The sequence below is a fragment of the Microbacterium suaedae genome (assembly GCF_003254645.1).
Lineage (GTDB): Bacteria > Actinomycetota > Actinomycetes > Actinomycetales > Microbacteriaceae > Microbacterium > Microbacterium suaedae.
In genome coordinates this window covers 743,632-801,137 of record NZ_PNFD01000001.1, presented here as the reverse complement: position 1 = coordinate 801,137, position 57,506 = coordinate 743,632, and the positions used below count along the sequence as shown (strand labels likewise).

The following is a 57,506-nucleotide window of genomic DNA, read 5'->3' as shown; positions in this document are numbered from 1 at the left end:
CGCGACGAGCTCGTCGCCGCCCTCGGCGAGGTGTGGGACGCGGGCGACGACTGGTTCGTGCTCGGCGGCGGATCCAATCTGCTGGTCGGCGACGAACCGTTCGACGGCACAGTGGTGCGGATCCTCACCTCGGGATACGAGCGCGTCGGCGGCGCGGCCGAGGGGTTCCAGAGGGTGCGCGTCGAGGCGGGGCAGGACTGGGACGCCTTCGTCGCCTGGACAGTGGCGGAAGGCCTCGCGGGCGTTGAGGCGATGAGCGGGATCCCCGGCACGGCCGGCGCCGCTCCGATCCAGAACGTCGGTGCATACGGTCAGGAGATCGTGCAGACGCTCGTCTCGGTCGACCTGCTTGACGAGGGATCCGCCGAGGTCGTCGAGGTTCCAGCCTCCGAGCTGGGCCTCGGCCCGCGCACGTCCGTTCTCAAGCGGCACTACGGATCCGAGCCCGAGCGCTCGGCGGTCGTCATGGGGCTCACGCTCGATCTGGCGGTCGTGGGAACGGAACCGCGGCCCGTCACCGATCGCCGCCTCCGCAGCGCGCTCGGGCTGGACGGCGCACGCGCGGGCGGCGAGGACGGATCCGGGAACGCGTCGCTTTCGTGGATCCGCGACACGGTGCGCGAGATCCGCGCCTCGAAGGGCATGGTGCTCGACCCGGACGACGCCGATACGCGCAGTGCCGGCTCGTTCTTCAACAACCCGATCATCGACGAGCAGCTGGCACGAGGGCTTCCCGCGGAGTGCCCGCGCTGGCCGATGGAACCCGAGATCGAGCAGGTGCAGGTGATCCCGCTCGATACGTGGGACGGATCCATCGCCCCGCCGCGCGCCTCGTCGCATCTCGTGAAGGTCAGCGCGGCGTGGCTCATCGAGCACGCGGGGCTCGGCAAGGGCTTCGGGCTGCCCGGATCCCGCGCGACGCTGTCGACGAAGCACACGCTCGCCCTGACGAACCGCGGCGGCGCGACGGCAGAGGAGATCGCGGAGCTGGCCCGCTTCGCCCGCACCCGCGTCGCGGCCGAGTACGGCATCGAGCTGAACCCCGAGCCAGTGTTCGTCGGCGTCGAGCTCTAGCCGATGGGTCGCCACAAAACGCCAGTCGCACCCTGTCGGCACTAGCACTTTCTGGCGACCCAATCGTTGTGCCGGTCCCGGGTCGCCAAGAAACGCCAGTGTTTGGGCTGTCGTACTGGCATATTCTGGCGACCCATCAGGACGTGGCGAGAAGACGGCGGATCCGCGCCACGAGGCGCTCCGGAAAATCGAAGTCCGCTTCGGTCACGTAGGTCACTCGGTAGCCGAGCGACTCGAGCTCGGCGCGACGCATCTCGTCGCGACGCCACTGCGCGGCGTCGCGGTGGTAATCGCCCTGGTACTCGACGACAAGCTTCTCCCGGCGGAACAGCATGTCGACGCGGGCGACGAATCGGCTGCCATCGTGGATGTTCACGTTCAGCTCGGGGCGCGGCAGCCGAGCATCGTGGAAGAGCACACGCAGCTGCGATTCTTTGGGGGATTCGGATCTCGCGTCGCCAAGACCCAGCGCCCGCTCTCGACGCTGTCGTCCGGGCTTTCGCCGCCCAGCGCGGTCGTTCGCGCGATCGAGATCTCTGCGAGAGACCCCTTCTCGGAGCAGTCGATCGGTCACGGCGACGAGGCGCGGAAGCGACAGCTCTTCCGAAACATCCACCCAGGTGCGCTCGGGGGTCGTGACGCGGATGCCGTGACGCAGGACGACGTCCTCCGAATCCAGTTGCAGAGCCCGACCGCGCACACCGGGGCGGCGGATCCGATTCTCACGCGCGGGGACGCCGATGCAGAGTCGGCTCTCGGCCTTCCGGGCGAGAGGCAGGGGGAGCGGCAAATCCCATGTCAAGGCCGCGGTGGGGCCGGCGACGAACGCATGCTCGGGGAGCGCCGAAAGCAGGATCCGCAATCGTGTCGGGAGGTCCTCGACGGGATCACGGGAGCGCGTGCCGTGGAAGGGCGACTCGAGGTCGTGTGCGCGGAGGCGTGAGGGCGGAACTCCGACGGAGGCAGCGTCGGCGACGGTGAAGGCACGGTGCAGGGACGGGGGCAGAGGCTTGCGTTGCATGCGCTCATCGTGATTCGGCGGGACGCTCCAGAAGCGCTTATCCACAGGTCCGTCCCCGTCGGACCCGCCTGTGAGCACGCTGCCCGCGCCCACTCGAACGTGGGTCGCCAGAAACCGACAGTGGGAGTCGGTCCGGACTAGCAGTTCTTGGCGACCCTCAGACCCCGATTCGCAGGGTCGCCACGAACTGCCAATGGAAGTGGCGCCGGACTAGCAATTGATGGCGACCCATGAGTTCCGCTACGCGAACAGGCGCTGCAGGCGGGCGATGCCCTCCGCCAGCTGGTCGTCGCCGAGCGCGTAGCTCAGGCGCAGGTAGCCGCTGGGGCCGAAGGCCTCGCCCGGCACGACCGCGACCTCGGCCTCGTCAAGGATCAAGTCGGCCAGCTCGAGGCTCGTCTCGATGCGGCGGCCCTTCCACTCGCGGCCGAGCAGCCCTCGCACATCGGGGTAGACGTAGAACGCACCCTGCGGCGTCGGCACCGTGACGCCGTCGATCTTCGACAGTTCCTCGACCATCAGGCGTCGCCGCCGGTCGAACGCGGCGCGGAAGGCCTCGGCGTCGTCCTGCGGCCCTTCGAGCGCGGCGATCGCGGCGTGCTGCGCGATGTTGTTCACGTTGCTCGTGAGGTGCGACTGCAGATTGGCGGCGAGCTTCATCGCCTCGACCGGTCCGACCATCCAGCCCACGCGCCATCCGGTCATGGCGTAGGTCTTCGCGACGCCGTTGAGCAGGATCGTCTGGTCTGCGACCTCGGGCACCGCCTCGACGACCGACACGGCCCGCGCGCCGTCGTAGGTGAGGTTCTGGTAGATCTCGTCCGTGAGGATCCAAATGCCGTGCTCGAGTGCCCAGCGCGCGATGGCGGCGGTCTCTTCAGGCGTGTAGACGGATCCCGTTGGATTCGATGGCGACACGAACACGACGACCTTCGTCTTCTCAGTGCGCGCGGCCTCGAGCTGCTCGACCGTGACCTTGTAGTTCTGGTCGGCCCCCGCGAACACCGGCACGGGCGTGCCGTCGGCGAGCTGGATCGCCTCGGGGTAGGTCGTCCAGTACGGCGCCGGCAGCAGCACCTCGTCGCCGGGGTTCAGCACCACCTGGAACGCCTGGTAGACCGCCTGCTTGCCGCCGTTCGTCACGACGACCTGATTCGGCTCCACGACGAGGCCCGAGTCGCGCGCCGTCTTGGCGACGATCGCCTTCTTCAGCGCGGGAAGGCCCGCGGCGGGCGAGTACCGGAAGTTTGCGGGATCCCCGAGGGCCTCGCGCGCGGCGTCGACGACGGCGGGCGGGGTCGCGAAGTCGGGCTCGCCGGCGGCGTAGGAGATGACGGGCCGCCCCTCGGCCTTCAGTGCCTTCGCCTTGGCGTCCACCTTGAGGGTGGCCGACTCGGCGATGTCGGAGATCTTGTTCGAGAGCGGAGCGCGTTCAGTCACGCGTCCAGCGTAACCAGCACCCGCGGATCCGTGTGGTGCCGTCGAGCACAAGCGCCCTCCTTCTCGACTGTCGGGATCCGACGCCGCACCCCATCGACACCGCGCGTGCGCGGTCGTAGCATTCGAGACACGGTCACTCAGCGAGGAGAGGGCGATGGATACGAAGATGATGTCGGGCATGATGACGATGCCCGGGATGGGCGAGACGATGGTCGACGCCGACGCGATGCAGGCGTGTCTCGAGGCGTGCATGGCGTGTGAACAGGCGTGCACGATGTGCGCCGAGATGGATTCCGGTGAGGGCATGGCCCGCTGTCGCGGACTGTGCATGAACTGCGCCGATATGAGCCACGCCACGATGCGCATGATGATGCGCCCGATGGCGATGGACGAATCGGTGATGACCTCGATGCTGCACGCGATGCAGACGATGGCGCTCGCGTGCGCGGAGGAGTGCATGCGGCACGCCGACAAGAGCGAAGCGATGCGGATGTGCGCTCAGGCGTGCCGCGACTGCGCCGCGGAGTGCGAGGCGATGGCGGCGCGCTTCGCGCCGATGGGATCCGCCTGACGCGACCCGACCGAACCCGTCGTCAGGCGAGGGGCGCGCGCTCCTCGTCGGCGACGTTGTGCCACGCTCCGGCGGCTGCGAGCACGTGGTAGCCGGTGTGCAGGGCGACGGGGGAACCCGTGCGCGCGATCTCGGCGAGGTGCTCGTGATGCCAGACCCGGGCGACGAGCTCGCCGTCGAGCGACCAGAGATCAAGCCGCCCGTCGTCGCTCGTCGAGCCCGCGATCGCGTCGATCCAGCGCGTGGGCGTTGCCGCCGCGAGTCGCCGCTGCACGGGGTGCAGATCATGCCCCGGCGTCGCGTGCGCGCACATGTCGCCGGCCGGGTGGAGCGCGGCGGCGTTTGTGGCGGTGCGTGACGACGTGTTCATGGTGGCTTCCTCGTGCGGTCGAACAGGTTTCGGCAAGCGTAGGCGGCCTCTCGCCGGTCGTCACCCCATCGCGTAACCCGATGACACACGCCCGCCGCGGCGACACCCTCGCCGCTTTTCGCCCGCGGGACCCCCTTCCTCCCGTGAGCGCGCATCGACTGGACACGAACTCGTGGGAGGGGATCAGCCGTCAGACGTGCGGAGCGCCGCCCAGATCGTCGCGCGGCCCTCGAACGTCGTGAGGTCTCGCCCGAGGATCGACGCGGCCTGCGCAACCCGGCTCCGCATCGTGTGTCGGTGGATCCCGAGAGCCGTCGCCGCGCGATCGTGCGCCGCGTCGTGGTCCAGCCAGACGCGGAGATCCCGTTCGAGGCTCGTGCCCGCCCGTGCATCGTGGCGGCGCAGCGGATCCAGCAGAGCGCGTGCGGCCGCGACCTGGTCATCGCCCGGGGAACGGAACAGATCGGCGGGTCCCGGCGCGAACTCGGCGACGCCCGTGCGCGGCACGACCGAACGCGCCTCATCGACGGCCGCGTCGAGACGGGCGTATCCGGTTGGGCGCGAGAGTCCGACGCTCGCGCCGAACCGCGTCGAAAGGGCGTCGGGCGGATCCGCGTCTTCGCTTGCGAGGACGACCGTCGTGTCGTCGCCGGACGGGGCGAAGAACATTGCGCCCGGTGCGTGCTCGGCACGGGTCTCGAGGTAACCGAGCAGATCGTCGTCGGATCCGCGCACGACCCACGCGCGCAGGGGCTCGGCGGGGAGTCGTCCCCATGCGGCGGTCGCGACGTCGCGCGCGAGCGGTTCTGCGCCGTCGAGCAGTGCGCGGAGCACACCCGCTCGCAGGGCTGCCCGCCCCCGTGTGAGCTCCGCTGCGCGCTCGAGCGAGAAGCCGGCCATGGCGACGACCGTTGTCACGACGCCCCGCGCCTCCTGATCGATGCCGGATCCCTGCAGCGCGAGCACGCCACGCAGGTGACCGCCGCGCCCCAGCGTCTGAACGGTGAACGTCTGTTCACCGCACGTCACCGTGTCGGCGGCGCGCACCCTCGCATCGAGCATGCGGTGCACGCGATCGCCCAGCTCGTCCGCGACGGGAGGGGGAAGCGGGGCGGGGCGCGCGATCGACAGCGCGCCGGCGGGATCGAACAGCCCGACCCATGTGTCGAGTCGGCTCGCGAGCTCAGCGATCGTCGCGGGAAGGGGGTCTGCACGGAGCGCCGCGAGTGAGACCGCCCGCTGCGCCGCGAGGGCCCAGCTGCGGCGCGCGAAGCCGTGGGCGGCGATCGCGTCGGCGGCGGCGCGCACCACCGCGAGGAAGGGGGTGCGATAGGGAACCTCGAACAGGGGGAGTCCATGCCGCTCGCACGCCGCGACGAGCTCGTCGGGGATCCGCGCGCGGACGACACCGCTGCCGAACCCGAGGGCCGCGACGTCGCGCGCCACGAGGCGGGTGACATACGCGTCGGCGTCGGTCTCGGCGAACTGCGCCCCCGTCGTCAGCAGGGTGACGCCCTCGTCGAGGAACGGTGCGGGATCCGGAAGATCCGAGCTGTGCACCCACCGCAGCGTGGCGTCGCGGCGGGCGCGCGGGATCCGGGTGATGGCCCGCAGGCCGAGATCGCGACGATCGAGCAGGCTGCCGAGCGTCGGAGCAGATGGCGCGTGGGTCATGCGGATCCCCCAACACTCGACATGACGGCGAAATGTCTCGAATGAATCCGCCACTTCGTATAGTAGCGTGCGAGGAACCCGCTCGTAGCCTCGCGGCATGACCACGATCACCACCGACCCTCTGCTCGGCGGCCCGACGCTGCCGCAGGAGCGGCGGATCGTCACGGAGCTGCCCGGCCCCGCTTCGCGGGCGATCCTCGAGCGCCAGCGCAACGCCGTCGCCGCGGGCGTGTCAGCAGCCATGCCGTTCGCCGCGGTCGCGGCCGGAGGCGGCGTCGTCGTCGACGCCGACGGCAACTCGTTCATCGACCTCGGGTCAGGCATCGCCGTGACGAGCGTCGGCAACGCCCACCCTGCCGTCGCGGGGGCCGTCGCTGCGCAGGCCGCGCGCCTGACCCACACCTGCTTCATGGTCTCGCCGTACGAGTCGTACGTGGAGGTCGCCGAGGCGCTCAACCGACTGACCCCGGGCGATCACGAGAAGCGCACAGCCCTGTTCAACTCCGGCGCCGAGGCCGTCGAGAACGCCGTGAAGATCGCGCGCTCCTATACCGGGAAGCGAGCCGTCGTCGCATTCGACAACGCCTACCACGGGCGGACGAACCTGACGATGGCTCTCACGGCGAAGAACCGCCCCTACAAGAACGGATTCGGCCCCTTCGCGCCCGAGGTGCATCGTGTGCCCGCCTCCTATCCATTCCGCGACGGGCAGTCCGGCCCCGAGGCCGCACGGCGCGCGATCGAACGAATCGAGATACAGATCGGCGCCGATGAGCTGGCCGCCGTCATCATCGAGCCCATCCAGGGGGAGGGCGGGTTCATCGTCCCCGCCGACGGATTTCTCGAGCAGATCGCGTCGTGGTGCCGCGAGAACGACGTCGTGTTCATTGCCGACGAGGTGCAGACGGGCTTCTGCCGGACGGGCACCATGTTCGCGAGCGAGCAGTTCGGCATCGTTCCCGACCTCGTCACGACGGCGAAGGGGATCGCCGGCGGCATGCCGCTCGCCGGCGTCACGGGGCGCGCCGAGATCATGGACTCCGTCCACGCCTCCGGGCTCGGCGGCACCTACGGCGGCAACCCCGTCGCATGCGCCGCCGCCCTCGCCGCGATCGACGCGTACGAGACTGAGGGCCTCGCGGAGCGGGCGAACCGGATCGGCGAGATCCTCGTCGAGCGCCTCGCCGCGATCCGCGCCGCGGATCCGCGTATCGGCGATGTCCGCGGTCGCGGCGCGATGATCGCCGCGGAGGTCGTGGATCCCGTGACGGGGGATCCCGCGCCCGCGGTCGTGAAGGAGCTCGCGACGGCCTGCGCCCGCGCCGGGGTCATCGTGCTCACCTGCGGCACGTACGGCAACGTGATCCGCTTCCTTCCTCCGCTCGTCATCGGCGACGAGCTGCTGCACGACGCGCTCGACGTCGTCGCCGCCGAACTGCAGAAAATCTGATCCGCCCGACGAAGGGAACTCGAAGATGAACCAGAACGAGAAGACGCTGCTCGACACCATCCCCGGCAAGCTGTTCATCGGCGGCGAATGGGTCGACGCGACAGGCGGGGGGACGCTCGACGTGCGCGACCCCGCGACGAATGAGGTGATCGCCCAGATCGCCGATGCGACGGAGGGCGACGCGAGCGCCGCGCTCGACGCAGCCGTCGCCGCACAGGACGCGTGGGCGGCGACGCCGCCGCGGAAGCGGAGCGACATCCTCCGCCGCGCATGGGAGCTCGTGCAGGAGCGCAAGGAGGACCTCGCGCTCGTCATGACGCTCGAGATGGGCAAGCCGTTCGCCGAGGCGCTCGGCGAGGTCGCCTACGGCGGAGAGTTCCTCCGCTGGTTCAGCGAGGAGGCGGTGCGGATCTCGGGGCGGTACGGATCCACGCCCGAGGGTACGGGGCAGATGATCGTCTCGCAGCGACCCGTGGGGCCCTGCTTCTTCATCACGCCGTGGAACTTCCCGCTCGCCATGGCCACGCGCAAGATCGCGCCGGCGCTCGCCGCGGGATGCACGAGCGTCATCAAGCCGCCGCAGCTCACGCCGCTCACGACCATGCTGTTCGTGCGGCTGCTGGAGGAGGCCGGCCTGCCGAAGGGCGTCGTCAACGTCGTTACCTCGTCGAGCTCGAGCCGCGTCTCGGCGCCGATCATCGGCGACAGCCGGCTGCGCAAGCTGTCGTTCACGGGATCCACGGGGGTCGGCAAGCGCCTCATCGCTCAGGCAGCCGAGAACGTGCTGCGGGTGTCGATGGAACTCGGCGGCAACGCCCCGTTCGTCGTCTTCGACGACGCCGATCTCGACAAGGCGGTCGACGGGGCGATGGCGGCGAAGTTCCGCAACATCGGCCAGGCGTGCACGGCCGCGAACCGGATCATCGTGCACGAGGACGTCGCCGAGGAGTTCACGAAGCGGGTCGCCGAGCGGGTCGCGGCAATGAAGATCGGCCGCGGAACCGAGGAGGGCGTGCAGATCGGCCCGCTCATCGACGACGACGCCGTCGCGAAGGCGGCGGAGCTCGTTGAGGATGCCGTCGGCAAGGGGGCAACGCTCGTTCACGGCGGCCGCCGAATCGATGGCCCGGGCAGCTTCTTCGAGCCGACTGTCGTCTCGGGGCTCACGCGCGACGCCGCGATCATGTCGGAGGAGATCTTCGGGCCCGTGTTCGCGGTCGTCACCTTCTCCACAGAGGACGAGGCGGTCGAGATCGCGAACGACACCGAGTATGGCCTCGTGTCGTATGTCTTCACGGAGGATCTCGCGCGCGGCCACCGCATGATCGAGAAGCTCGACACCGGGATGATGGGCCTGAACGCGGGCGTCGTCTCGAACGCCGCAGCGCCCTTCGGCGGCGTCAAGCAGTCGGGTATGGGTCGCGAGGGCGGTGCCGAGGGCATCCACGAGTACCTCTCGACGAAGTACACCCTGCTCCCGAACGCGTGACCGGCCTGCGGCGGAACGCCCTTCGGGAGGGGCGTTTCGCCGCCGCCGTAGCGGCTTCCCAGGCGTGCTCGGCAGAATAGACGAATGCGTCCTTCCCGCCTTCTTCTTGCGCCCGCCGCCCTCGCGGTCGCGGCGCTCGCCGTGTCCTGCTCCTCCTCGCCCGACGACGAGACCGGAGCGGCCCCTGCAGCCGAGGCCGACGAGACCCTCGCGGCTCTCGTGCCCGACGACGTGCGCGACGCGGGGTCCGTCACTGTCGGCACGGAGGCGCAGTACCCGCCGTACGAGTTCGTCGACGCCGCCGACGGAGAGACGATCACGGGCCTCGACATCGATCTGCTCGCGGCCGCGACGGCGAAGCTCGGGCTCGAGTACGAGCTCAGCAACGTCGCCTTCGACACGCTGTTGCCGTCGCTCGACTCCGAGCGATACGACCTCGTTGTCGCGGGCATCACCGACAGTGTTGAGCGCCAGGCGAACTATGACTTCGTCGACTACTTCTCGGCCGACCAGGCGATCATCGTCCCCGCGGGCAACCCCGAGGGGATCTCGGAGATGAGCGACCTGTGTGGGCTCACGGTGTCGGTCCTCGTCGACTCGACCCAGCAGTCGCTGCTGGAGGCCGAGAACGAGGGAAGCTGCCAGGGCGACCCGATCGACATCCTGACCCAGCAGACCGACACCGAGGCGCTGACGCAGGTGCAGAGCGAGCGCGCCGTCGCGACGCTCACGCAGGAGGCTGTCGGGGTGTACAACGCCTCGCAGATCCAGGGCGGTGCGGCATTCGAGGTCGCGAACGACGGGCCGATCAGCGGCGAGCCCCTCGGCTTCGTCTTCGCGAAGGGCGATGACGAGCTGCGCGACGCGTTCCAGGCGGCGCTCCAGTCACTCGTCGACGACGGGACGTACGCCGAGATCCTCGAGCGCTGGGACGTCTCGCTCGGCGCGCTCGACGAGATCACCGTCAACGGCGCGGAGTGACGCGAGCGCTGTCATGACCGATCCCCGTACGATGCAGGCCCCGCGCCGGGTCGTCCCTGTGCGTCACTACGGACAGTGGGCGGGCGTTGCGGCGCTCGTGCTGCTCGCGGCGCTGATCGTCTGGCAGATCGCGCAGAACAGCGTCATCCGCTGGGATCTGATCTTCTCGCGCGTCGGGGCGGAGGCGATCCTCGAGGGCATGGCGGTGACCGTCGTGCTGACGGTTGTCGCGATGGTGCTGGGAGTGGCACTCGGCGTCGTGATCGCGGTGATGCGGATCTCGGGCAATCCGGTTCTCGCGACGGTCGCTTGGCTGTTCGTGTGGGTGTTCCGCGGCACGCCCCTCCTCGTGCAGGTGCTCATCTGGTTCAACCTGGCTCTCTTCATCCCGACGATCGGGGTCGGCGAGTTCCAGATTCCGCTCAACACGATCTCTCCGTTCCTCGCGGCACTCATCGCGCTGACCCTCAACGAGGCCGCGTACATGTCGGAGATCGTGCGCGGTGGGCTCCTGTCCGTCGATCGTGGGCAGCACGAAGCGGCTGGCGCGCTCGGCATGACGCCCGCCCAGACGCTGCGCCGCATCATCCTCCCGCAGGCGATGCGGGCGATCCTGCCGCCCACGGGCAACGAGCTCGTGACGCTGCTCAAGGAGACGTCGCTCGTCTCGGTGATCGGCGCCGGCGACCTGCTCTACCGCGCTCGCCAGATCGGCGCCGCCGACTTCAGCCTCATGGAGATGCTGCTCGTGGCGAGCGTCTGGTATCTCTTCCTCACCTCGATCGCGAGCGTCCTGCAGACCTGGCTCGAACGTCGTTTCGCGAAGGATGCACCGAAGCGGCCCGGCGCGTTCACGCGGCTTTTCGGCTTTCGTGGAACACCGCGTGACGAACACAGCGCCGCCGACACCACGAAGGAGCAGGGCGCATGACCGAGAGGATGTCCGCAGCGGATCCGCTCGTCACGGTTTCGCACGTCGGCAAGTCGTTCGGCCACACCCAGGTGCTGCGCGACGTAAACCTCGAGGTCCACGCGGGAGAGGTCGTCGGGATCCTCGGTCCGTCAGGTTCGGGCAAGTCGACGCTGCTGCGCTGCATCAATCACCTCGAGGAGCTCGATGCAGGCGAGATCCGGGTCGACGGCGTGCTCGTCGGCTACCGCGAGCATCGAGGCCGCCTCTACGAGCTGCGGCCGAAGGAGGTCGCCCTCCGCCGGCGCGACCTCGGGATGGTGTTCCAGCGCTTCAATCTCTTCGGGCACATGACGGCGCTCGAGAACGTGATGGAGGCTCCGGTCCGTGTGCTGCGGCGGCCGAAGGCCGAGGTGCGCACCGAGGCGCTCGATCTGCTCGATCGGGTGGGGCTCGCCCACCGTGCCGACGTCTACCCGTCCCAGCTGTCGGGCGGTCAGCAGCAGCGCGTGGCGATTGCGCGGGCGCTTGCGATGAAGCCCAAGGTCATGCTCTTCGACGAGCCTACGAGCGCGCTCGACCCTGAGCTTGTGGGGGAGGTGCTCGCCGTGATGCGGCAGCTCGCTGCCGACGGGATGACGATGATCGTCGTGACCCACGAGATGAGCTTCGCCCGCGAAGTCTGCGACCGAGTCGTCTTCATGGCGGACGGTGTGGTCGTCGAGCAGGGGCCTGCTGCGCAGGTCATCGACGCGCCGCGCCACGAGCGCACGCGCACCTTCCTCGCGCGTGTCGGGCGGTGAGCGACGCGCGCGGGGCCGAGCCCGGTTCGCGCCGTCGTACCCCATGCCGTATGATCGATAGAGCAGTTCCGCGCTGCATCCTTCGCTGTGCCTCGGGCATCAGTGGCGGGTGAGGTGGGGGATTCCGAGGTCGCTTCGGCCTCTAGGGCGGTAGCTCAATTGGCAGAGCAGCGGTCTCCAAAACCGCAGGTTGCAGGTTCGATTCCTGTCCGCCCTGCGCGTCAGCGGCACGCTGACTCACGAAAGGTGACGAATGGCTCAGGATGCAGCTGGTGGCATGGCCGCCGCCGCGGGCGGTGCGAGCGCAGGCAAGAAGCCGAATTTCTTCGCGCGGATCGCGCTGTTCTTCCGTGAGGTCATCGCGGAGCTTCGCAAGGTTGTCACGCCGACCCGCAAGGAGCTCCTGAAGTTCACGAGCGTCGTGCTGGGCTTCGTCGTCGTGATGATGGCCCTCATCTTCGGGCTCGACACGGTCTTCTCGTGGGTGGTGGACGTCGTCTTCGGCGTTCCGAACTAGATCGAAAGAGGCAAACGTGTCCGAGAAGCATCTCGACGACGCCGACTGGGCCCCCGCGGCTGAGCAGTCGAGCGAGGACGACGAGGCCCAGACGGGCAACATCCTCGCAGGCAACGAGAAGGCGAGCGACGCCGCCGAGCACAAGGCGATGCATGTCGACGACGGCAGCGGCCTTGCCGACAGCGAAGAAATCTCCATCGCAGACCCGGAGGCAGACGCGATCGTGAACGACGCACTCAACATCGACGAGACCGCCGAGGCGGAGGCTGCGGCCGAGGTCCTGTCCGACGACTCCGCAGACGAGAGCGCGGCTGCGCCTGCTGAGGCCCCCGAGGTGGCCGAGGCTGAGGTCGACGCACCCGAGGCGGAAGCTCCGGAAGTAGAGGACGACGACCCTTACGCCGAGTTCCGTGCCGAACTGCGCACGCTCGAGGGCAAGTGGTACGTGATCCACTCCTACGCGGGCTTCGAGCGCAAGGTGAAGACGAACATCGAGCAGCGCAAGCAGACGCTCGAGGTCGAGGACGACATCTACCAGGTCGAGGTCCCGATGGAGGACGTCGTCGAGATCAAGAACGGTCAGCGCAAGATGGTGACGCGCGTGCGCGTGCCCGGCTACGTTCTCGTGCGCATGGAGCTCAACGAGGACACCTGGTCGGTTGTCCGCCACACGCCCGGCGTGACGGGCTTCGTCGGCAACGCGCACAACCCGGCGCCGCTCCGCTTCGAAGAGGCGTTCAACATGCTGAAGCCGCTCGCCGAGATCAAGGAGGCCGAGAAGGCCGCCGCCGGCGACGAGAAGGCCAAGGAGGCCACGGCGTCGCGTTCGATGCCCGCCGAGGTCGACTTCGAGATCGGCGAGACGATCACGATCAAGGACGGCTCGTTCGCGGGCCTGCCGGGCACGATCAACGAGATCAACCCCGCGAGCGGCAAGCTCACGGTCCTCGTGTCGCTGTTCGAGCGCGAGACCCCGGTCGAGCTGTCGTTCGACCAGGTCTCGAAGATGGCCTGATCCGGATCAACGGATTTCCTGGATCTGTCCAGGCTGCTCATGCATAATGTGTGAGTTTGCGCGCTTCGGCGCGCCACAGACACCGCACCTCTTCGGGTGTGGGAGAGCGCACGCACACGGCGCGCGTTCGACGAAAGGATAAACAATGGCACCGAAGAAGAAGGTCTCGGGGCTCATCAAGCTCCAGATCCAGGCCGGCCAGGCCAACCCGGCGCCGCCGATCGGCCCTGCCCTGGGTCAGCACGGCGTCAACATCATGGAGTTCTGCAAGGCGTACAACGCCGCGACGGAGCAGCAGCGCGGCAACGTCGTCCCCGTGGAGATCACGGTCTACGAGGACCGCAGCTTCTCGTTCGTCCTGAAGACGCCGCCGGCGGCCGAGCTCATCAAGAAGGCTGCGGGCGTCAAGAGCGGTTCGGGTACGCCCCACACCGTCAAGGTCGGCAAGATCACGAAGGAGCAGGTCGAGGAGATCGCCAAGACCAAGCAGCCTGATCTGAACGCGAACGACCTCGATGCCGCTTCGAAGATCGTCGCCGGCACCGCCCGTTCCATGGGCATCACGGTCGAGGGCTGAGGGGATAACGAACATGGCAAAGTCCAAGGCTTACACCGCCGCAGCCGCCAAGCTCGAGGAGGGGCGCTTCTACACGCCCGCCGAGGCAGTCGCGCTCGCCAAGGAGACCGGATCCGCGAAGTTCGACTCGACCGTCGAGGTCGCACTGAAGCTCGCCGTCGACCCGCGCAAGGCAGACCAGATGGTGCGCGGCACCGTCATGCTCCCGCACGGCACCGGTAAGACCGCGAAGGTCATCGTGTTCGCGAACGGCGACGCCGCTGAGGCCGCCATCGCCGCGGGCGCGGACGAGGTCGGCGGTGCCGAGCTCATCCAGAAGGTCGCCGACGGTTGGACCGACTTCGACGCGGCTGTTGCCGTTCCGGAGCTCATGGGCCAGGTCGGTCGACTCGGCAAGGTTCTCGGTCCGCGCGGTCTCATGCCCAACCCCAAGACGGGCACGGTCACGCCGAACCCGGCGAAGGCCGTTGAGGAGATCAAGGGCGGCAAGATCGACTTCCGCGTCGACAAGCACGCCAACCTCCACTTCATCGTGGGCAAGGCCTCGTTCGACCTCGACAAGCTCGACGAGAACATCCAGGCCGCGCTCGACGAGGTCGTGCGCCTGAAGCCGTCCAGCGCCAAGGGTCGCTACATCCAGAAGGGATCGGTGTCGACCACATTCGGCCCCGGCATCCCGCTCGACGTGAACTCGATCGCCGCTGCGGTCTGAGTCTCGTCTCGAACGCCCCGTCGCATCCGCGGCGGGGCGTTCGTCGTTCCCGCGGGGCGTTGGCGAGGGGCTCTTGTCTCGACGTGAGTCCTGGAGAATACTGGTCCGCACAATGCCGTGAGTCTTCGACGCAAGGGGCGTCCCTCGCGGCGCGGGGGGATGATCCATGTCTGAACGCACCACCGTGCGGCGCCGCAAGGTGCTCGCAATCCTCGCCGGCGGCCTCGTCGTCGGCGTGGGCGCGGCATATACGCTCGCCACCTGGAACGACTCGGAGTTCCTCACCGGTACGTTCGCGGCCGGCTCCTTCAATCTGGAGGGATCGCTCGACGACGTCGCCTATGCGGAGCATTCCGACGCCGCGGCGGCTGAGCAGCTCGATCAGGTCCAGTTCGTCGCCGAGACGTCGAACATGGTGCCCGGAGAAGTCGCCTACGACTCGTTCTTCGTCCGCCTCGACGACGCGACGAGCGTCGACGGCACGCTCTCCCAGGCGAGCGTGGCTGCGACGGGCGACGCCGCTCAATACGGCTACGTCGTCGCGGCGATCGGTGCGGCCGAGACCTGCGATGCGGCAACGGTCGCGGCCGGAACGGTGCTCGGCGAGGGGGCGACGCTCGACACGAACACGGCGACGGCAACGGCCGACGTCCTGCACGGCGACGGCGTCCCGGGCGCCAGCGTCCAGCTCTGCTTCGCGATCACGGCGGGTGACGACCTCGCGCAGGCCGCGACGGCGACCGCGACGTGGGAGTTCCAGGCGACCTCCGTCGACGCGAACTGAGATGTCCCGGCGGGAGCATACGCCGCGCTCGCGGTCACGTGCGCTCCGACGCGTGCGGGCGATCCTCGCGAGCGGCATCGTGTTCGGCGTCGGCGCCGCCTCCACGCTCGCCGCCTGGACGGACAGGGAGCACGCGACGGCAACATTCTCGGCAGGCTCCTTCGGGATCGAGGGGGCGACGAACGGCATCGATTACGCCGAGCACGCTGACGCAGCGGGTGCTGCCGCGCTCGACTTCACGGTTGCCGCCCTCGAGCTGGTGCCGGGGCAGACCGTGTACGCGGGATTCTCTGTGCGCACGGTTGCGGGCTCCGTCGCGGGAACGGCGCAGCTGTCTGCGGATGACGGCAACGACGCGGGTCTCGGTGCATTCCTCCGATACGGGGTGCGCACCATCGGGGAGACGAATTGCGACGCGACGACGTTCGCGGCGGGGAGCGAGGTCGTTCCGACAGGATCCGCACCAACGACGAACTCGTCGACGACGCAGGAGTTGGCCGCGGCGGCGGGATCCATCGTCACCTACTGCTTCGCCGTGACGCTGCCCGATTCGACCGGGAATGAGGCGCAGGGGCAGGAGGCGGTGCCGCGGTGGGTCGTCACAGCGCAGTCGGAGTGAGGGGAGAGACCGCGGCGGCGCGTCACGCGATGCGTCGCCCTCCTCGTGCGCTGCACGCGGTCCGAGAGGCTCTGCTCTGGGTCGCGGCGGCGGGCGGCGTGGTGTGCGCGACGCTCGTCGTCCTCGCCCTCGTCTTCGATATCAGCCTCATGATGTTCCGCACGGGCTCCATGGCACCGGCGATCCCCGCCGGATCCGTCGCCGTCGTACGAGAGGTGCCCGCCAGGGAGGTCGCGGTGGGAGATGTCATCACGGTGGATCGCGGCGCGTCTCGTCTCCCCGTCACACACCGAGTCACGAGCGTGGAGGAGGGGCAGAACCCTGGCGAGCGGATCATCACGATGCGCGGTGACGCGAACGACGCGGACGACCCGTTCCCGTACGAGGTGACGACCGTGCGTGAGACCCTGTTTTCTGTGCCCGGTATCGCCCCTGCCATCGTCTGGCTGGGGCATCCGCTCGTGCTCGGGGGCCTCACTCTCGCGGCGGGTCTGCTGGTGGGTTGGGCGTTTTGGCCCCAGGACCGTGACGACCGTTCTGATCGCAGACGCGCCGAGCCCGTGGGGCAGCTGACATGAGGCGCGCGTGGGCGATTGGCGCGTTGATCCTCGCGATTCTCCTCGCCCCGAGTGCCGCCTCGGCAACGGCGGCCCCAGACGTCGTCGAGGGAGAGCGACTGCGTCTCGTGTCGGTCCTCGACGAGAGAGCGGCGACCGACCTGTCACCGGGTCAGCGCGTCGACTGGCTCGTCGAGGTGAGCGCTGCTCCGGGTGATCCGGGCCGCATCGACATCTCCCTGGCCGCATCCGGTGAGATGGACGTCGACGTCACGGTCCTTCGGTGCGCCGTCGCGTGGACAGGCGGATCGTGCGCCGCCGGCGAGGAGCGGCTGCGGTCCGGGTTCGCAGCACCCCGTGACGGATCGCGGGAGCGGCTGCTGCGGATCGACGCCGACGAGACGGCACGATTGCTTCTGTCGATCGCTGCGCCGGCGGATGCGCAGGAGGGGGAGCGCACCGAGCTGCGCGTGTTGGCTCATGGGCTCGGCGAAGAGATCGAGGCGGGGTCTGCGCCCGACGATGGCGACGGGCTCGCGACGACGGGCAACGGCCTGCCGTGGTTCGTCGTCTGGGGCGGGATTGCGATCGTCGGAGTGGGGACGACGCTCGCCGTGGACTACCGACGCAGGAGGGCGCGCACATGAAGCGGCGCCGGATGATCGGGATCATGGCGCTGAGCGTCATGGCTGTGTCGGTCGTGATGGGCGGGGCCGTCGCGCAGCAGACACAGGCTGACTTCACCGACGCCGAGCACGCGGCGTCTGGCCAGACGCTCGGCACGGTGCAGCTTCAGGCTCCCGACATCGTTTCGACGAGCTGTCAGCGCCCGAGCGCGCTGAATCTGGCGCAGCCGTTCCTCACGGTGACGTGGCGCTGGCCGCAGGATTCGACCCCCTACAGCGGATTTTCTCCGGAGAATGTTCGGTGGAGCATCGACGGCACGACCGCGACCGTCACGACGACGGGCCCCGACGCGAGCGGCGTCTACACGACGACGCTCAGCAACGGCGTCCTCCAGCAGATCCTCGGATCCCTTCTCGATCTGCTTCTCGGCTCGAGCTTCGATGTCACGGCGCGCACCGTGTGGACCCCCGGAACGGCGGAGTGGCAGTCGCCGCAGATGAAGACCGTCGCCGTCCGGATCCCCGCTCTCGGTGGGATCGAATGCCCCAACCCCGACGCGTGACGGAGCGCCCCGAAGGATCCGATTCGCGGGTGCCGTCTGGTCGTTTCGCAGGATCCGAACGACCACGCGGCACCCGCGAACGGGTGCGGCGACGTCAGTCCTCGCCGAATGGATCCCGTTCTGTGAGGGCGTGGAGGAGCTCGCCGAGGCGGTGCACGTCCTCGACGGGCCACTCCGCGAGGCGCGCGTGAAGGCTCTGCTCCTGCCGGGTGCGCACCGCGGCGAGGCGCGTGTTGCCGCTCTCGGTCGGCTCGATCACGAACGAGCGCCGATCGGATTCGTCCGGCCGACGGGTGACGAGACCGGCCTCCTCGAGATCGCGCACCGCGCGGCTGACCTGGCCCTTGTCCATGTCGAGCCAGCAGGCGAGCGTCGACGCGGTCACCGGTGCATGGCGCGCGATCACCGTGAACATCTTGAACGTGGCGGGATGCAGGCCGGGCTGGAGCGACTCGGCGTTGCGCTTGACCAGTCGTCGGAACTGCGCGAACACGTCGCCCAGGCTGGACTGGACGAAGCGGACGGCTTCGGCGCGCCGCTCGTCCTCAGGGGTGTCAGTCATCGTCTCGTGGGGTCTCGGATCCTTCGGGGGTGTGCGTGGGGATCGCACCTGTCGACGCTACCGCGGTCTGCGTGGCACGTTCGGCGCCCACCTGCGTCGTCGACGCCTCAGCGGACTTTCGGTCCTCGAGCCGCTCGATCGTCGTCTGCGTGACGAGCCGTGCCTTCGGCAGGAAGCAGATGGCGACGAGACTGAGAATCGCCAGGGGCACACCGACGAGGAATGCGTGCGAGATGGCGTTCGCGGCGATGTCCTCGATGATCACAGCGATCGTCTCGGGCATGTCGCGCGTCGTCGGCAAGGTGCCGGCCGCGAGCTGCTCGGCGACGGCCCGGCCCTCTGCTCCGAGGGAGGCGACAGCGGCGCCGATCTCGGACATCCGATCGGTCACCTGCTGCGTCATGCTGGCGGCGAGGACGGATCCCATGATCGCGACGCCCGCTGTGCCGCCGACCGAACGGAAGAAGTTCACGCCTGAGCTCGCGACGCCCATCCGGGTCGGATCCGCGGAGTTCTGCACGACGAGGACGAGGTTCTGCATCGTCATGCCCGTGCCGGAGCCGAGCAGGAACATGAATACGCCCACGAGCCACAGGGGTGTGTCGACCTGCAACGTCGAGAGCAGCCCGGTGCCGGCCACGAGCAGCGTGCCGCCCAGGATGAGGTAGGGCTTCCAGATGCCCGTACGTGAGACGATCTGGCCGATCACGGTCGAGGCGCCAAGCATTCCCGCCGCCATCGGAATCGTCAGCAGGCCGGCCTCGGTCGGGCCGAAGCCGCGCGCGATCTGCAGGTACTGGCTGAGATAGATGGCGGTGCCGAACATCGACACGCCGATCGAGACCGAGGCGAGAACCGCCAGCGTGAACGTGCGGTCACGGAACATCTGCATCGGGATGAGAGGCTCGGCCGACCGTCGTTCGACGAGGATGAATGCGATCGTTGCGACGACGCCGATGCCGACCATGTAGAGCGTCTCCCAGCTGGCCCAGCCGTAGTCGGAGACGTTCGAGATCCATACGAGCAGGAAGCCCGCCGCGACGCTCAGCAGCCCGATGCCGAGATAGTCGATGCGCACTTTGCCTGCGCGATGCTGCGAGATGTGCAGCGTGCGGGTGATCACGATGAACGCGATGATGCCGAGCGGGACGCCGACGTAGAAGTTCCAGCGCCATCCGATGGTGTCGGTGAGCAGCCCTCCGAGGAGCGGGCCGCCGACCGTGCCGATCGCCATGACGCCGGCCATGAGTCCCATGTAGCGGCCGCGCTCGCGCGGGCTGATGATGTCGGCCATGAGGATCTGCGCCATCGACTGCAGGCCGCCGCCGCCGATGCCCTGCAGGGCGCGGAAGAAGATGAGCATCTCGACGTTCTGGCTCAGTCCGGCCCCCGCACTTGCGAGCACGAAGACCGTGAGGGCGATCAGCATGAGCGTCTTGCGGTTCAGGAGATCGGCGAGCTTTCCCCAAATCGGGGTTGAGATCGCTGTCGTCAACAGCGTCATCGTGACGACCCACGTGTAGGAGGTCTGGGATCCCCCGAGCTCCGGGACGATGATCGGCAGAGACGTGCCGACGACGGTCATCGACATCATCGAGCAGAACATCGCCAGGAGCAGCCCGGAAAGGGCCTCGAGTACCTGGCGACGCGACATGCGAGCGGAGACGGTGGTGGAGTGAGGAGAGCTCACGCGCGTCCTTTCCAGCGAGGAAGAGCGGGGCGCGGCACCATCGTCGCGCAAAAGGTTGAGTTTCGTCAACTATAGGTGAGTGGTTGACTTTATGCAACCAATGCGCGTCGCTCCGGGGCGTGCAGGACCGGTCGACTAGGGTCATGAGGGTGCTGACTCCCGATCTGCAGGCCCGTGTCGTGGCCGACTCGCGTGATCGGGTGGCGTGGCTCAAGGCTCGCTCGCAGGGCATCACCGCGACCGACGTCGCGCACCTCTCGACCCCGGCGTCGATCCTCCGTGCGGCGAAGCAGAAGCTGCGGCCGTCCAGCTTCTCGGGGAACGCATACACGGATCACGGTCGTCGCCGTGAGCCCGAGATCGCCGCCTGGATCGAACGCGAGCACGGGATCCTTCCGTCGAGTGCCCTGTTTCGGTCCCACGGCGAGAAGCGACACCTCGCGACGCCTGACGGCATCGTTCAGGATGACGCGGGGCGCGTGACCCTCTCCGAGATCAAGACGACGAACAAGTCGTGGCGTACGATTCCGCGCCAGTATCTGCGGCAAGTGTGGTGGCAGCAGCACGTGCTCGGCGCTGAGCGCACTCTCTTCGCATGGGAGGAGCACCGCGACTTCCGACCGCTCCACGACGATCCGAAGTTCGTGTGGATCGACCGCGACGAGAGCGAGATCGAGAAGCTCGTGGGTATGGCGACCGCTCTGATCGACGAGCTGTACCGCCTCACGACGGGAGCCTCGATCCCGCAGGGGTCGATGAGCCCGCGTGAGCAGGCGATGCTCCGCGCCGCAACGCAGGATGCATATCGGGCGCTCGCGCTCGTCGATTGAGTCGCCCTGCTGGGCGGGCCCGCTCGCGGCGGATCCCCAGCTTCGCGGGTTTGGCGGATCCGCGCCGACTGCCGTACGATGGTCGAAGCCGAAGACCGCCGGTCGTCGAAGCGCGTGCAAACGCACCTCGACCGAAGCACTGCAGACGCAGGGGCCCGCGCAGGTGTGCTGAGATCTTCCCCTGTTTTCAGGATCCGAAAAGCTCCGTGCGCTTGCGCCGGAGCTTTTGTCATGTGTGCGGGCAGGCGGTGCGGCCGGCACCTCACCACCGTGAGGAGCCTCGTACGTATCAAGGAGTGGCCATGGCGCTGAAGGAAGCATCGGTCGCCGAGCTCGCCGACAAGTTCGAGAGCTCGACCGCCGTTCTGCTCACCGAGTACCGCGGCCTGACGGTTGCCGAGCTCAAGGAGCTCCGCGACAGCATTCGTCAGGATGCGGAATACGCCGTGGTGAAGAACACGCTGACCAAGATCGCCGCGGGCAACGCGGGGGTCACGGGCCTCGACGACGACCTTCAGGGGCCGTCGGCGATCGCCTTCGTGCACGGCGACCCGGTCGCCGTCGCGAAGGGTCTGCGCACCTTCGCCAAGGCACACCCTCTTCTCGTGATCAAGGGCGGGTACTTCGACGGTGCCCCGCTCACCGCTGACGAGGTCAACAAGCTGGCCGACCTGGAGAGCCGTGAGGTTCTGCTGTCGAAGGTCGCCGGCATGATGAAGGCCTCGATGTCGAAGGCCGCCGCGGTCTTCCAGGCGCTTCCGTCGAAGACCGTTCGCACGGTCGAGGCGCTGCGCGAGAAGCAGGAGAACGCGGGCTGATCGCCGGCGTTCGCACGACCCACCTACCTAGCTGAAAACACACAGGAGACACATCATGGCGAAGCTCAGCACCGAAGAGCTGCTCAGCGCGTTCGAGGAGCTCACGCTCATCGAGCTCAGCGAGTTCGTGAAGGCGTTCGAGGAGAAGTTCGACGTCACCGCTGCCGCCCCGGCCGCCGTGGCCGTGGCCGGCGCTCCGGCCGGTGGCGACGCCGCCGAGGCAGCCGAGGAGCAGACCGAGTTCGACGTCATCCTCGAGGGTGCCGGCGACAAGAAGATCCAGGTCATCAAGGCTGTCCGCGAGCTCACCTCGCTCGGCCTCGGCGACGCGAAGGGCCTCGTTGACGGCGCCCCGAAGCCCGTTCTCGAGGGCGTCGCGAAGGACGCTGCCGAGGACGCGAAGGCGAAGCTCGAGGAGGCCGGCGCCTCCGTCACGGTCAAGTAAGACCGTTTCACTCGCGAAGCCCGCGGAGCCGTTTCGGCTCCGCGGGCTTCGTCGTGTCCAGGGCATGTCCACAAGTCTTCGCCGAATCCGCAGCTGTTCGCAGCGGACTCGGCGAAGACTTGTGGACATGCGCGGTGACGTGCGTGTCACCTTTTCGTCACGGCGGCGTGGGAGCGTTGCCACGGCGTGCCGCTCGGGGCTAAGTTCGGCACGTGGGCGGAGTCGCCCGATATGTCAACGAAAGCCGATGGGGGCACGACGATGACAACACGACGAAACCGATGGATCCTCACGGGGGCGGGGCTCGCGGCCACCGCTCTCGCACTGACGAGCTGTTCCGGCGGACCGGGCGTCTCCGGGGGCGGTGACGGCGGAGAAGACGGCGGATCCGACAACCAAGTCACCATCTACGGGACGATCGTCGATACCGAGGCCGAGCTGCTCGAGGAGTCGTGGGCCGACTGGGAAGAGGAATCCGGCATCGACATCATCTACGAGGGCTCCCAGGAGTTCGAATCGCAGATCGCGGTGCGCGCCCAGGGCGGCACCCCGCCCGATCTCGCGTTCTTCCCGCAGCCTGGTCTGTTCACCGACCTCGCGGCGCGCGGATACCTCGTTCCCGCCTCCGACGGCGTCGTCTCGAACGTCGAGGAGTTCTGGAGCGAGGACTGGGCCGGCTATCTCACCTACGAGGACGAGATCTACGGCGCACCGCTCATGGCGAACATCAAGGGCTGGATCTGGTACTCCGTCCCCGCGTTCGAAGACAACGGGTGGGAGGCTCCGACCTCGTGGCAGGGGCTTCTCGATCTGACGGAGCAGATCCGCCAGGAGACCGATCAGCCCCCGTGGTGCGTCGGCTTCGGATCCGATGCGGCGACCGGATGGCCGGGAACCGACTGGATCGAGGACCTCGTGCTGCGCGCCCAGGGCACCGACGTCTACGACCAGTGGGTCGCGAACGAGATCCCCTTCACGGGCGACGAGATCAAGCAGGCGTTCGACGACGCGGGGCAGATCATGCTCGACGACAACTACGTGAACGCGAGCTTCGGTGGCGTCAGCTCGATCGACTCGACCGACTTCGGAGCCGTCGCGAACCCGCTCGTCTCGGGTGACTGCATCCTGTCGCACCAGGCCTCGTTCCTCGAGGGCTTCCTCATCGATGCCGGCGGCGAGGTCGCCGAGGACGGCGATGTGTGGGCGTTCATGATGCCTCCCTACGACGAGGGTGGTGACACGGCCGTCACGGGTGGTGGCGAGCTCGTCGGCGCGTTCAACGACGACGAAGACACTGTGGCAGTGCAGGAGTACCTGTCGAGCGCCGAGTGGGCGAACTCGCGCGTCGGACTGGGCGGCGTGATCAGTGCGAACTCCGGCCTCGACCCGTCGCTCGCGTCGAGCCCGATCCTCCAGGAGTCGATCGCACTGCTCCAGGATCCCGCCACCGTCTTCCGCTTCGACGGATCTGACCTCATGCCGGGCGCCGTGGGCGCAGGGTCCTTCTGGAAGGGCATGCGCGACTGGGTCGGCGGCTCCGATGTGGACCGCGTGCTCGAGCAGATCGAGTCGGGCTGGCCGTCCGGCGAGTAGCCCATGGCTGCCTTCCTCGAGTGGCTCAGCTGGCTCTCGCCCTGGGCCCAGATTCCGATCATCATCGCCGCCTTCGCGGTGGTGATCGGGATCCTGCTCTTCTTCATCGAGATCGCGCCGCGGTCGGGGCGGGTGTACACCTACATCCGCCTCGCCGCGTGCGTTCTGATGCCGCTCGGCGTCATGTGGGCGCTGCAGTCGTACACGTGGGCGATCATCGCCGCCGGCGTGCTCGGACTGCTGTTCTTCTGGCTCGACTTCCGAGCCAAGGCGGGCGCCGGGTACCTGTTCCAGCTGTTCGGCTTCCTCGCGCCGGCGCTCATCATGCTGCTCATCGGGCTCGTCTTCCCGGTGCTGCAGACGGTTGTGCAGTCGTTCATGAACTCGCGCGGTACGTCGTTCATCGGCCTCGACAACTACGTCTGGATCTTCACGCAACCGCAGGGCCTGCGTACCGTCGCGAACACGATCGTGTGGGTGCTCATCGCACCCGTCGCCTCGACCGCGATCGGTCTCGTCTACGCGTACTTCATCGACAAGACGCGCGGCGAGAAGATCTACAAGACGCTGATCTTCCTGCCGATGGCGATCTCGTTCGTCGGTGCGAGCATCATCTGGCGCTTCATGTACACGCCGCGTCCCGCGGACCGCGAGCAGATCGGATTCCTGAATCAGCTCATCGTGTGGCTGGGCGGCGAACCGATCTCGTTCCTTCAGGTCGAGCCGTGGAACACGCTGTTCCTCATCGTCGTGTTCGTCTGGATCTACACGGGCTTCGCGATGGTGGTCCTCTCCGCCGCGATCAAGGGCGTGCCGGCTGAGCAGTTGGAGGCCGCGCAGATCGACGGCGCCAATGCGGCGCAGCGGTTCCTGCGCATCGTGATACCGGGGATCCGCTCGTCGATCGTCGTCGTGCTGACGACGATCGCGCTCACGTCGATGAAGATCTTCGACATCGTGCGCACGATGACGGCCGGCGGCAACAACACGTCGGTCATCGCGAACGAGATGTACACGCAGTTCCGCAGCTTCGAATCCGGGCGCGCGGCCGCGTACGCCGTTGTGCTGTTCATCCTCGTGCTGCCGCTGATCATCTACAACGCGCGGCAGATGAACAAGCAGAAGGAGGTGCGGTGATGAGCGAGACACGCACCCTCGTCACGGGCGGCAAACCCCAGGCCCTGAAGGAGACCAAGCGACGCTTGACCTCGCCGTGGGCGACGATCGCGGCTCTCGTGATCGCGATCGTCTGGACGATCCCGACCTTCGGCGTGCTTGTGTCGTCGTTCCGTCCACGGACCGAGATCCAGACGACGGGCTGGTGGACGGCGTTCCAGAACTGGGGATGGACGCTCGACAACTACTCCGAAGCTCTGGGCACCGCCACGGGCGGGTTGACGATGGCGCAGTCGTTCGTCAACTCGTTCGCGATCACTCTGCCGGCCGCGATCATCCCCCTCATCATCGCGACGCTCGCCGCCTACGGCTTCGCGTGGATGGACTTCCGCGGCAAGAACATCCTCTTCGTGAGCGTGTTCGCGTTGCAGATCGTGCCGATCCAGATGGCGTTCATCCCGCTGCTGCAGCTGTTCTCGCGGGGTGAGGTGTTCGGGTTCCCGGTGATCCAGGCCTTCGGGACGGCGGGGTACGCGCAGGTGTGGATCGCGCACTCGATCTTCGCCCTGCCGCTCGCGATCTTCCTGCTGCACAACTTCGTCGCGCAGATCCCCGCCGACGTGATCGAGGCCGCGCGCGTCGACGGCGCCGGGCATGGGCAGATCTTCTTCCGCATCGTGATGCCCCTGAGCCTGCCGGCGATCGCCTCGTTCGCGATCTTCCAATTCCTCTGGGTCTGGAACGACCTGCTCGTTTCGCTCATCTTCGCGGATGGCAACGTCGCCCCTGTGACGAAGCTGCTCGCGCAGATGACCGGACAGCGTGGCGAGGACTGGCACCTGCTCACGGCGGGCGCCTTCATCGCGATCATCGTGCCGCTGATCGTGTTCCTGCTCCTGCAGAGGTTCTTCGTCCGCGGCCTGCTGGCCGGCGCGTCGAAGGGCTGAGCGCGAGTCCGCAAGTCTCCGGCGAATCCACCGCAAACAGCTGCGGATTCGCCGGAGACTTGCGGACATGTCGCGTCCGGGGCGAGGATCGGGGGACCGGACGCAGGACGAGGGGAGATCCGATGACGCTCGGCGGCGAATGGTGGCGCGAGGCCGTCATCTATCAGATCTATCCCCGCTCGTTCGCCGACGCGGACGGTGATGGGATCGGCGACCTGCCGGGCGCGCTCGCGCGCATCGACCACCTCGCCGATCTCGGCGTCGACGCGGTGTGGTTCTCGCCGTTCATGCGCTCGCCGCAACATGACGCCGGTTACGACGTCGCGGACTACCGCGACATCGATCCGCTCTTCGGCACTCTCGCCGACTTCGACGCATTCCTCGCGGCCGCGCACGAACGCGGGATCCGCATCATCGTCGATCTCGTGCCGAATCACTCGTCCGTCGAGCACGTCTGGTTTCAGGAGGCGCTCGCGGCGCCGCCGGGATCGGCGGAGCGCGAACGCTACCTGTTCCGCGATGGCCGCGGCGACGACGGCGAGCTGCCGCCCAACAACTGGGAGAGCGAGTTCGGCGGATCCGCGTGGGAGCGTGTGACCGAGCCGGACGGCACGCCTGGCCAGTGGTACCTGCATCTCTTCGACAGCTCGCAGCCTGATTTCAACTGGCGCAATCCCGAGGTGCGGGACGAGTTCACGTCGATCCTGCGATTCTGGCTGGATCGGGGCGTCGACGGATTCCGTGTGGATGTCGCGCACGGCCTCATCAAGAAGGAGGGGCTCGCCGATCACGAGAAGCCCGTCAACGCGGGGCCGATGGGCAGCCGCGACGAGCTGTCGCCGTATCGCGGCCAGCCCGAGGTGCACGACATCTTTCGCGAATGGCATCACGTTCTCGCGTCCTACGACGGGGACCGCGTGCTGTGTGCGGAGGCGTGGCTGTCGACGGCCGACAAGACGGCCCTGTGGGTGCGCCGCGACGAGATGCATCAGGCCTTCAACTTCGGATACCTCATGGCGGGATGGGATCCCCAGTCGCTGCGCGATGTCATCGCCGAATCGCTGCGGGCGTACCCCGCGGTCGGCGCCCCCGCGACATGGGTGCTGTCGAACCACGACGTGATCCGCCACACGGCGCGGCTCATGCTGCCACCAGGGCAGGACGATGGCATCGGCCCGCGCTCGCCGTATCTGCCCGAGTATGAGCCCGGCCTGCGCCGGGCGCGCGCCGCGACGACGATCATGCTCGCGCTTCCAGGATCCGCATACCTGTATCAGGGGGAGGAGCTCGGTCTGCCCGAGGTCGTCGACATCTCCGACGACGCTCGGGAGGATCCCACCTTCGTTCGGACGCAGGGTGAGCGCTACGGACGCGACGGCTGCCGCGTGCCGATTCCGTGGGAACGCGGCGCGCCCGCGAGCGGGTTCAACACGACAGGGGAGTCCTGGCTACCGCAACCGGAAGGGTGGGGCGATCACGCCCGCGATGTCGAGATCGCGGATCCGCGATCGACGCTCCATCTGTATCGGCGATTGCTGCGCGAGCGGCGCGAGCGGCGGCTCGGACGCAGCGTGCTCGTCTGGATCGACGATGTGGGCGATGACGTGCTGGCGTTCCACACGCACGACGTCACGGTATTCGCGAACTTCGGAGCGCAGCCGTTCCCCCTCCCCACGGGCCAAGTGATCGCGGCGAGCGGCCCCGTCGTCGACGGGCACCTGCCGACCGATACGGCGGTGTGGCTGGATACGGGTGGTGTCCCGATCGGGCCTGAGACGGGCGGCGTGCCGATCGTGCGCGATGATGTCGAAGACCTGATCCGGAAGTACGGATCGGAGGACGTGCCCAGCGACTGAGCTCATGTGCTCGCATAGAATCGGGGGAGCCCCCGCCCCGAGGGGCAAAGCGACCCCCCGGAGCGACATGGCCCAGCGCAAAAGCGGCAACCCCGCCCGTCAGGCGGAGATCGAGAAGCGACGCGCGCAGGAGCGCGATGAGAAGCGGCAGGCCGAGAAGGCCGAGAAGCGCCGTCGCGAGGCGCGACGACGTCGCACGAAGCGGATCGCCTGGATCGCCGGATCCGTCGCTGCGATTGCCGTGGTTGCCGCGATCGTCACGGTGTACGTCACGGCGCCCGAGCCGTTGAACCGCTACGACGCCGGGGGAGAGGGAGCCTCGATCGACGGCGTCGAGACCTTCGAGAACGGGACGGATCACGTCGAAGGCGCCGTCGAGTACCCGCAGAGTCCGCCGGCGGGCGGGCCACACCACGTGGCGTGGCTCAATTGCGGGGTCTACACCGAGCCGCAGCCGAACGAGAACGCCGTCCACTCGCTCGAGCACGGTGCCGTGTGGCTCACGTACGACCCGGAGCAGGTCGACGCGTCCGACATCGAGACGCTCGAGTCGTACGCGCCGTCGAGCTATTCGATCCTGTCGCCCTATCCGGGGATGGACACCCCGATCGCCGTGAGCGCGTGGAATGCGCAGCTGAAGGTCGACGACTCGTCGGACGCGCGGATCCGAGAGTTCTACGAGGAGTACTGGCGCAGCGACAACGTGCCCGAGCCGGGGGCGCAGTGCACGGGCGCGATCGACGGCCCGGGCAGGCAGTGACGGCACGGCCGCGCGGGGGAGTGCCCCGCTGGTTCGTGCTGCTGACCGTCGTCATCGTCGCGGCGCTCGCCTTCACGATCGGGCGCATCGTCGCGGTCGGCGGTGAAAACGACGACGCGGGGCCGAACGCTGCCGATGCGGGGTTCGCGCGCGATATGCAGGTGCATCATGCGCAGGCCGTCGAGATGGCGATGATCGAGTACCGCGCGACCGATGACGAAGAGCTGCGGATGCTCTCCTACGACATCGCGACGGCGCAGCAGGCGCAGCGCGGCCAGATGTACGGCTGGCTCGTCGAGTGGGGGCTGCCGCAGGCAGGAGATCCGCTGATGACGTGGATGCGCGGTTCCGAGCACGATCACGGCGCGCCTCCGCAGGCCGACGAAGAAGAGCTGCTCGCCGAGATGGGGATGGCGTCGGAGGCCGACGTCGCGCGCCTCGCGGAGCTCGGCGACGCCGCCCGAGACTGCCTCTTCGTCGACCTCATGATCCGACACCACGAGGGCGCGGTCGACATGGTTGACGCGATCGTTGACCTCGGCAGCGAGCCGGTTGTGCTGCGCACAGCCGCCTCGATGAAGGAAACTCAGCAGGCCGAGATCGACGCCCTCGAATCGATATCGAACCGCCTCGCCTGCGGGTGAGGCGGCGTCTTCTTCGCTTCAGCCGAGTGAGCGCCGGTGGGGTAACCGAACGCTACAGGGCGCCGAGGGCGAGGATCTCAGAGAGGGTGGCCGAGGTCTCCGGGCCGATGACGGCATCGCCGTTCGCTGTGACGCCTTCGTAGCGCAGGGCGAGCACAATCTTCGACGGATCGGTCGCGCCCGTCACCGTGAAGGTCGCGACGCCGTTTTCGTCGAGTGTCTTCTCCGCGGCCGATCCTTCGGCCGATCCCTTGGTGAGTGTCGCGCGGACGGTCGCCCCCGGTGCTCCGGACACGACCACCTCGTACTGCTCCCGAGCGGCGGTCTCCGATGCGCTGGTGAACGCCGGCGTGCCGTCCGGCAGCGGGGCCCCGTGGGCGGCCTCACTGTGTGCGCTCTCGTTCCCCGCCGCGTTGAATGCGACGACCGTGTAGGCATGGGAAGCGGCGACGAGGACGTCTTCATCCGAGGATGCGGTGCCCTCGGTGCGGGCGATCTCTTCGCCGTCGCGGTACACGATGTACCCCGTCACGCCGACATTGTCGGACGACGGGCTCCACGAGACCGTGCCGTCGAAGGTGACGCCCACATCCTGTGGAACCGAGGGATCCTGGGTGTCTTCGACGGTACGGATGGCCGGTGTGCTCGGGGCGCTCTCGTTCCCGGCGGTGTCGACCGCGAGCACGGTGTACTCGTAGGCTCCGGGGCCGAGGTCCGCTCCGTCCGCGTAGGCGGCGTCCTCGGCTGTCCCGATGGGCTCCTCGTCTCGGAGCACGATGTACTCGGCGATGCCGACGTCGTCCCGCGATGCCGTCCAGGTGAGCTGTCCGGCCCCGGTCACCTCGAGGTTCGTCGGGGCGGATGGCGCCGCGTCCGCAACCTCGATCGGATCCTCCGTGACCGCAGGATCGCTCCGCTCGTCGCCCGCGACGGAGACGACGAAGTAGAAGTACGTGCCGGGAGCCGGTGCGTCGGTCTCGAGCGTCGTCTGCGTCGTCTCCTCGATCTGCTCCGCGCCGTCGAAGTCGGCGTCGGTGTCGAAGAAGACTTCGTACTCGTCGGCGGCATCCACGGGGGTCCACTCGATCTGCACCGTGTCGCCGTCGAGCGAGGCGACGACCTCGGTCGGCGCCGTGAGCGTGGGCTCCGGCTCCGGCTTGGGCTCGGGCGTCGGTTCGGGGTCAGGTGTGGGCGTCGGGTCCGGTTCGGGCGTCGGCTCCGGGGTAGGCGAGGGTGCCGGTTCGGTCGAGGGCGCCGGCTCCGGGGTGGGTGTCGGGGTGGGATCCGGGGTCGGAGTGTCCTCGGGTTCTGGTTCCGGCTCCGGATCGAGCTTCGGCTTCGGCTCCGGCGTCGGCGACGTCTGCACCGTGGGCGCGAGAGCCGCGAGCAGTTCGGGGCGGACGCCGAGGGCGGAGAGCGTCATCGAGACGGGAGCGTCGGCCGAGGACGCGTAGACGACCGACAGCGATACGTCACTCCGCACCTGCTCTGCAGTGAGGGAGAACGTGAGTCTCGCGGATCCGTCGGGAGCGACCCGCGCCGAGTCGAGAGCGGGCCCGGCGACCGCGTGCACGAGCGACGTGGCGGGGGTGTTCCTCGTGCCGCCGGCACCGGACGCCGATCCGCCCGCGGCCTGAACGCTGACGGTGCGCCCGGGTTCGCCTGCGACGTTCATCGTGATGACGCGTGCCGCCGCATCGTCGACGTGTACACCAGCGATGCGCAGGGGTGAGACCGCGTCGTCGGCCTCATCGTCGACCTCGTCGGGAGCGGCGTCGGTCGTTTCATCGGAGACGAGCTCGTCCGAGGCCTCGATCGATGCGCTTTCGGGGGTGGCATCGCTGCCAAATGCATCTCCGGCAGCGGAAGGAACGGAAGGGGGCGACGTGACCGACGCCACAGCCACCGCGACGGCGACGGCCGTCGCGGCGAAGCCGGCGGTGACGAGCCCGCCGATGGTCCAGGCGGCCCCTGCCGAGGTGCCGCCACTCGAGCCTCCCGCTCCGGGTGCGACGGTCGCTCCTCCGGCGACGACGACCCCGCCCGCGGCGGCTCCGCCCTCGATGACGGCGGGCGGCATCGCCGCGAGCGCGACGAACGCCTCGTCACCGCGCTGCACCGACGCGAGGTACGCGCTCGCTGCCGGGATCCCGATCGCGAGCGGAAGCAGGATCATCGCCAGGCGGCCGCCGACGTCATCGGCCTCCGAGGCGACGATCGCGCAGCGAGCGCAGTCGGCGAGATGCGTCTCGAGACGCTTGCGGTCCCGTGTGCCGATGTTGCCGCGCGTGCGCGCGCCGAGGCGTTCGATGACCCACTGATGCTCTGATCCGTCGGTCACGGACGCGAGATGCGCCTGGATCCAGGCTTCGCGCAGCCCTTCGCGGGCGCGCGCGGCGAGCTGCGAGACGGCGGACGCCTTCAGGCCGAGAAGAGGGGCTGCCTCGCGCGGCCTCATCTGCTCGATCTCGGTGTACCAGAGCACCTCCTGCCATCGCGTGGGGAGGCTGCGGAACGCGGCGTGCGTGATCCCGCGGTCGAGGGCCGCTTCGGCCGCTTCATCGGTGCTGTCCGGATCCTCGAAGGTGTCGATCTCCTCGATCGCCACATCGTCGTGGGATCGACCCCAGGTGGCGGCCGTGTTCCGGATGGTCGTGAAGAGATAGGCGCGGAACGAGCTCGTCGGCCCGCCGCCGCGCCGCACGGTCTGGAAGATCTTTGCGTACGCCTCCTGCACCAGATCATCCGGATCGATGCTCGAGGTGATGTTGCGTGCGGCCGTCACTCCCGACCGGTAGTGGCGCGACCACAACTCGGCGAACGCGGCGGTGTCGCCCGAGCGGGAACGGAGGACGAGGTCGCCGTCAGACACGTCTGCGACGTCGTCGACGTCGCCTCCGTGTGATGTAGGCATGACTCTCCTCAGGGCTTTCGGGCTTCCGCACGATTCTGCCCCTCGTGTGCGCGACATGCCAAGCCCCACGTCGAACTCTCGGCGGATATCCGGTCTGACCTAGGTTTTCTGAACGAACGGGAAAAACTTCGCGGATTCGCGTCATGAAACGGCGCCCCGCCCGTCTTCTGGGGTGAGAGAGATACGTCGCTCGGCATCGGGGGAGTCAGTCCGAGCGGTTGTGAACGTGGAGCAACTACCCAAGACGACGGCCCACGATCCGAGGATTCGGATCGTGGGCCGTCGTGCTGATGTCTGTGGAAACCGGATCAGCTGCGGCTGAGCGAGCCGATCTCGGCGTCGGCTGCGTCGTAGACGATCAGAGTGTCGCCGTCGAGCTGGACCTGGGCGGCGTTGTGCAGCCAGGTGTCGATATCCGGGCAGGCCTTCTGCGTCATCAGACCGGGCTCGAGGAGGAGCTCCTCGCCTTCGACCTCGTACGTGCCGTTCAGGCCGTTGCAGCCGTCGGACCCGCTGTACGTGCCGTCGTCGGCGAACGTGAGGTACGGCTCGCCCTGCTCGGTGCTGGCGAACGTCGCGCCGACATAGTCCTGGGGATCCACGGATTCTCCTCCCGGAGTGGCGCCGGATGCGCAGCCGGCGAGTGCGGCGGACGAAGCCCCGACGAGGAACATCAGGGCGAGGCGGCGGCTCTTCGTCATAGTCGTCCTCCGGTGGTCGGGCGATCTTCGCTCGGACCCTCACACTACCGACGTTCTTCTGTAGTGTGGAGACGCTGTGTCCAAGCTGAGGATGCGCTGAATCCATCGGTGGGGCAGGCGAGACCAGAGCGGATTGGCGACTGCGTTGCCACAGACCATGGGGGATATCCTTGCGCTCCACATTCACACGGGCCTCGCGTCTGGGGGCGATCGGCACCGCGGTGGCATTCGCCGCAGGTGGCCTGATCATGACGCCGGCAGTGGCCGGAGAAGCGGCGCCGGAGGCGTCGCTTGATTCGCCGGAAACGGCGAACGAGAACGGTTTCCTCGCGGAGGCGATGCAGCTCGACGGTGTCGTCAGCATCACGACCGACGACGAGTCGAGCAGCATCACGGTGAAGGTCCTCGATGAGGGGCAGAGCGGCGAGGACGGGTTCGTCGCCACGGCTGCGACCGTCGACCAGGCGCAGCAGCTTGAGGACGACTTCGAGAACGTCGACGTCGTCGCCGTTCCTGCGGAAGAACAGTTCGTCGCGGCGTCGGCCGATGAAGTCGTCGGAGGCGCGGGAATCGTGTTCCCGACGCCCGAGGGTGCTTCGGTCTGCTCCACGGGCTTCGCAGGGTGGTCGCCCGAGGGTGAGCCCGCCGTCATCACGGCTGGTCACTGCGCCGCCGACGGTGCGGGACCCGAGGTCCTCCTCTCCGTTCCCTCGAGCGACGACAACGTCGCAAACGAGGCGCCGACCTATTCCCCCGAGGCCTACGCGGATCTCGGCACCTACGGCTTCCACCAGTACGGCGGCCCCGGTGACAGCACTGGCGCCGACGGAGACCCGTCGTCGACGGACATCGCCGTCATCGACGCGATCAACCCGGATCTCACGCTCCTGCCCGAGGTCACCGACTGGACCACGCAGGGCCAGGATGACCTCGCGGCGTCGACCATCTCGGTGAACGGAATCGGCGAGGCGTCGGTCGGCGACGTGATCCAGCGCAGCGGACGCACGACCGGCTTCGAGTCCGGTGAGGTCGTCAATCGCGGCTGGGCGAAAGTGTCGGGTCATTTCGTCTACGGATTCCTCGCCGTGCAGACAGGCGGCGAGCCCCTCGTGCTCAACGGCGACTCCGGCGGTGCCGTCCTGATCGGCAACACCGCGGTGGGTATCGTCAGCGGCGGTTCGAGCTCGGGAGACCAGCTCTTCTTCGCCGATCTGCAGGCGGCGCTCGCGGTCGCCCCGGGGTACACCGTCGCGCTCGACATCGCCGAGCCCGAGGTCACCACGGCGGCCACCGTTCGCGGCGGTTGGTTCGAGGGATCCGCTCCCGCGAACTCGGAGGTCACCGTCTCCGGCGACATCGAGGGCGTCTTCGGGGCCAACGAGAACGGCTACTTCGCCTTCCCGGCGCCCGAAACGGTCGGTTCGTTCGACATCTCGCTGCAGGCCACGAAGGGCTTCGACGTCTCGGAGCGGGTCGACGCGACCGTCGAGACGAGCGAGATCCAGGTCGATGCCCCCGGTATCACCAGCCCGGGCAACGAGTCGAGTACGACCGAGACCATCACGGAGATCACCGGAACCGGCCAGCCCGGCGCCGAGGTCTCGCTGACCGGTGACGTCGAGGGCACCGCCACGGTGGCCGACGACGGCACGTGGTCGGTCGCGACCGAGCTCGGGTTCGGTGAGTACACTGTCAGCGCCGTCCAGACCTACCAGGGCGTCGCGTCCGAGCCCAGCCGGGCTTCCTTCACGGTGGTCCCGGGAGCTCCCGCGATCGTGACGCCCGAGAACGGCGGCTCGTACACGGAGGGCGAGCTCACCGAGATCGTTGGCGAGTCGTCCATCGAGGGCGCGACCGTCACTGTGACGATCGAGGGCGACAACATCGCCGAGATGTCGGCCACGCTTGACGCAACCGGCGCACAGTCGACCGAGGTCATCGTCGAGGGCGGCACGTGGATGGCTGAGCTCTTCCAGGACCTCCCGGCCGGCGAGTACACCGTCTCGGCGTCGCAGTCGATCGACGGCGTCTCCAGCGCGTCGGCCTCGTCCACGTTCTCGGTCGTCGGCGCCGCTGCGCCCGGCGGCGGGGGCGGTGCGGGCGACTCCGGAGATGCAGGTGACTCCGGTGACGCGGGCGGCGAGGAGCTCGCCGCGACCGGCGCGGACGTGAACGCCACGGTGCTTCCGCTCGCAGGCGGCGCCGCGTTCGCACTCATCGCCGGTGCCGCGCTTCTCGCGATCCGTCGCGCGATCCGCGCCTGACACCAGCGGCAGCGCATACGAGCCGCCGGGGTGGGGCGAGCTGATCAGCTCGCCCCACCCCGGCGGCTTCTTTCGGACCGCTGACGCGCTATGATCGGTTCCGTCGCGACTGGCGCCCGAGGTGGGTCACCACCGGGGAGCGACACCCTGAACGGCATTCGACCGCGCGCCTGGGCCGAAGCGATCCCCTGATTTCCGCTGAGTCGTTCTGGAGCACGCATGACCGAATCGCTGTTCAACGCCCCCCTCTCCGAGGCCGATCCCGAGATCGCGGAGGTCCTCCAGCGGGAGCTCGATCGGCAGCGCGGATTCCTCGAGATGATCGCCTCCGAGAACTTCGTCCCGCTCTCGGTCCTGCAGTCGCAGGGATCCGTTCTCACGAACAAGTACGCCGAGGGCTACCCGGGGCGCCGGTACTACGGCGGCTGCGAGGAGGTCGACGTCGCGGAGAACCTCGCGATCGAGCGGGCGAAGTCGCTCTTCGGCGCCGCATACGCGAACGTGCAGCCGCACTCGGGCGCGACCGCGAATGCGGCGGTCCTCCACGCGCTCGCCCGTCAGGGCGACACGGTCCTCGGCCTGTCGCTCGATCACGGCGGTCACCTCACGCACGGGATGAAGATCAACTTCTCCGGTCGCCTCTACGACATCGTCGCCTACGGCGTCGACCCCGCCACCTCGCTCGTCGACATGGATGAGGTTCGCCGCCTCGCGCACGAGCACAAGCCGAAGGTCATCATCGCCGGGTGGTCGGCCTATCCTCGACAGCTCGACTTCGCCGAGTTCCGTCGCATCGCCGACGAGGTCGGTGCATACCTCTGGGTCGACATGGCCCACTTCGCGGGCCTCGTGGCGGCCGGTGCGCACCCGAACCCCGTCCCGCACGCGCACGTCGTCTCGTCGACCGTTCACAAGACCATCGGCGGCCCCCGATCGGGCTTCATCCTGACGAACGACGGCGACATCGCGAAGAAGATCAACTCGGCCGTCTTCCCCGGGCAGCAGGGAGGTCCGCTCATGCACGTGATCGCGGCGAAGGCGACCGCGTTCAAGCTGGCGGCGAGCGATGACTTTGCCGATCGGCAGAAGCGCACCGTGCGCGGCGCGCAGATCCTCGCTGAGCGTCTCCAGCAGCAGGACGTCGCCGACGCCGGCATTTCTGTTCGCTCGGGCGGCACCGATGTGCACCTCGTGCTCGTCGATCTGCGCGACGCCGCCATCAACGGCCAGGAGGCCGAAGACCTCCTCCACGAGATCCGCATCACCGTCAACCGCAACTCCGTGCCGGACGATCCGCGCCCGCCGATGGTGACGTCGGGGCTGCGCATCGGCACCCCGGCGCTCGCGACGCGCGGATTCGGCGATGCGGAGTTCACCGAGGTCGCCGACGTCATCGCGCTGGCGCTGCTGCCGAATCCCGACACCTCGGCGCTCCGTGCGCGGGTCGAAGCACTCGCGAACGCCTTCCCCCTCTATCCCGGGGTCGAGGCCGCAGGCCAGGGCTACGCCGGCGTCTGATCCGGCATCGACGCGCGCGGCACGTATCACTATGGTGAGAGGCATACGTGCCGTGCGCGCGCCGCGCCGTACCCGCTCGAGGAGGAGACACGAATGACCGCACAGGTTCTCGATGGAAAGGCCGCATCGGCGGCGATCAAGCAGGAGCTCACGGAGCGCGTCTCCGCGCTGCGGGAGAACGGCATCACGCCCGGCATCGCGACGGTGCTCGTCGGCGCGGATCCGGCATCGCAGCTGTACGTCGGCATGAAGCATAAGCAGTCCGTCGCCATCGGCATGAACTCGATCCAGCGTGAGCTGCCGGCCGATGCGACCCAGCAGCAGGTCGAGGACCTCATCGACGAGCTCAATGCGGATCCCACCTGTCACGGCTACATCGTGCAGCTGCCGTTGCCGAAGCACATCGACACCGACGCCGTGCTCGAGCGGATCGATCCGGCGAAGGATGCCGACGGCCTGCACCCGACGAATCTCGGCCGACTCGTGCTCAATGTCAATGCGCCCATCGCGACGCCGCTGCCGTGCACGCCGCGCGGCGTCATCGAGCTGCTGCAGCGAAACGACTACGACCTGAACGGCAAGCACGTCGTCGTCGTCGGACGCGGCGTCACGATCGGCCGCTCGATCGGCCTGCTGCTGACACGTCGCGAGATCAACGCCACCGTGACGCAGGTGCACACGGGAACCGTCGACATGGGGCAGTACCTGCGTCAGGCGGATGTCATCGTCGCCTCGGCCGGGGTGAAGCACCTCGTGAAGCCGGAAGACGTCAAGCCCGGTGCCGCGGTTCTCGACGTCGGCGTCACTCGTGAAGAGGATCCTGCGACCGGCAAGCAGAAGATTTTCGGCGATGTGCACCCCGACGTTGCAGAGGTCGCCGGCTTCCTGTCGCCGAACCCGGGCGGCGTCGGCCCCATGACGGTCGCGCTGCTTATGACGAACGTCGTCGAGGCGGCCGAGCGCGCCTCTTCCTGACCGGATCCGCGTTCGCGGGTGCCCCGTGGTCGCTCTGAGCTATCAGGGCGAACACGCGGCACCCGCCACTTGCATGTCGGGGGCATTGCGACCGCGCGGCACCCGCGAACGCGCGTCGGGGGCCGAGAGACGGCGCGTCAGCCGTCGTGGCGTTCCAGGAACTCGAAGACGTCGCTCTCGGCGACGCCGGGGAAGTTGCCGCGGGGCAGCGGGCTGAAGATGTGCGTGTGCACGCGCGCGCTCGGCCACGCCTTTCCTGACCAGCGAGCGAGCACCTCGGGGGAGGGGCGCCGGCAGCAGTTCTCGTCCGGGCACGTCGAGTGCGAGCGCTTCTGCGTCTCGCGACCGCGCCAGAACCGCGCGTCGTCGAAGGGCACGCCGACCGTGATCGAGAACGCTCCCGAGTCGCTGGATCCGGTCTGCGTCGCGCTCCAGAACGTTCCCGCGGGGGTGTCGGTGTACTGGTAGTGCTCGGTGGTGCGGTTCTGACGCTCGAAGGCGGTGCGCGCCGAGAACTTCCGGCACACGATCTGCCCCTCGACGGCGCCGGTGACGTCCTCGGGGAGGGGAAGCCCGTCGTTGGAGTAGACGCGCTCGATCTGCCCCTCGGAACCGACGCGCAGGAAGTGCAGCCGCATATCGAGGTGCTCGGTCATCAGGTTCGTCATGCGCATGCTCGCGGCCTCGTGCGTGACGCCGAACGCATCGCGGAAGTCCTCGACCGCGAGATTGCGATCCTTCTTCGCCTCCTGCAGGAACGCTACGCCCGCCGTCTTGGGGATCAGGCAGCACGCCGCGTAGTAGTTGATCTCGAGGCGCTGCTGCAGGAAGTCGGCGTACGAGGTCGGCGGCTGGTGCCCGAGCAATCGGTGCGCCATCGCCTGCAGCGCCATCGACCGCAGCCCGTGCCCGCCCGGGATCGACGCGGGCGGCAGGTAGATGCGCCCGTTCTCGAGATCGGTGATCGAGCGCGTCGAGCTCGGCAGATCGCCCACGTAGACGAGCTCGAAGCCCAGCTGCTGGGCCATGAGGCTCACCGTGCGGTGGGTGAGTGCCCCGCGCGAGTGCCCCGCGGCGGCGAGCTGCTCTTCTGCGAGCTTCTCGATATCGGGGAGGTAGTTGTTGCGATCGCGCATGCGGATCCGCAGCTCGGTGTTCGCGCGTCGCGCTTCCTCGGGCGTCGCGTTCGCCTCGCGATCGCGGCGCTGAAGCTCGGCGTGCAGACCGAGCACGGTCTCGATCGCGTCGTCGGTGAGCCCCTTCGTCACCTTGATCGGCGGGATGCCAAGCTGCAGGAACGAATAGCTGTGCTGGGCGCGCTCGAGCTCGATCTCGAGCGCCGCGCGGCGGTTCGGGGGCTCTGCGGAGATGAGGTCGGTCACGGTCGTCGATGTCGCCTCGGCGATCGCCTGCAGCAGGGTGAGCTTCGGCTCTCGCTTGCCGTTCTCAATGAGGCTCAGCTGGCTCCCTGCGACGCCGACGGCCTCGCCGAGCTCGTCGAGCGTGAGATCCCGCGCGAGGCGGTGATGTCGGATCCTGTGGCCGAGCGTCTTGAGCTCGATGCGCGGAGTCGAGGAGGTACGAGGCGTCGCGGAACTCATTCCTTCATGGTAGCGAAAGAACCGGATTTCTTTCACCTCGGATCGCTGCCAAAGTCGATCTCATGTGACGGATTCTTGATGTGCGGCACGATTCTCACGCCGCACTCGGAGATCCCAAAGGAGCGAACGATGGCCCTCGCAGAGCAGACGACCGTCGCGTACGGAAGCCGCCTCGCCGAGTACGGAGCGCAGCCCGCATACCGGAGCGCCGCTTTCGAGGCCCTCGTGCGCTGGGTCGACGAGATCGCGGCACTCACGCAACCCGAGCGGATCCACTGGGTCGACGGATCGCCCGAGGAGAACGAGGCGCTTCTCGCCGACATGGTCGAGCAGGGCACGCTCATCAAGCTCAACGAACAGTGGCGTCCGAACAGCTACCTCGCCCGCAGCGACGCAGGCGACGTCGCCCGCCTCGAGTCGCGCACCTTCATCGCATCCGAGCGTGAGGAGGACGCGGGGCCGACGAACAACTGGGTCGCGCCGGACGAGATCCGCGAGACGCTCACGCCCCTCTTCGAGGGGTCGATGCGCGGTCGCACGATGTTCGTCGTGCCGTTCTCGATGGGCAAGGTCGGCGGACCGATCTCGCAGCTCGGCGTGCAGCTCACCGACAGCCCCTACGCCGTCGCCTCGATCGAGATCATGACGCGCGTCGGAGCCGAGGTCACCGAGCTGATCGCCGACGGCACGCCCTGGGTGCACACCGTCCACTCGGTCGGTCACCCGCTCGCGCCCGGTCAGCCGGATGTCGCCTGGCCCTCGAACGACGAGAAGTACATCGTCCACTTCCCCGACAGCCTCGAGGTGTGGTCGTACGGATCCGGCTACGGCGGCAACGCGATCCTCGCGAAGAAGTGCTACGCCCTGCGTATCGCCTCCGTGCTCGGGCGCGACCAGGGGTGGATGGCCGAGCACATGCTCCTCATCCGCGTCATCTCGCCGGAAGGGAAGAAGTACCACATCGCGGCGGCCTTCCCCTCGGCGTGCGGCAAGACGAATCTCGCGATGCTGCGCCCCACGATCCCGGGATGGACCGTCGAGACGCTCGGCGACGACATCGCGTGGATCCGTCCCGGTGACGACGGCCGCCTGTACGCGATCAATCCGGAGGCGGGATTCTTCGGCGTCGCCCCGGGGACGGGCATGTCGACGAACGTCACGGCGGTCGAGGCGCTGCACGGCAACGTCATCTTCACGAACGTCGCGCTCCGCCCGGATGGCGATGTGTGGTGGGAAGGACTCACCGACGACGCGCCGAACTACCTCGTCGACTGGCAGGGCGAGGGCTGGACGCCTGACAGCGGGCGTCCCGCAGCGCATCCCAACTCGCGCTTCACCGTATCCGCGGCGCAGGCCCCGTCAATCTCGGACGACTGGGAGGAGGCCGTTCCCCTCGACGCGATCCTCTTCGGCGGACGCCGGGCGACGAACGTTCCCCTCGTCACCGAGGCCTTCGACTGGAACCACGGCACGTTCATGGGATCCACGATCTCGTCCGAGCGCACCGCGGCGGCCGAGGGAACCGTCGGCGAACTGCGCCGCGATCCGTTCGCGATGATGCCGTTCTGCGGCTACAACATGGCCGACTACTTCGGGCACTGGATCGAGATGGCCTCCCTCGCCTCGACCTTGCCCGCGATCTACCAGGTCAACTGGTTCCGCAAGGGTGACGATGGCCGCTTCCTGTGGCCCGGCTTCAGCGAGAACGCGCGCGTGATCGAGTGGATCGTCCGCCGCCTCGAGGGTGAGGTCGACGCCGTCGACACACCGATCGGCCGCGTTCCGGCCGAAGGCGACCTGAACCTCGACGGGATCGACGTTCCCGACGCCGATCTCGAAGAGCTCTTCTCCATCGAGCCCGCGTCGTGGCTCGCGGAGGCCGACCTCACGGAGGAGTTCTACAACACGTTCGGCGATCGCGTGCCGGCAGAGCTGAGGGATCAGCTCGCCGCGCTGCGCGAACGCCTCCAGACCGCGAAGAAGGGCTGACCGCACTCAGCCCCTTCGCCAGCGACGCCCCGGACCGCACGCCGGGGCTCGCAACACCAGCGGCCCGCCCCTGCCGATCCGGGGGCGGGCCGCTGTCATGCGCGTGGGACGGATATAGGCGACGATCGCCGATGTGGCCGGGCGGGCGGATGCGTAGCGTCACGATGACCGTGCTCGTCTCCTCCCCGTGAAGGCCGTTCCCGTGAGTTCCCGCCGTTCCCGCCGCCGGACGCTCCTCGGCGTGCTCGCCGCATGCTTCGTGGTTCTGCTCGCGGGCGGGCCGGCCCTTGCCGACTATGTCGACGACGGTGAGTACGCGTACGAGTTCGACCCCGCGGCCCCGGAGCCTGCCGCGACGATCGTCAGCTACTGGGGCGATGGCGGCGACGTCGTTGTGCCGTCGTCGTTCACGGCCGACGGCGGGGAGTACCCGGTTCGCAGGATCGAAGAACTCGCGTTCGCCGCCTACCCGGAAGGGCCGATGCAGGGGCGCGGGCTGATCAGCGATGTCGTGCTGCCGAGCACCGTCTGGGAGATCGGAGCGGCGGCCTTCGCCAACAACCCGATCGAGTCGGTCGACATCGGCGCCGGTGTCGAGGCGATCGGACCGGAGGCGTTCCTCGCGACCGATCTGACGCGCGTCGACATCCCGGGCAGCGTCGAGTGGATCGGGCCCAGTGCGTTCGAGGACATCGGCGCGCTCCGGTCGGTGGTCTTCGAGGGGAGCGCGCCCGATATCCAGGGCGCAGGCACCGACTATCCGACGTTCGACAGGGGTGCGGATCCACTTCTCACTTATCGGTGGGAGCACGGCGCCGAGGCGAACGGCGGCGAGGGATTCACGAGCCCCGAGTGGAAGGGATACGCGAGCCAGGCGCTCGTCACGCTCACGTACGAGCTCCAGGGCCGCGGCGAGCCTGTCGCGCCCGCCACGGTCGTGCAAGGCGAGGTTGCGCCGGCTCCGCCGGATCCCGTGGCCGACGGGTACGAGTTCGACGGGTGGTTCGAGGATCCGGAGGGCACGCGAGCTGCCGATCTTTCGCAGCCGCTCCAGCGGAACCGCACGGTGTTCGCGGCATGGCGCGAGGCGGCGCCCGAGCCGACGCCCACGCCGACGCCGACGGTCACGCCGCAACCGGAGCCCACGCCGACGCCGACCGTCACGCCGGAGCCGGAGCCGGAGCCGGAGCCGGAGCCGGAGCCGGAGCCGGAGCCGGAGCCGGAGCCGACTCCGACGCCGGCACCGGAACCGTCGCCGACATCGACCCCGGCTCCGCAGCCGACATCGGAGCCGGAGCCGGAACCCGAACCAGAACCAGAACCGACGGATCCACCGTCGCCCGAGCCCGAGCCCGAGCCCGAGCCCGAGCCCGAGCCCGAGCCCGAGCCCGAGCCCGAGCCCGAACCGACCGAGATGCCCGCCCCGATCGCCGGCCCGGCTCCGTCCCCGGCGCCCATCAGCGGGCCGGATCCGGATCCGTCGCTCGCACCGTTCGCGCCCGGCTCGTCATCGCTCGAGTCGGCGGATCAGCCCGATCCCCGTCCGACGCGCACCCCGGAACCGCGGGAGACGCCGCGCGTTTCGCCGACTCCCATCCCTCTCCCGTCGCCCGGCCCCGGCGAGCCGGCGGCCATGCCTCCCGCGCCGACGTCCACTCCTGCGCCGATCGCCGCGCCCGATGTCGGGGGACAGATCGGCGGATCCGCCCTCTTCCCAGCGGATCCAACGCCCTTCGGGACCGCGATGCCCAGCGTGTCGGATGTCGCGGATCTCGCGCCCCGTGCGCTCGCGGGAGCGGCCGGGATCGGCGCCGCGTTCCTGATGTTCGTCGCCCTCCCGTCGGAGCTTCTGAGAGCCACTCTCCAGGCGAACTATCCGCAGGCCTTCGCCTGGCTCGCGCCCGTGCGACGCGTCTGGGGAGCGTTCGGGGTCGGCTCCAGGCGCCGGATCCCCCGGTGGATCCCCGCCACAGGACTGTTCGCGATCGCGGCGGCGCTCGCCGCACTGGTCCGCGGCGGGACCGAAGAACCTGCGGTCTTGGGGCGCCTGTTCCTCGCGATCTTCGCCGCGTTCGGTCTCATCTGCGGCGTGTGCCTCCTCGCATCGTGGGCGATGGGTCGCCGCTTTGGCATCGCGTCAACGCGCATCGCTCTGCCGGGGCTGCTCATCTTGACGGCGGTGAGTGCCATCGGATCCCATCTCTTCGGCCTGCAGCCCGCCATCCTGTTCACGGCGCTGTTCGGCACGGCATTCGCCCGGGCGATGACGCGAGACGAATCGGGGAAGACGTCGACGGTCGTCTGCCTCGCGATGATGGTCGCCGGACTGGCGGGGTGGATCGGCTACAGCGCGATCGCTCCGGACGCCGCGGGGTACGGCGTCGAGTGGGCCCGGGAGTTCACGGCCTCGCTCGTCGCGGGATCCATCGGAACGTGCGTCATCGCGCTGCTGCCGCTCACCTTTCTCGACGGAAGGAACGTCTTCCGGTGGTCGAAGGCGTGGTGGGTCGTGCTGTATGCCGTCACCCTCGTCGCGTTCCTGCTGATCGTGACGCCGCTTCCCTCGGTCTGGCACGAGGTGAGCGACCAGGCGATCATCTGCGGCGCCGTCTTTGGCGCCTTCGGGGTGATCTCGATCTCGGTCTGGTTGTGGTTCCGCTCCCGTTCTCGGGCGGAGCGCGTGACGGAGGAGGTCAGCCCGCGCTAGGTTGTATCGGGTGACATCCCGATCAGCGCCGCTTGCTCCACGGGGTGATTGGCCGCTCGTCGCGCGGGACCGGCTGCGCGAGCCGGCCGTCTCCGCGCTCGCGGCGGGGCGCGGGGTGCTCGTGATGGGCGACCCCGGCACAGGGAAGTCGACCCTGACCGAGGGGGTCGTGGACGACGGCGTGCGAGGAAGCACGGTGTGGCTGCGGACCCCGACCACTCTCTCGAGCCCCTGGTCTGTGCTCGAGCCGCTCATCGGGCGCATCGACGAGACGGTGGCGTCGGGCGATATGCTCACCCGACTCGTGCGCAGGTGCCAGACTGCGCTCGAGGGTCTGTCCGATCCTGTCCTCGTCCTGGATGACGCGCACCTGATCGGCGATGCGACGGCGATCGTGCTGTCCGAGGTCGTGCAGCTGGGTGCCGCGAGGCTCGTCTGCAACGCGCGCCGCCTGCCGCGGTCTCCCGAGCCGTTGTTCACGCTCGTGCGCCAGGGCTGGCTCGAGTACGTCGAGGTCGGCGGACTCGAGGCGGAGCAGGTGCATCGCCTGCTGTCGCGTGTGCTCGACGGACCGGTTGCCCTGGAGACGGCGCATCGTGCCCATGAGCTCACGCAGGGGAATCCGCTGTATCTGCGCGAACTCGTCCGATCGCTGAAATCGTCGGGGGCGCTCGTCTACGTCGACGGCGCCTGGGTCTGGAACGATCAGCATCACATCGGACGGCGCCTGACCGACCTGATCGGTGCGGAACTCGAGACGCTCGATCCGCCTCAGCGCGACATCGTTGACCTGCTGGCGCTCGCCGGACCGGTGCGCGTGGAGATGCTCGAAGCGGTCGTCGACGCCGAGGCTCTCGAAGCCGTCACGGCGCTCGGCCTCGTCGTGCACGGGCGGCGCGCACACGATCGCGTGACCCAGGTGCGCCTGGTGCACCCCGTCCACACCGAGGTGCTGAGAGAGAATCTCTCGCCGAGGCGCAGGCGTGCCCTGTACGACTGGTTCCAGCCCGACGCCTCGACCTTCGCGAGCGTCGACTGGGCTCTCACCTGTGGCGTGATCGCCGATGTCGACGACCTGGTCGCCGCGACTCTCGAGGCGGCCGCGGTGCAGGATCACCGCCTGGTGATCCGGATCAGCGACGTCGCGCTGAGCGTGCTGCCCGATGCGGATCCGCGCGCCCTCGAGCTCCTCCTCGTGCGCGCTCAGATCGCGCGTTACCAGGGCGACGCGCAGGCGACGGAACAGAACCTCTCTCGAGCGGCCCCGCTGATCCCGGGCGGTCCGGACGGAGACCGAGCCCGGCTGCGGCATGCGCGCATCGCGGCGGATCTGCGGCAGTTCGGCGACGACGACGTCGACGGTGCACGCCGCGTCATGCGGGACACGCCTCTGTCGACGCCGTCGCTCATCGCGCTGCGTGAGGCGGATGGCCTCGTGCGCCTCGCCTACGCGGGCCGCTTCAGCGAATGCCTCGATCTGCTCGAAGAGTGCGGGGAGTCGACCGCGGATCCTGCGGTTCGCGCGATGCTCCTGGGGTCGCGCATCCTCGGCAGCGCCCAGGCGGGCCGGCTGGATCACGCGCTCGCGCTCGCCGACGAGTCGCTGGCGCGATGGCGCCTCGATCCCGAACGGTACCCGCAGCCGCTGTACGAGCTCGTCGCCGCGCGCACGCTCGCCGCCCTGTGGGCGGGGGACGCCGAGACGGCGTCGAGCACACTCGCTCTCGTCGACGAACTGCACGTCGACGTGGACGACGCCGTGCGCCAGACGGGAGTGGGACGCACGCTGATCGCGCGCGGCGAGTGGCGTGCCGCCATCGCTCAGCTCCGCGGCGCGCTGTCCCACTTCAGCATCCGCGACGCGAGGGGATTCGGGGCGACGGCGTGGTCGGCGCTCGCCTACGCGCTTGCCGCGGTCGGTGAGCTCGACGAGGCGCGGGATGCGAGACGCCAGCACCTCCGTGCGCAGTCACGCGCGTCGCGCCTGATCACGAGCGACAGCGAGATGAAGCTGCTCGCAGTCGCGCTCGCGCTCGGCGAGGACACCGTGATCGATCAGTGCGACGACGTAGACATGCGCTCTGCGCGTGAAGGGCTCTGGCTGCCCGTTCTGCACGCGCGGCACATCAGGTGCGTCGCCGAGGCCGCGGACTCGGGCGCCGCCTCGGACGGATCCGTGGGGCGGCTCGTCGATGCCGCACAAAGGGTCGACGGCCCGATCCCCGAGCTGATGGTGAGGCACGCACGCGCGCTCGCCGCGGGCGACGGAGCGATGGCGAGCGGCCTCGTCGCGAGCCTGCTCGCGCACGGCGTCTGGATCCCCGAGCCGGCCGCCGTGGAGCTCACGCCTCGCCAGAGCGAGATCGCGACCCTCGTACGCGCCGGGCTGTCGAACAAGGCCATCGCCGCACGGCTCGTGATCTCGGTGCGCACCGTCGACGCGCATCTGCGCGACATCTTCGCGCGCCTGGGCGTGGCGAACAGAGCGGAGCTGTCGGCGGCCTGGTCGCGCACCGGGCGGGAGTGATCGCTCGCTCTCCGCACGGCGGAGGCGAGGCGCCGCGGGACGGTTCGGGTCTCGTCCGGCGGCGCCTCGCCCGTCTTCATCGCGACGCGTCGGCGCGCGCCCCGCGGCGGGTGAGCAGCAGCACGCCGGCTGTCAGCAGGGCGAGCGAGGCCCACAGCGCTTCGGCCGGTGGGGTGCCGCCCGTGGCGGCGAGGTCGTCCGGGTCTTCAGGCGCCGGGGCCGGAGCGGGCGACTCCGTGGGTGTGGGGGCCGGCTCCGGCGCGGCGGTCGGTTCTGGCTCCGGTGTCGGTGTGGGTGTCGGTTCCGGGGCCACGCCGTATCCGCTGATCGGATCCGATGCGGTGGCGGCGTTCGCCCCGTCGCCGGCATAGGCCGCTGAGAACGCGTAGTCGCCCGGGGCGAGATCGTTCAGAGTGACGGAGGCCGTGCCGTCCTCGCCGGTGACGGCGGTCAGGATCTGCGCGTCGACCGCCGAGATGCCCGCCGTGGCCTCCGCCGCCTCCACTCTGAAGGTGATCTCGTGGCCGGCGTCGTCCGGATAGGCGCCCGCCAGCGTCGCGGTGAGCGTGACCTCACCCGGCTGCATGGCTCCATCCGGAGGAGCGACGTCCAGTTCGAGTTCGGTCGCGGACTTCGCCGTCGCGGGGAACTCGGCGACGAGCGTGAGGGTGCCGTCTTCGCCGAGGGCGGCCTCGGCCGGCTCGCCGTTCACGGTGCCTGCGGTATCGTCTGTGAAGGTGTGCTCGGCGGCGGGGGACAGGGTGAGGGTCGCGGTGTAGGGCGTGCCGGGGACGGCGGCCGCGTCGTTCGGGCCCCAGGCGACGGAGTCGACCGTGTACGTCTCGTCGTCGGGCGTCGCGTCGGCGGCCAGACCGGATCCGCTCGTCGGCGCGTCGATCGTCACCGACGCTTCGGCGACGGGGATCGGCGAAACGGCGTACCCGGTGATGGTCTCCGCGTCGGCGGGACGATTCGACTCGTCTCCGGCGAAAGCGGCGCCGAACGTGTACTCGCCGGAGCGGGGCGCGTCGAGCGTGTAGGTGGCGATGCCGTTCTCGTCGGTGGGCGCCGACACGATCTCGACGCCGTCCGGTCCGTCGACCGTGAGTTCAACATCGTGTTCGTCGATATCGGGGAACGCACCGGTGAGGGTCGCCGTGAGCGCGACGTCGCCCGGCGTCGTGGTGCCGGTCGCGGGGTCCGCGTCGAGGGTGAGCATCGGTGCGGCCTTGTCCGTCGCCGGGAACTCGCGGGTGAGGGTGAGCGTGCCGTCGGCGTTCTTCGTGGCTTCGGCCGGTTCGCCGTTGATGGTTCCGGTCGGCGCGTCGGTGAAGCCGTGCCCGTCGATCGGGGCGAGGACGACGGTCGCGGTGTAGGCGGCCGCAGGAGACGCGGGTGAGTCGGCCGGATCCCAGGTGACGGAGTCGACCGTATACGTGTCGTGGTCGGGGGTGGCGCTCTCCGCGAGCGGCTCGTCGCGGGCGGGGGCGTCCAGGACGATGCTCGCGTCGACGATCGACGTGACCGCCGTGGCGGTGAGTTCGTGATCCTGATCGGGCGTGGCGATCGTGTGCTCTGTCGCGTGCACCTCGGTGCCGTCGAGGAAGAGCTGGGCGATCTCGCTCGGGTCTGTTGCCGATCCGGCGAAGGTGAGGGATCCGTCGACGGGGACGGAGAACGTGCCGTGTGTCATTCCGTCGGGGAGTTCCGCCCCGTCGGGGAGGTCCATGTCGACGGGAAGGATCGACGCGATGCCGCTGGTTCCTGAGATGGACGTCGTCACGAGCCGGTGTGTGGCCGCGCCGCCGGAGCCAATCGCGGCGCCTGCGCTGTGCCCGAAGCCCGATTCGCCGCCGATGGCGGTGACAGTGCCCGTGGTCGCGATCGTCACATCCGTCGGCCCGTCTTCCTCATGTCCAGTGCCGATTCCGGCACCGGAGCCGGTCGAAGAGTTCGTCGCGTCACCGCCGTTCGCAGTGACCGAAGCGTCTCCGCTGATCGTCACGACGCCTCCGGATCCTCCCGAGACTCGGTGTCCGGTCCCGATGCCTGCGGCGCCCGTGTCGGCGCTCGCGGTGACGTCTCCGCCGGTGATGACGACGGTCGTACCGTTGCCAGCTGCATAGATGCCGCCGCCGATTCCCGCGCCGGTCGTGCTCGTGGCTGAGACGAGGCCGTCGTGGATGGTGACCGTACCTGTTCCTCCGTTGCCGCCGCCGATGCCGGCACCCGATCCACCCGTGGCGGTGATGGTGCCGCCATTGATCGTGACGGGTCCGCTGTGGCTTCCCTCTCCGCCGCCGATCCCGGCACCCCAATCACTCGTGGTGGTGATGGTGCCGCCGTTGATCGCGATGGTGCCCCTCGCACCCCGGTGCAGGTTGCCGCTGCCGATGCCGGCGCCCCAACTACTCGTGGCGGTGATGGTGCCGCCGTTGATCGTGATTGTTCCGTTTCCAGCTCTGGCTCCGCCACCGATGCCGGCGCTTTCGAAGCCTGTGGTGTCGAGTGATCCCGTGCCGTCAATGGTGAGGCTGTTCCCGTATTCCACCTGAATCGGGGCGGACTCGGGACTCGTCTGCGTCGTGGTCGCAGTCAGATCGCATCCGTCGTCGAGGATCAGCGTGACCTCGCCGATGACGTCGAGTTTTTCGACGTGCACGGCGGTGTCGCAGACCCATTCGCCGGTGGTGATCTCGGTAGTGCCGTCGGTGATGATGTTGTCGGCCGCTTGCGCCGGGGCGGCGAGGCCGAGGACGGCGAGGGACGTGGCGGCGGCGAACCCGGCGAGTCGAGTGCCGGGGGAGCGGAGACGGGACATCTGTGATCCTCTGTGGAGTGGGCGGGGCAGTCGTACCCGAAGCTATGCCCGCAGCCCTTCGCCGCGCATCGGCGATCGTCGCCTATATCCGCGATCGAACACGCAGCGGCCCGCCCCCGTGATCCGGGGACGGGCCGCGTGCTGCCCTCGAGTCAGTGCGCCATCGCAGCCAGAGCCTCCGGGTCGATCGTGGCGATCGAGCGGGTGTCCTGGAATGCCCGGACTCCGTCGATGCCCTGCTCGCGCCCGAAGCCCGACTGCTTCATGCCGCCGAACGGCGCCCGGAGGTCGAGGCGCGTCGCGCCGTGGTCGTTGACCCACACGTACCCGCACACGAGCTGCGAGCCGATGCGCTTCGCCGTCTCGGGGGACGCCGTCCACACGGATCCGCAGAGACCGCCCCACGTGTCGTTCGCGAAGGCGACGGCCTCCTCCTCGTCGTCGAAGGGGATCACGGGGATCACGGGTCCGAACTGCTCCTCGGTGACGACGCGGAGGGACGGATCCGGGTCGACGACGATCGCCGGCCGCAGGAAGTTCCCGTCCGCAAGCTCGCCGCCCGGCAGCTCGCCGTATTCGCGCACATCGGCGCCCGAGTCCTTCGCCTCCTGGATGAGCGACGCGACGAACTCCTTCTGCGCCGCCTGGTGGAGCGGGCCCATCGTGGTCCCCTCGTCGAGGCCGTAGCCGAGCACGGTCTTCTCGAGACGCGCCTCGAGGCCGGCGACGAGCTCGTCGATCCGCGAACGATGCACGTACACGCGCTTCGCATTCATGCAGATCTGGCCGGTCGTGTCGTAGATCGCCGCGAAGAGCCGGTCGAGGTGTGTGTCGTCGAGCTCCGCGTCCTCGGTGATGATCGCCGCGTCATTGCCGCCCAGCTCGAGCGTCACGCGCGTGAGCGACGACGCGCCCATCTCCATCATCTTCTTGCCGCCCGCGACACTGCCGGTGAAGCAGACCTTCGCGACGTCGGGGCTCTGGATGAGCGCGGACATGTTCGCGTCCTCGCCCGTGACGACGTTCAGCACTCCGGGCGGCAGCTTCTCGGCGACCCGCTGCACGACGCGCGTCGTGGCGAGCGGCGCGGAGGGCGGCGGCTTCACGATCGCGGTGTTGCCCGCGAGCAGTGCGTGCGGCAGGGCGGCGCCGAGGATCGCGATCGGCCAGTTGAACGGGACGATGACCGTGACGACGCCGAGTGGCTGGTAGCCGATCTCGGTCGTGACGGGCGTGCCCGGCTCTGGCTTGAGAGTGCGGCCGGCGTCGACCTCGTCGGCGAGCTGCAGCGCGAGCTGCCAGCGGATCTCGAACACGAGCGCGTCGACCCACGCTTCCATGCGGATCTTGCCGTTCTCCTGCGAGAGGATCGCGGCGTCCGCGTCGCGGTCGTCCGCGATCCCGGCGATGGCTTCGGCCATCTTCTCGGCCCGTTCCTGAGCCGAGAGGCCGGACCAGCCGCGGAACGCCGCGTGCGCCGAAGCGATCGCCTCGGCGACGTCGTCGGTGCTCGCCGATGCGGCCTCGCCGACGATCGTTCCGGGCTTCGCCGGATCCGGGATCCGGAGGACTTCTTCGGTGAACCGCTCCTCGCCTCCGATGAACAGGCCGGTCCGTGCGGCTGTCGCCGCCGATGAACTCGACATCAGATCACTCACCTCTCCGTGGTGTGGTGGGCCGCGCGCGGCCCGGTCGTTTCTCGTGGGACCCTCGTCCCCAGTCTCCCGTGCCGGGCGCGTCGCCGACAAGCGCCGTTCCACGGCGTGGGGCCAGGGGAGAGGACATCAGCTCGCCCCGGCGCGCTCGGCGCCGCGGCGGATGGCGGAGGCTGCGCCGGCGACGACGCCCGCCCCGTCGTCGTAGGTCGCACGCCAGATCGCGAGCGAATCGCGAGCGATGCCGGGCAGCAGGCTGGCCGAGAACGCCTCGACACCCCACCTCCCGCGATAGCCGTCGGCGATCGCCTGGCTCACGATGACTTCGACGTCGACGGAGCCCGTGTCGAGGGGCCCGCGTCCCGACTGTCCGAGCTCCAGGTACCGCAGACGCGGGAGCGCCGTGCGGATCGCGGCCGAGATGTCGGTCTCCTCGATCGCCATGTGGAACGTGTCGAGGTGGATGCCGAGGTGATCTGATCCGCTGTCCGCGCAGAACCGCATCGCTTGCTCGGCCGTGTTGACCGTCGCCGTCTCGTATCGATTGAGGACCTCGAACGTCATCGTGATCCCGCGTGCGTGCGCCTCGTCGGCGACCTCTCCGACGGCGATCGCCGCGCGGCGCCACGCGTCTTTCGGCGTCTCGCCTACAGGTCGCTCGAACAGCCCGTAGGGGACGCCGTTCAGCTGATCCGAGCCAAGCGACTCGGCGACGTCGAGCGCCTCGCGCAGGGCGGCGCTGCCCGCCTGCCGCACCCACGGGTTCGCGGACGACACGTCGGCCTCGGGCGTCTGCACCGCGATCGGGATCGCTGTGATCCCTCGTGCGTCGCAGAGTGCGCGCAGCCGGCCGGCGTCGAAGGAGCGGGGATCGACGGGAGGCAGAACGACGCGACGGTACCCGTGGGCGGCCAGTGTGTCGAGAGCTGCCTCGACGCCGTCGGATGCGGGGTCCGCGACGAGCACGTTGAGATGGCAGGCGACGTCGAGATCCGCCGGCAGCGTCTCTTGGCGGGGCGACACGTCAGAACTCCGGCAGTTCGAGGCGCTGCTTGAACACCGAGTACCCGTCCTCGACGTTCACGACCGTGCCGTTGATGACCCGCGACTCGTCCGATCCGAGGAAGGCCACGACATCGGCGATCTCGTCGGGGTCGGTGAGCCTGCCGCGCATCTGCTCCGCGGCGAACGTCTGCTTGAGTTCGTCGCTGAACTGATTGATGATCGGCGTCGCGACCCGTCCGGGCGTGATCGCGACGGACCGGATCCCGTGCTCGGCGAGCTCGTACGCCGCCGAGCGCGTGAACGAGATCACGGCGGCCTTCGCGGCGCTGTAGGTGAACGAAAGCTCCGCCGCGTCAAGGCCGTAGACCGACGAGGTGTTGATGATCACGCCGCCGCGGCCCTGTTTCGCCATCTGGCGGCCCGCCGCGAGGATGCCGTAGTAGACGCCGTCCTGGTCGATCCGGATCATGCGGTGGTAGTCGGCCTCGATGTCGTGCTCGAGCAGCGGCTTGCCGCCGGCGATGCCCGCGTTGTTGAAGATGACGTCGACGCCACCGAAGGCGTCGACTGCAGCCTGCACCATCTGCTCGACCTGCGAGAAGTCCGAGACGTCGACGGCGTGGGCGACAGCGGTGCCGGCGTGACCGTCTGCCTCGACCTCGTTGACGACCGACTGGGCGGCCGCGAGATCGAGATCGGCGACGAGCACCTTCGCGCCATCCCTCACATACCGATGGACCGTGGCGCGGCCGATGCCGCCCGCCCCGCCCGTGATGATGGCGGTCTTGTTCGTGAGGGTCATGCGCTTCTCCTGACTGTGCGGATGAGGGTCATTCGGCCACGCCCAGCGTCGGCTCGAAGTCGTCGACGTTGCTCGGGTCGACGATGTGCGGCTCGAGCGCGACGAATGGCTCATCGGGCAGTTCGGCGCTCGCCGCGTAATCCTCGAGGGTCCCGATGAGCTCGTCGACGACGGCGATCCAGTCCTGCGACGCTGTCGCGTACATCGGGCTGCCTTCAGCGATCTTCTCGGTCGTCTGCGCCAGCGCGTCGACGCCGGTGACGTAGATGTCGTCTTCGCCGGTCTCTTCGATGGCCTGCACGGCGCCGAGCGCCGCGTCGTCCCAGCCGGCCCAGACGCCGTCGAGGCCGTCGGGGTTGGACTGGAGGTAGTCGGTGACGAAGTTGAGCGCCTCGGTGCGGCTCGTGCCGGGATCGAGGACCTGCTTGATCTCGCCGCCCACGACGTTCGCGCCGCTGTCCTCGAAGATGCCGAGCGCGAGATTGCTGCGGGTGTGGATCCCCACATGAGGATCGTGGCCGATCACCATGACGTCCTTGCCCTCGAGACCGCCCATGGCCTCCTCGAGCGCGTCGATCGTCTGCTGCGCCATCGCATCCTGGTCATAGGTGACGTCGATGACGAAGTCGTCGTTCGCCTCGACGCCGCCGTCGATCGAGAAGATCGGGATGTCCGCGTCGTTCGCAGCCTGCACGATCGGTGCGATCTGCCGCGGGTCGGGGAAGCCGGCGAGGATCGCGTCCGCACCCTGCGCGACGGCGGCCTGCACGTCGCTCCCCAGCTTGTCGTAGTCGAACGCGCTCGTGTACAAAGTCACGTCCCAGCCCTTCGCCTCGGCCTTCTCGACGAAGTCGTCCAGGCTGAGCTTTCCGGCCGGGGTGCCGTAGCCGGCCGTGAACGCGGCGACCGTGAACGTGTCGTCGCCGCCCATTCCGTCGGTCTTCTCGCCTCCGTCCCCGGAACTCGAGCCCATGCCGGTGTCGACGCTGCACCCGGTGAGCGCAGCGAGGGCGAGGGCGCCGATGCCCAGGGCGGCGATCCGCCGTGTCTGAAATGTCTTTCGCATCGTGAAACTCCTTCGTATCGGTGATGCTGTGTGCCGCCGTGCCCCGCGGGAGCGGCGGCGGGGGAAAAGAAGAGCGGTGTCAGGACCCGGATCTCTGCTTCATGCTCGATAAGAGCACGGCGGCGATGATGATCGCGCCGATGAGGACCTGCTGGATGTAGGTGTTGACGCCGACGAGGTTCAGGCCGTTCTGGACAACGCCGATGATGAGGACGCCGATCATGGTGCCGCCGACGTTCGCGCGCCCGGAGCGCAGCAGCGTCATGCCGAGGAACGTGGCCGCGACCGCGTACATCATCATCGACTCGGCGCCGCCGGACCCGGCGCTGCCGAGGCGGCTCACGAGGATCACACCGGCGAGGGCCGACAGGGCGCCGGCCGACACGAAGGCGAGCATGCGCGTCGGGCGCACCGCGACGCCGGAGAGCCGCGCGACCTCGGCGTTGCCGCCGATCGCGTACCACTTGCGCCCGATCGTCGTGAAGCGCAGGACGAGCCAGATGAGCACCGCGACGATGATCGCGTAGAAGACGGGGAACGGGATGCCGTTCAGCCGTGCCTGTCCGATGACTCCGAACACCTCGGGCCAGCCGTAGAGCGTCGTCCCGCCGGTGACGATCAGCGTGAGGCCGCCGCAGGTCGTCATCATCGCGAGCGTCGTGATGAACGGTGAGATGCCGAAGTACGCCACCAGCGTGCCGTTGGCGAGCCCGATCAGGGCGCCGACGGCGATGGCCGCGACGATCGCGAGCGGGATGGGGGTTCCGCCGATCATGAGGGCGGCCGCCGTCGCTCCGGCGAGGGTCGCCGTCGTGCCCACGGAGAGATCGAAGTCACCGACGACCATGACGATCGTCTGGGCGACGGCGATGATCGCCAGGACTGCGATCTGGTATGCGATGTTCGTGATGTTCTGTGGCGAAAGGAACACTCCGCCGCCGATGATCGTGAAGACGATCACGAGCACGGCGAGGGCGATGATCGTGCTGCTCTGCCACACCCATCCGGGCACGCCGCGTCGCGTCGGTGCGGCGGCCTCCACTTTGAGGGTTTCCGTCTGCGCCATGTCAGGCGCTCCTTCCGTATGCGAGGTTCAGGACGGCTTCTTCGTCCGCCGCGGCGGCGTCGAGTTCGCCGGCGAGCTGGCCCTCGTGCGTGACGAGGATGCGATCGGAGAGGCCGATCAGCTCAGGGATCTCACTGCTGACGAAGACGACGGTCGTCCCTTCGGCCGCGAGCCCGCGGATGAGCCGGTAGATCTCGACCTTCGTGCCGACGTCGATGCCGCGGGTCGGCTCGTCCATGAGGAGGACTTGCGGGCTCCGCGCGAGCATCTTCGCGAGCACGATCTTCTGCTGATTGCCGCCGGAGAGCTGTCCGTCGGGCTGTCGGACCCCCGCAGCCTTGACCTTCAGCTTCGCCATTCCCTCGCGAGCGAGGGCGCCGATCCGGCGGGTCGAGACGATCCCGCCCGGGGCGACGGCGCGGAGGTTCGGGATCGAGATGTTCTCGTCGATCCCGCTCGACAGGATCACGCCCTGACTGCGGCGTTCCTCCGGGACGAGGGCGACGCCGGATGCGAGCGCCCGGCCCACTCCGCCGCCGTACGGCTGGCCCGCGACCGAGACGCTGCCGCCCGTGCGCTTCTGCGCGCCGGCGAGGAGCCGCAGCAGTTCGCTGCGCCCGGATCCCGCGAGGCCGCCGATTCCGACGACCTCGCCTCGGCGCGCGGCGAAGGACGCATCCCGGACGCGCCGACCGGCCAGGCCCTCGACGCACAGCACGATCTCCTCGCTCGCCGAGCCGCGCGGCGGATAGATGTCGCTCTGCTCGCGGCCGACCATGAACGTGATCACCTGCTCGATCGACGACTCGGCCACGTCCTGGGTCACGACCGTCCGGCCGTTGCGCATCACGGTGAGGCGGTCGCAGACCTCGAAGACCTCCTCGAGGCGGTGCGAGACGTACACGATCGCGACACCGTCCTCGCGAAGGCGCCGGACCACGGCGAAAAGATCCTCGATCTCGGAATCGGTCAGCGAGGCGGTCGGCTCGTCGAGGATCAGCACCCTCGCATCGATCGACAGTGCCCGCGCGACCGAGACCATCGTCTGCTGGACAGGAGAGAGATCGCCAGCGAGCGCGCGGAGCGGAATCCGCTGCCCGAGACGGTCGAGCTGGCGCTGCGCCTGACGGCGCATCTCGGCCCAGTTGACGACGCCGCCCGCGGACGGCGCGCCCGCCGCGAGCGCGATGTTCTCGGCGACGCTGATCGACGGGATGATGGACAGCTCCTGATAGAGCGCGACCACGCCGGCCCGGTTCGCCGAGCGCACGTCGGGGAAGTCGGCGTCTTCGCCGTTGACGCGGACCTCGCCGCTGTCCGGCCGGTGCACGCCCGTGACGACCTTGATGAGCGTCGACTTTCCTGCACCGTTCTCTCCGAGGAGAGCGTGCACCTCCCCGGCGCGGACATCGAGGTCGACCCCGCCCAGCGCCTGCACGCCGTCGAAGTGCTTGGTGATGCCGCATACTTCGAGGGCGAGAGGCTCGGCGGCGACGGCGACAGCGGTCATCGCAGAGCCTCGTCCGCTATGTCGTTGCAGCGGAGGACGACCTTGGGGTGCGCGCCCGACACGTGAGTGCGGAACGCCTCCGCCGCGTCATCGATGTCGAAGACCGACGCCGTGAACTCGTCGAGATCGAGCTGCGGCAGCAGCTGCAGGGCGCGGGGGAACGCGTACGGCGACACGAACACGCCCGTCAGGGTGAGCTCCTTGAGGTAGAGGTAGTCGGACAGGTTCAGCGGCATCTCGTACGCCTCGGGGTACATCGCGCCGTACACGACGGTCGCGCCCTTCGCCGCGATATCGAGCAGGCCCCGGACGGCACGGGGAGAGCCGGAGGCGTCGATGACGACATCGAATCCGCTGCCCGCCGTGATCTCCTCGGCGCGCGCAAGCTGGTCCTCCGTCGTCGGGTCGATCACGTGGGACGCGCCGTGACGGAGAGCCATCTCGCGGCGCTCCGCGATCGGTTCGATGAGCGTGAGCGAGGTCGCGCCGCAGCGGGCAAGCACCTGCAGCGCGAGCTGCCCGATCGGCCCACCGCCGCAGATCGCCACGCGATCGCCGACGCGGATCCGCGTCTTGTCGGCGATGCGCACGGCGACCGAGGTCGGCTCGAGCAGGCAACCGCTCAGGAGCGAGACGTCGTCCGGGAGGCGCTGCACCTGCGACTCGTGCCACGTGATCGTCTCGGCCATGCCGGGACGGTTGTACTCCTGGATGTTCTCGCAGAACTGCTGCGTCCCCGTCTGGCAGGCGCGGCACGCGCCGCAGAAGCGCAGGAAGTTGCCCGCGACACGATCTCCCACGGCGAGGCCGCCTCGGGTCGCGCGCTCGCCGAGGGCCTCGACGACGCCGGAGATCTCGTGGCCGAGGCCGATCGGCACATCGGTGCCGAAGAAGCCCTCCGCCAGGTGCGGATCGGACCCGCAGATCGCGGCGTAGGCGACGCGGATCCGCACGTCCTCCGGACCCAGCTCGGGCTGAGGGAAGTCGACGACTCCGATCTCACCGCGGGCGGCGGGATCCGGATCTCTGAGGCTGCCGATCTTCGTGACGGCGACAGTCTTCATGCGGTTCTCCTCACGCCGCCGCGGCTCGGCCGGCGGCGCGCCGGAGCGCGTCGACGGTCGCGGACAGGCCGTACCCGTGCTTGTCGCGCAGCTGCTCGTCTTCGCCGAATCCCGCGTAGACCTGCGGAATGCCGAGTCGTTCGAACGAGGTCTGCGGGATGCCGCGGTCGGCGAGCACGTCGGCGACGCGCGTCGCGAGTCCGCCGTACGCGAGATGGTCCTCGAGCACGACGATCCGCCCGCCGGTCTCTGCCACGCTCTGCTCGACGAGATCGGCGTCGATCGGCTTGAGCGTGAACATGTCGAT

Annotated in this window: 49 protein-coding genes, 1 tRNA gene and 1 riboswitch (2 of these 51 only partly in view); of the genes, 32 read left to right on the top strand and 18 right to left on the bottom strand. The window is 68.8% G+C overall.

What is annotated here, in order from left to right:
- Positions 1-1,074, top strand: the 3' portion of a protein-coding gene (locus tag C0012_RS03660; protein WP_269777915.1) for a UDP-N-acetylmuramate dehydrogenase. 249 nt of this gene lie to the left of the window's left edge; the window shows 1,074 of its 1,323 coding nt (coding positions 250-1,323); the start codon falls outside the window, past its left edge; it ends in the stop codon at positions 1,072-1,074.
- Between the two features lie 136 nt (positions 1,075-1,210).
- On the opposite strand, the gene C0012_RS03655 is transcribed toward C0012_RS03660, so the two are convergent.
- Together C0012_RS03655 and C0012_RS03650 are read right to left on the bottom strand one after the other, a co-directional pair.
- Positions 1,211-2,095 (bottom strand): endonuclease domain-containing protein, encoded by an 885-nt coding sequence (locus C0012_RS03655; RefSeq protein WP_110589712.1) that lies wholly within the window; start codon positions 2,093-2,095, stop codon positions 1,211-1,213.
- 240 nt (positions 2,096-2,335) lie between these two features.
- On the bottom strand, positions 2,336-3,535 hold the full coding sequence (locus tag C0012_RS03650) for a pyridoxal phosphate-dependent aminotransferase (RefSeq protein WP_110589713.1): 1,200 nt from the start codon (positions 3,533-3,535) through the stop codon (positions 2,336-2,338).
- Positions 3,536-3,689: 154 nt separating this feature from the next.
- On the opposite strand from C0012_RS03650, the gene C0012_RS03645 reads away from it, so the two are divergent.
- A complete protein-coding gene (locus C0012_RS03645; protein WP_110589714.1) occupies positions 3,690-4,106 on the top strand; it encodes a hypothetical protein in 417 nt (138 codons plus the stop codon).
- A 22-nt stretch (positions 4,107-4,128) separates the two neighbouring features.
- On the opposite strand, the gene C0012_RS03640 is transcribed toward C0012_RS03645, so the two are convergent.
- Positions 4,129-4,476: a hypothetical protein gene (locus C0012_RS03640; protein WP_110589715.1), complete on the bottom strand. Its 348-nt coding sequence runs from the start codon at positions 4,474-4,476 to the stop codon at positions 4,129-4,131.
- 183 nt (positions 4,477-4,659) lie between these two features.
- Entirely contained in the window at positions 4,660-6,150 is a 1,491-nt protein-coding gene (locus C0012_RS03635; protein ID WP_110589716.1) for a PucR family transcriptional regulator, read from the bottom strand.
- A 97-nt stretch (positions 6,151-6,247) separates the two neighbouring features.
- Here C0012_RS03635 and gabT point away from each other — a divergent pair, with 97 nt between their 5' ends.
- The 15 genes from gabT to C0012_RS03560 all read left to right on the top strand — a co-directional run bounded on the left by gabT (position 6,248) and on the right by C0012_RS03560 (position 17,753).
- Positions 6,248-7,600: a 4-aminobutyrate--2-oxoglutarate transaminase gene (gene gabT, locus C0012_RS03630; RefSeq protein WP_110589717.1), complete on the top strand. Its 1,353-nt coding sequence runs from the start codon at positions 6,248-6,250 to the stop codon at positions 7,598-7,600.
- 25 nt (positions 7,601-7,625) lie between these two features.
- The gene (locus tag C0012_RS03625; RefSeq protein ID WP_110589718.1) at positions 7,626-9,089 is read left to right on the top strand and encodes an NAD-dependent succinate-semialdehyde dehydrogenase; all 1,464 of its coding nucleotides are present in this window, start codon (positions 7,626-7,628) and stop codon (positions 9,087-9,089) included.
- A gap of 84 nt (positions 9,090-9,173) precedes the next feature.
- A complete protein-coding gene (locus C0012_RS03620) occupies positions 9,174-10,070 on the top strand; it encodes an ABC transporter substrate-binding protein (RefSeq protein WP_110589719.1) in 897 nt (298 codons plus the stop codon).
- Between the two features lie 13 nt (positions 10,071-10,083).
- Positions 10,084-11,001, top strand: coding sequence for an amino acid ABC transporter permease (locus C0012_RS03615; protein WP_162621908.1), 918 nt, complete (start codon positions 10,084-10,086; stop codon positions 10,999-11,001).
- Positions 10,998-11,783 (top strand): amino acid ABC transporter ATP-binding protein, encoded by a 786-nt coding sequence (locus C0012_RS03610; RefSeq protein WP_198411051.1) that lies wholly within the window; start codon positions 10,998-11,000, stop codon positions 11,781-11,783. Before C0012_RS03615 ends, C0012_RS03610 begins: the two co-directional genes overlap by 4 nt.
- A 144-nt stretch (positions 11,784-11,927) precedes the next feature.
- A tRNA-Trp gene (locus C0012_RS03605) sits at positions 11,928-12,000 on the top strand.
- A gap of 36 nt (positions 12,001-12,036) precedes the next feature.
- Entirely contained in the window at positions 12,037-12,300 is a 264-nt protein-coding gene (gene secE, locus C0012_RS03600) for a preprotein translocase subunit SecE (protein WP_110589721.1), read from the top strand.
- Positions 12,301-12,316: 16 nt separating this feature from the next.
- Entirely contained in the window at positions 12,317-13,315 is a 999-nt protein-coding gene (nusG, locus tag C0012_RS03595; RefSeq protein WP_110589722.1) for a transcription termination/antitermination protein NusG, read from the top strand.
- 145 nt (positions 13,316-13,460) lie between these two features.
- A complete protein-coding gene (rplK, locus tag C0012_RS03590) occupies positions 13,461-13,892 on the top strand; it encodes a 50S ribosomal protein L11 (RefSeq protein ID WP_110589723.1) in 432 nt (143 codons plus the stop codon).
- 13 nt (positions 13,893-13,905) lie between these two features.
- Positions 13,906-14,604 (top strand): 50S ribosomal protein L1, encoded by a 699-nt coding sequence (gene rplA / locus C0012_RS03585; protein ID WP_110589724.1) that lies wholly within the window; start codon positions 13,906-13,908, stop codon positions 14,602-14,604.
- A gap of 166 nt (positions 14,605-14,770) precedes the next feature.
- Entirely contained in the window at positions 14,771-15,388 is a 618-nt protein-coding gene (locus C0012_RS03580) for a SipW-dependent-type signal peptide-containing protein (protein WP_110589725.1), read from the top strand.
- 52 nt (positions 15,389-15,440) lie between these two features.
- A complete protein-coding gene (locus C0012_RS03575; RefSeq protein ID WP_232527763.1) occupies positions 15,441-16,007 on the top strand; it encodes a SipW-dependent-type signal peptide-containing protein in 567 nt (188 codons plus the stop codon).
- A 29-nt stretch (positions 16,008-16,036) separates the two neighbouring features.
- On the top strand, positions 16,037-16,585 hold the full coding sequence (locus C0012_RS03570) for a signal peptidase I (RefSeq protein ID WP_110589772.1): 549 nt from the start codon (positions 16,037-16,039) through the stop codon (positions 16,583-16,585).
- Complete coding sequence (locus C0012_RS03565; RefSeq protein ID WP_110589727.1) at positions 16,582-17,211, top strand: hypothetical protein; 630 nt, start codon at positions 16,582-16,584, stop codon at positions 17,209-17,211. The genes C0012_RS03570 and C0012_RS03565 overlap by 4 nt, the downstream gene beginning before the upstream one ends.
- On the top strand, positions 17,208-17,753 hold the full coding sequence (locus tag C0012_RS03560; protein ID WP_110589728.1) for a hypothetical protein: 546 nt from the start codon (positions 17,208-17,210) through the stop codon (positions 17,751-17,753). The genes C0012_RS03565 and C0012_RS03560 overlap by 4 nt, the downstream gene beginning before the upstream one ends.
- 94 nt (positions 17,754-17,847) lie before the next feature.
- Here the strand turns inward: C0012_RS03560 and C0012_RS03555 are convergent, their stop codons facing one another.
- Both C0012_RS03555 and C0012_RS03550 read right to left on the bottom strand, forming a co-directional pair.
- Positions 17,848-18,315: a MarR family winged helix-turn-helix transcriptional regulator gene (locus C0012_RS03555; RefSeq protein ID WP_110589729.1), complete on the bottom strand. Its 468-nt coding sequence runs from the start codon at positions 18,313-18,315 to the stop codon at positions 17,848-17,850.
- On the bottom strand, positions 18,308-20,005 hold the full coding sequence (locus C0012_RS03550) for an MDR family MFS transporter (RefSeq protein WP_232527762.1): 1,698 nt from the start codon (positions 20,003-20,005) through the stop codon (positions 18,308-18,310). The genes C0012_RS03555 and C0012_RS03550 overlap by 8 nt, the downstream gene beginning before the upstream one ends.
- 143 nt (positions 20,006-20,148) lie before the next feature.
- Here C0012_RS03550 and C0012_RS03545 point away from each other — a divergent pair, with 143 nt between their 5' ends.
- The 9 genes from C0012_RS03545 (at position 20,149) to C0012_RS03505 (ending at position 29,014) form a co-directional block, all read left to right on the top strand.
- A complete protein-coding gene (locus tag C0012_RS03545; RefSeq protein WP_198411050.1) occupies positions 20,149-20,835 on the top strand; it encodes a YqaJ viral recombinase family protein in 687 nt (228 codons plus the stop codon).
- Between the two features lie 302 nt (positions 20,836-21,137).
- A complete protein-coding gene (rplJ, locus tag C0012_RS03540) occupies positions 21,138-21,653 on the top strand; it encodes a 50S ribosomal protein L10 (RefSeq protein ID WP_110589731.1) in 516 nt (171 codons plus the stop codon).
- Positions 21,654-21,708: 55 nt separating this feature from the next.
- A complete protein-coding gene (rplL, locus tag C0012_RS03535) occupies positions 21,709-22,098 on the top strand; it encodes a 50S ribosomal protein L7/L12 (RefSeq protein ID WP_110589732.1) in 390 nt (129 codons plus the stop codon).
- Between the two features lie 261 nt (positions 22,099-22,359).
- On the top strand, positions 22,360-23,691 hold the full coding sequence (locus C0012_RS03530) for an ABC transporter substrate-binding protein (RefSeq protein ID WP_110589733.1): 1,332 nt from the start codon (positions 22,360-22,362) through the stop codon (positions 23,689-23,691).
- A gap of 3 nt (positions 23,692-23,694) precedes the next feature.
- On the top strand, positions 23,695-24,828 hold the full coding sequence (locus C0012_RS03525; protein WP_110589734.1) for a carbohydrate ABC transporter permease: 1,134 nt from the start codon (positions 23,695-23,697) through the stop codon (positions 24,826-24,828).
- Positions 24,828-25,754: a carbohydrate ABC transporter permease gene (locus C0012_RS03520; protein WP_110589735.1), complete on the top strand. Its 927-nt coding sequence runs from the start codon at positions 24,828-24,830 to the stop codon at positions 25,752-25,754. Before C0012_RS03525 ends, C0012_RS03520 begins: the two co-directional genes overlap by 1 nt.
- Positions 25,755-25,876: 122 nt before the next feature.
- Positions 25,877-27,610, top strand: coding sequence for a glycoside hydrolase family 13 protein (locus C0012_RS03515; RefSeq protein ID WP_110589736.1), 1,734 nt, complete (start codon positions 25,877-25,879; stop codon positions 27,608-27,610).
- Positions 27,611-27,677: 67 nt separating this feature from the next.
- Positions 27,678-28,370, top strand: coding sequence for a DUF3105 domain-containing protein (locus C0012_RS03510; protein WP_110589737.1), 693 nt, complete (start codon positions 27,678-27,680; stop codon positions 28,368-28,370).
- A gap of 20 nt (positions 28,371-28,390) precedes the next feature.
- Entirely contained in the window at positions 28,391-29,014 is a 624-nt protein-coding gene (locus C0012_RS03505; RefSeq protein ID WP_232527761.1) for a DUF305 domain-containing protein, read from the top strand.
- A 52-nt stretch (positions 29,015-29,066) separates the two neighbouring features.
- Here the strand turns inward: C0012_RS03505 and C0012_RS03500 are convergent, their stop codons facing one another.
- Together C0012_RS03500 and C0012_RS03495 are read right to left on the bottom strand one after the other, a co-directional pair.
- Entirely contained in the window at positions 29,067-31,928 is a 2,862-nt protein-coding gene (locus C0012_RS03500) for a sigma-70 family RNA polymerase sigma factor (protein WP_162621909.1), read from the bottom strand.
- Positions 31,929-32,236: 308 nt separating this feature from the next.
- Complete coding sequence (locus C0012_RS03495; protein WP_110589740.1) at positions 32,237-32,629, bottom strand: META domain-containing protein; 393 nt, start codon at positions 32,627-32,629, stop codon at positions 32,237-32,239.
- Between the two features lie 248 nt (positions 32,630-32,877).
- Here C0012_RS03495 and C0012_RS03490 point away from each other — a divergent pair, with 248 nt between their 5' ends.
- The 3 genes from C0012_RS03490 to C0012_RS03480 all read left to right on the top strand — a co-directional run bounded on the left by C0012_RS03490 (position 32,878) and on the right by C0012_RS03480 (position 37,386).
- Complete coding sequence (locus C0012_RS03490; RefSeq protein WP_162621910.1) at positions 32,878-34,893, top strand: S1 family peptidase; 2,016 nt, start codon at positions 32,878-32,880, stop codon at positions 34,891-34,893.
- Positions 34,894-34,988: 95 nt separating this feature from the next.
- Positions 34,989-35,076, top strand: a riboswitch (ZMP/ZTP riboswitch).
- A gap of 36 nt (positions 35,077-35,112) precedes the next feature.
- Positions 35,113-36,411, top strand: a complete 1,299-nt coding sequence (gene glyA / locus C0012_RS03485) for a serine hydroxymethyltransferase (protein WP_110588179.1) — start codon at positions 35,113-35,115, stop codon at positions 36,409-36,411.
- Positions 36,412-36,504: 93 nt separating this feature from the next.
- The gene (locus tag C0012_RS03480; protein WP_110588180.1) at positions 36,505-37,386 is read left to right on the top strand and encodes a bifunctional methylenetetrahydrofolate dehydrogenase/methenyltetrahydrofolate cyclohydrolase; all 882 of its coding nucleotides are present in this window, start codon (positions 36,505-36,507) and stop codon (positions 37,384-37,386) included.
- A 137-nt stretch (positions 37,387-37,523) separates the two neighbouring features.
- Here the strand turns inward: C0012_RS03480 and C0012_RS03475 are convergent, their stop codons facing one another.
- Positions 37,524-38,987, bottom strand: a complete 1,464-nt coding sequence (locus C0012_RS03475) for a helix-turn-helix domain-containing protein (RefSeq protein WP_110588181.1) — start codon at positions 38,985-38,987, stop codon at positions 37,524-37,526.
- 129 nt (positions 38,988-39,116) lie between these two features.
- Between C0012_RS03475 and C0012_RS03470 the strand changes: the two genes are divergently transcribed.
- The 3 genes from C0012_RS03470 (at position 39,117) to C0012_RS03460 (ending at position 46,210) form a co-directional block, all read left to right on the top strand.
- A complete protein-coding gene (locus C0012_RS03470; protein ID WP_110588782.1) occupies positions 39,117-40,976 on the top strand; it encodes a phosphoenolpyruvate carboxykinase (GTP) in 1,860 nt (619 codons plus the stop codon).
- Between the two features lie 202 nt (positions 40,977-41,178).
- On the top strand, positions 41,179-43,683 hold the full coding sequence (locus C0012_RS03465; RefSeq protein ID WP_162621773.1) for a leucine-rich repeat protein: 2,505 nt from the start codon (positions 41,179-41,181) through the stop codon (positions 43,681-43,683).
- Positions 43,684-43,693: 10 nt separating this feature from the next.
- Positions 43,694-46,210: a helix-turn-helix transcriptional regulator gene (locus C0012_RS03460; protein WP_110588183.1), complete on the top strand. Its 2,517-nt coding sequence runs from the start codon at positions 43,694-43,696 to the stop codon at positions 46,208-46,210.
- Positions 46,211-46,286: 76 nt separating this feature from the next.
- Here the strand turns inward: C0012_RS03460 and C0012_RS03455 are convergent, their stop codons facing one another.
- From C0012_RS03455 to C0012_RS03415, 9 genes are all read right to left on the bottom strand, one after another.
- On the bottom strand, positions 46,287-49,031 hold the full coding sequence (locus C0012_RS03455; RefSeq protein ID WP_110588184.1) for an Ig-like domain repeat protein: 2,745 nt from the start codon (positions 49,029-49,031) through the stop codon (positions 46,287-46,289).
- A 152-nt stretch (positions 49,032-49,183) separates the two neighbouring features.
- The gene (locus C0012_RS03450; protein WP_110588185.1) at positions 49,184-50,677 is read right to left on the bottom strand and encodes an aldehyde dehydrogenase family protein; all 1,494 of its coding nucleotides are present in this window, start codon (positions 50,675-50,677) and stop codon (positions 49,184-49,186) included.
- 138 nt (positions 50,678-50,815) lie between these two features.
- Positions 50,816-51,709 (bottom strand): sugar phosphate isomerase/epimerase family protein, encoded by an 894-nt coding sequence (locus C0012_RS03445; protein WP_110588186.1) that lies wholly within the window; start codon positions 51,707-51,709, stop codon positions 50,816-50,818.
- A gap of 1 nt (position 51,710) precedes the next feature.
- Positions 51,711-52,493, bottom strand: coding sequence for an SDR family NAD(P)-dependent oxidoreductase (locus C0012_RS03440; protein ID WP_110588187.1), 783 nt, complete (start codon positions 52,491-52,493; stop codon positions 51,711-51,713).
- A 28-nt stretch (positions 52,494-52,521) separates the two neighbouring features.
- Positions 52,522-53,559 (bottom strand): sugar ABC transporter substrate-binding protein, encoded by a 1,038-nt coding sequence (locus C0012_RS03435; RefSeq protein ID WP_110588188.1) that lies wholly within the window; start codon positions 53,557-53,559, stop codon positions 52,522-52,524.
- 79 nt (positions 53,560-53,638) lie between these two features.
- On the bottom strand, positions 53,639-54,625 hold the full coding sequence (locus C0012_RS03430; RefSeq protein WP_110588189.1) for an ABC transporter permease: 987 nt from the start codon (positions 54,623-54,625) through the stop codon (positions 53,639-53,641).
- A 1-nt stretch (position 54,626) separates the two neighbouring features.
- The gene (locus C0012_RS03425) at positions 54,627-56,135 is read right to left on the bottom strand and encodes a sugar ABC transporter ATP-binding protein (RefSeq protein WP_110588190.1); all 1,509 of its coding nucleotides are present in this window, start codon (positions 56,133-56,135) and stop codon (positions 54,627-54,629) included.
- Positions 56,132-57,199 carry a zinc-dependent alcohol dehydrogenase gene (locus C0012_RS03420; protein ID WP_110588191.1) on the bottom strand — a complete coding sequence of 356 codons (1,068 nt, stop codon included), beginning with the start codon at positions 57,197-57,199 and terminating at the stop codon, positions 56,132-56,134. The genes C0012_RS03425 and C0012_RS03420 overlap by 4 nt, the downstream gene beginning before the upstream one ends.
- Before the next feature lie 10 nt (positions 57,200-57,209).
- Positions 57,210-57,506 carry the end of a transketolase family protein gene (locus C0012_RS03415; protein WP_162621774.1) on the bottom strand. 675 nt of this gene lie beyond the right edge of the window, so only the last 297 of its 972 coding nucleotides appear in the window; the start codon falls outside the window, past its right edge; the stop codon is at positions 57,210-57,212.

Excerpts from the sequence above, each read along its gene's own strand:
- C0012_RS03655 (WP_110589712.1), bottom strand. The coding sequence starts at position 2,095 with ATGCAACGCAAGCCTCTGCCCCCGTCCCTGCACCGTGCCTTCACCGTC.
- C0012_RS03645 (WP_110589714.1), top strand. The coding sequence starts at position 3,690 with ATGGATACGAAGATGATGTCGGGCATGATGACGATGCCCGGGATGGGC.
- C0012_RS03640 (WP_110589715.1), bottom strand. The coding sequence starts at position 4,476 with ATGAACACGTCGTCACGCACCGCCACAAACGCCGCCGCGCTCCACCCG.
- C0012_RS03635 (WP_110589716.1), bottom strand. The coding sequence starts at position 6,150 with ATGACCCACGCGCCATCTGCTCCGACGCTCGGCAGCCTGCTCGATCGT.
- gabT (WP_110589717.1), top strand. The coding sequence starts at position 6,248 with ATGACCACGATCACCACCGACCCTCTGCTCGGCGGCCCGACGCTGCCG.
- C0012_RS03625 (WP_110589718.1), top strand. The coding sequence starts at position 7,626 with ATGAACCAGAACGAGAAGACGCTGCTCGACACCATCCCCGGCAAGCTG.
- C0012_RS03620 (WP_110589719.1), top strand. The coding sequence starts at position 9,174 with ATGCGTCCTTCCCGCCTTCTTCTTGCGCCCGCCGCCCTCGCGGTCGCG.
- C0012_RS03615 (WP_162621908.1), top strand. The coding sequence starts at position 10,084 with ATGACCGATCCCCGTACGATGCAGGCCCCGCGCCGGGTCGTCCCTGTG.
- C0012_RS03610 (WP_198411051.1), top strand. The coding sequence starts at position 10,998 with ATGACCGAGAGGATGTCCGCAGCGGATCCGCTCGTCACGGTTTCGCAC.
- secE (WP_110589721.1), top strand. The coding sequence starts at position 12,037 with ATGGCTCAGGATGCAGCTGGTGGCATGGCCGCCGCCGCGGGCGGTGCG.
- rplK (WP_110589723.1), top strand. The coding sequence starts at position 13,461 with ATGGCACCGAAGAAGAAGGTCTCGGGGCTCATCAAGCTCCAGATCCAG.
- rplA (WP_110589724.1), top strand. The coding sequence starts at position 13,906 with ATGGCAAAGTCCAAGGCTTACACCGCCGCAGCCGCCAAGCTCGAGGAG.
- C0012_RS03580 (WP_110589725.1), top strand. The coding sequence starts at position 14,771 with ATGTCTGAACGCACCACCGTGCGGCGCCGCAAGGTGCTCGCAATCCTC.
- C0012_RS03570 (WP_110589772.1), top strand. The coding sequence starts at position 16,037 with ATGCGTCGCCCTCCTCGTGCGCTGCACGCGGTCCGAGAGGCTCTGCTC.
- C0012_RS03565 (WP_110589727.1), top strand. The coding sequence starts at position 16,582 with ATGAGGCGCGCGTGGGCGATTGGCGCGTTGATCCTCGCGATTCTCCTC.
- C0012_RS03560 (WP_110589728.1), top strand. The coding sequence starts at position 17,208 with ATGAAGCGGCGCCGGATGATCGGGATCATGGCGCTGAGCGTCATGGCT.
- C0012_RS03555 (WP_110589729.1), bottom strand. The coding sequence starts at position 18,315 with ATGACTGACACCCCTGAGGACGAGCGGCGCGCCGAAGCCGTCCGCTTC.
- C0012_RS03545 (WP_198411050.1), top strand. The coding sequence starts at position 20,149 with ATGAGGGTGCTGACTCCCGATCTGCAGGCCCGTGTCGTGGCCGACTCG.
- rplJ (WP_110589731.1), top strand. The coding sequence starts at position 21,138 with ATGGCGCTGAAGGAAGCATCGGTCGCCGAGCTCGCCGACAAGTTCGAG.
- rplL (WP_110589732.1), top strand. The coding sequence starts at position 21,709 with ATGGCGAAGCTCAGCACCGAAGAGCTGCTCAGCGCGTTCGAGGAGCTC.
- C0012_RS03530 (WP_110589733.1), top strand. The coding sequence starts at position 22,360 with ATGACAACACGACGAAACCGATGGATCCTCACGGGGGCGGGGCTCGCG.
- C0012_RS03525 (WP_110589734.1), top strand. The coding sequence starts at position 23,695 with ATGGCTGCCTTCCTCGAGTGGCTCAGCTGGCTCTCGCCCTGGGCCCAG.
- C0012_RS03520 (WP_110589735.1), top strand. The coding sequence starts at position 24,828 with ATGAGCGAGACACGCACCCTCGTCACGGGCGGCAAACCCCAGGCCCTG.
- C0012_RS03515 (WP_110589736.1), top strand. The coding sequence starts at position 25,877 with ATGACGCTCGGCGGCGAATGGTGGCGCGAGGCCGTCATCTATCAGATC.
- C0012_RS03510 (WP_110589737.1), top strand. The coding sequence starts at position 27,678 with ATGGCCCAGCGCAAAAGCGGCAACCCCGCCCGTCAGGCGGAGATCGAG.
- C0012_RS03500 (WP_162621909.1), bottom strand. The coding sequence starts at position 31,928 with ATGCCTACATCACACGGAGGCGACGTCGACGACGTCGCAGACGTGTCT.
- C0012_RS03495 (WP_110589740.1), bottom strand. The coding sequence starts at position 32,629 with ATGACGAAGAGCCGCCGCCTCGCCCTGATGTTCCTCGTCGGGGCTTCG.
- C0012_RS03490 (WP_162621910.1), top strand. The coding sequence starts at position 32,878 with ATGACGCCGGCAGTGGCCGGAGAAGCGGCGCCGGAGGCGTCGCTTGAT.
- glyA (WP_110588179.1), top strand. The coding sequence starts at position 35,113 with ATGACCGAATCGCTGTTCAACGCCCCCCTCTCCGAGGCCGATCCCGAG.
- C0012_RS03480 (WP_110588180.1), top strand. The coding sequence starts at position 36,505 with ATGACCGCACAGGTTCTCGATGGAAAGGCCGCATCGGCGGCGATCAAG.
- C0012_RS03475 (WP_110588181.1), bottom strand. The coding sequence starts at position 38,987 with ATGAGTTCCGCGACGCCTCGTACCTCCTCGACTCCGCGCATCGAGCTC.
- C0012_RS03470 (WP_110588782.1), top strand. The coding sequence starts at position 39,117 with ATGGCCCTCGCAGAGCAGACGACCGTCGCGTACGGAAGCCGCCTCGCC.
- C0012_RS03455 (WP_110588184.1), bottom strand. The coding sequence starts at position 49,031 with ATGTCCCGTCTCCGCTCCCCCGGCACTCGACTCGCCGGGTTCGCCGCC.
- C0012_RS03450 (WP_110588185.1), bottom strand. The coding sequence starts at position 50,677 with ATGTCGAGTTCATCGGCGGCGACAGCCGCACGGACCGGCCTGTTCATC.
- C0012_RS03440 (WP_110588187.1), bottom strand. The coding sequence starts at position 52,493 with ATGACCCTCACGAACAAGACCGCCATCATCACGGGCGGGGCGGGCGGC.
- C0012_RS03435 (WP_110588188.1), bottom strand. The coding sequence starts at position 53,559 with ATGCGAAAGACATTTCAGACACGGCGGATCGCCGCCCTGGGCATCGGC.
- C0012_RS03430 (WP_110588189.1), bottom strand. The coding sequence starts at position 54,625 with ATGGCGCAGACGGAAACCCTCAAAGTGGAGGCCGCCGCACCGACGCGA.
- C0012_RS03425 (WP_110588190.1), bottom strand. The coding sequence starts at position 56,135 with ATGACCGCTGTCGCCGTCGCCGCCGAGCCTCTCGCCCTCGAAGTATGC.
- C0012_RS03420 (WP_110588191.1), bottom strand. The coding sequence starts at position 57,199 with ATGAAGACTGTCGCCGTCACGAAGATCGGCAGCCTCAGAGATCCGGAT.